Origin of the sequence: Curtobacterium sp. A7_M15 (assembly GCF_030705415.1) — a bacterium.
Lineage (GTDB): Bacteria > Actinomycetota > Actinomycetes > Actinomycetales > Microbacteriaceae > Curtobacterium.
The window spans coordinates 1-42366 of sequence record NZ_JAUZED010000019.1 but is presented as its reverse complement, the minus strand read 5'-3'; the positions used below and the strand labels follow the sequence as shown (position 1 = coordinate 42366).

Genomic DNA, 42366 nt, shown 5'->3' with positions numbered 1-42366 from the left:
GAGCGCGCCCCTCAGCGGCGACGCGAGTCGTTGCGCGGGGCGCGCTCCCGTCCGTCGCTGTCCGTGCGGAGCTCGTCAGCAGGTGACGGCGCGCGCCATCCGCTCGAGCAGCTCGCGTGCGGACAGCGCCGCGGCGAGTTCGACCTCGACCGGGTTGATGCCGACGGCCCGCTCGAACTCCCGACGCCGGGCCTGGTCGGCGATCGGGACCTCGGGGCGCTGGGGGAGTGCGGCGATCGCCCGGGCCGCGGCGTCGAACGCACCGGTCGGCCGGCCGAGCTGTTCCCACATGGTGCGGACGTCGTGCGCGACCTGTTCCGGGTCGCCGCCGAACTCGAAGCCGGCCGATGCCATGGTCGCCAGTCCCTGCGCGGTGGGGTCGTTCGGGGTCATGACGGCATCGTCACACGGATGACCGCGAACGCGCTGCGAACCGGACCCCTTGTCCCCCGACATGCCGACACCCGGACCGGGGATTCTGGTGTCCCCCGATCTCCGTTTGGATGGACCTGCCCCCAGGGGCGACGCGGACAGGACGTCCGGGGACCGACGGAGGGCACGATGCTCGAACACACCAGTGCGGACACGCAGGCGGCAGCCGCCGCGGCCGCGACCCTGCACCTGCGGATCACGATCGTGGGGGCGACCGTCGACGTGTTGCGGGACGTGCCCTTCCACGAGGCCGACGCGGGACTCGTCGCCCAGCGGCTGGGGATCGGCGTCGAGGAGCTCCGACAGCACTTCCCCTCGTGGGACGGGCTCGTGCTGGCCGCCGTCGACCGGTGGAACGGCGGACGCATGGACGAGGTCGCGCGTGAGGTCGGGGACGGCTCGACCGTCCGCCTGCTGCGGGGGATCGTCGCGTCGAACGCCGAGGACCCCGCGCTCATGCGGCTGCTCGTGGCGCTGCTGTCGGTCGCGGGCAACCCGCAGCACCCCATGGCGACCTACCTCCGGTCGCGGTACCAGCTCTTCTACGCCCAGATCAAGCGCGGCCTGGAGCACGACATCGCGGTCGGCCGGGCCCCGCACACGATGGACCCGCGCCGAGGAGCCGAGCAGCTCATCGCGCTGTACGAGGGACTCCAGCTGCAGGCGATGCTGCGATCGGACCTCGACCTGGTGCCGGCGTTCGACCGTGCCGTCGCGCGGCTCGAGCGCGGCTGGATGGAGCGGTACGAGCCGCAGGCCGCACGGCGACTCTCGACGTGGAGCGACGGCGGCTGGGAGCTCTGATCCGATTCGCGCTCCGGCTGGGCCGGGGTCGGGGTGCTGTGGCGTAGTCGTTGGTTCCTCACGGAAGGAACCGACATGGCAGCAGCACCGAACCCGATCCAGGTCCAGAAGTACCTGAGCGGCATCGACTACCCGGCGTCGAAGGACGACATCGTCGCGACCGCGGAACGCGAGGGCGCGGGCGGCGACGTCCTGGACGCCCTGCGGAACATCCCGGACGGCGAGTACGACGCACCGACCGCCGTCTCGAGCGCGGTGTCGGACGCGGGCTGAGCGTGCGCGGGCGGGCCACCTGTCGAGCCTGCGCGATCGCCGCGCGGTGCGTCAGCGCGGGCGCGGTCCCCGCGGCACCGACCCGTTGCCGGGGTCGTAGCCCGAGTCACGGATGACCCGGATCGCCGTGGTGTCGTTGTGCACCGAGTGCACGACGACCCGCCGCGACCGCCGGAGGGCCCGGCGGGCGCCCGGCGTCGCCACGAGGCCGCCGAGGACCAGCCCCGCCCCGATCGCCAGCGCCACCGAGACCGCCGCGACGAAGTCCAGCGCGGCGCTCGACGACCCGGACATGAAGTTGAGCAGCGCGTTCGAGACCGCGACGCCGGGCAGCAGGGCACCGCAGAACGCCGGCACGGCGATCGCCGCCACCGCCGTCCGCATCCTGGCAGCCGCGATCGTCGCGAGGACGCCCAGCAGCACCGCGGCGATGAACGTCGCACCGAGCAGCGGGATGCCGAGTTCCCGGAGGGCCCGCAGTGCCGCGCCCGCTGCGACCGAGAAGACCACGGCGACCGGGATCACCCGCGCGCTGGCTTGTTGCACGAAGCAGTTCGCCGCGGCCGACACGACGGTGAGCAGCAGTGATGCCCAGAGCGGCAGCGTCTGTGTGACGATGCCGGACGGGTCCACCTCGATCGACAGCCACTTCGTCACGGCGATGCCGGCGGGGACCCCGACCACGATCGCGGCGATGACGAGCCCGATGTAGAACGCCCGTGCCACCGCCATCGCTCGGAAGCCGGAGATCGCGTCCTGCGCCCAGGTGACGAGCGACGGGTGCGGGAGCAGGAGCACCACGAGCGCCGCCACCATCGTGGCCGCCTGCCCCGGGTGCAGCACGCCGGCCCAGATCGCCAGGGTGCCGATGGCCGAGGCGACCGCGCCCTGCGCCCCGGAGACGAAGAACTGCGGGAAGCCCCGTCCGGTCAGCCACCGACCGGACACGATGATGCCGAGCATGAGGACGAACGCACCGAGCCCGGCGCGCCACCCTCCGCCGGCCTGCATCGAGATCGAGATGCCGAGGATCGACAGGCCGACGTCCGCCGTCCAGCGCGGCCAGCGCGGCGGGAGCCGGAGCACCGCGACGAGGGCGCTCACGGCTGACGTCATGTCGCGTTCGTCGTGCACGAGGTCGTCGACGATCTGGTTCGCCCGCGCCAAGCGGTCGAGGTCGGAGCCGTCGGACTGCACGGTACGGACCTTCACGAGCGGCGGGTGGTCGGCCGGGGCGTACTGGATCGTCACCGAGCTGCCGGAGAAGTCGAGTTCGAGCGGTGCCAGGTTCCACTTCGTCGACACCGCGACGACGGCGGTCTCCACGCTGCGGGTGTCGGCGCCGGAGGCGAGCATCACCTCGGCGAGGTCGAGGCAGAAGTCGACGATCTGCACCGGCGAGTACTGCTCGAGCGGCCGGGTGTCCGGCGTGACGTCTTCGTAGATCGTGCCGCGGAGTCGTGCCCGCGCGTCACGGATGTCGTGCTGCGCGAGGCTCCGCACGCGTGGCCGGGGTGGACGCCCGGGTCTGGCTCCGGGGAGGGACTGCTCGGCCATCCCGCCATCGTGCCAGGCGCGATCCGCCGAGTCCGGACGCGCGCTGAACGCCTCAGCGTGGACGGCGGACGCTCAGCCGACCGGCGGCGAACGCGGTGACCACCGCCCCGGCGACGACGAGCAGCTGACCGACCACCTGCTGCCACGAGTGCGTCCCCGCGACGAAGGCGTAGTCCGACAGCGGGGCGTACGCGAACCAGCCGAACGACGCCGGCGGCGCGGTGAGCGCGACCACGAGGCCCGCGACCACGGCGACGAGACCCGCCCAGAACGCGATGCCGGTCGGGGTCGCGAAGAGGTGACGTCTCACGTTCGCCAGCGTACGTGGAGCCGGACGGGAGGCGCGGTGCCAGACCGCACCGCGCCTCCCGTCCGTCACGTCGTGACGTCTCCTGCGTCGCTCGCCTACTGCTCGAACGTCGCGTGGAGCGTGATGTCGACGCCGGTGAGCGCCTTGCTGACGGGGCAGGTCGCCTTGGCGTCCTCGGCGGCCTTGAGGAAGGTGGCCTCGTCGATGCCGGAGACCTCGCCGTTGACGGTGAGGACGATGCCGGTGAGCTTGAACCCGCCGGCGCTGTCCGGGCCGAGCGAGACGTCGGCCTTGACGTCGAGGGCCTCGACCGTGCCGCCGGCCTCGCCCAGGACCGCGGAGAACTGCATGGCGTAGCAGGCGGAGTGCGCCGCGGCGATGAGCTCCTCGGGGCTGGTGGTGCCGTCAGCGTCCTCGGCGGCGCGCTTCGGGAACGAGACGTCGTACGTGCCGACCTTCGAGCTGGAGAGCTCGACCTGGCCGGTGCCGTCCTCGAGGCCGCCGTTCCAAGCAGTGCGTGCGGTGCGCGTGGGCATGGCCGCTCCTTTCGTGTGGGGGATCGGCCCCGATCGGGACCGCCGACGCCGAGTCAATCAGAGAACGATCGTTCTCGCACCTGCTCTCGGGGAAGACGCAGGCACAGTGAGGCAAGCATGCGTTATGCTGATATCTCACATACGCTTTCGAGGGGTCCCATGCGTACTCGGTTCCGTCCTGACATCGAGGGGCTGCGGGCGGTCGCCGTCCTGCTCCCCGTCATCACGCACGTGTTCGGCGTGCTGCCCGGCGGTGTCCTCGGCGTCGACGTGTTCTTCGTCCTGTCCGGCTTCCTCATCACCGGGCTGCTGCTGCACGACGTCGAACGGAACGGGCGCGTCCGGCTCGGCGCGTTCGTGGTGCGCAGGATCCGGAGACTCGCGCCGCTGAGTGTGACGGTGGTCGTCGTCACCGTCGTGGTGCTCGCACCCATCGTGTTGTCCTCGGCGCGTGCGGCACTGTTCCAGAACGCGCTCGCCGCGCTCACCGGCGTCGAGAACTGGCACCTGCAGCGGTCGTTCACGAACTACCAGGCCGCTGGCGACGGGGCCTCTCCCCTCCAGCACTACTGGTCGCTCGCCGTCGAGGAACAGTTCTACCTGGTGCTCCCGCTCGTCGTCGCCGGGTGTGCCGTCGTCGCCCGACTCTTCCGCCGCCCGCGGGCCGCGGCGACGCTCGTCGCGATCGCGATCTCCGGGGCCGTCCTGCTCTCGGTCGTCTACTGCCTCTGGCGGGTCCAGGTGAACCCTGCTGCCCTCTACGTCGACACCTTCGGTCGCGTTTGGGAGCTCGGGGCCGGCGCGCTCGCCGCCCTGATCGCCCCGCGTGTTGCGAACGTCCCCCGGCCGGTCGCGAACGGCGCGTTCGTCTTCGGTCTCGCCGCCGTCGTGGGTTCTGCCTTCCTCGTCTCGGACGAGCGGCTGGTGCCGTGGCCGGGTGCCGTGCCCGCGGTCGTCGGGGTGCTCTGCATCGTGCTGCTCGGGCACCGCGCCTCGGTCGGCGTCGGGTTCGTGCTCACGAACGTCGTCAGCCGGTTCGTCGGTCGCATCTCGTTCGCCCTGTACCTGTGGCACTTCCCCGTGGTGGTCGGCGTGCGGATCGTGTGGGGTGCCGGGCCCGTCCAAGCCTGGGCGGCCCTCGCCGTGGCTGTGCTGCTCGCCGTCGCGAGTCATCGGTGGATCGAGGTGCCGGTCCGTCGATCGCGCTGGCTCTCGTCGATCGAGCACGGTGGGTCCGCGGCGCGACGTACCGCGGCGCGGATCGCTTCCCCGGTGCTCGCGGGCGCGGTGCTCCTCTCGATCGCGAGCCAGTACAGCGTTCCCGTGGTCCGGGACGAACTCGCGCTCGCTCAGCGTCTCGCGCCATCGGCCGAGCAGTCGATCGGAGAGCGGTTCGAGCCGGGGACGCTCGACGCTGCCCTGCGTGAGCACGGCGCCGAAGCCTTCGACCCCGGAGCGATCGACGCGGCGACGATCGTCCGGTCCCGGACCGAGCTCCGCGGGTGCTTCACCTCGCCGGAGCTCGGCATTGCGCCGAAGGTGTGCTCGGACGGCGCCTCCGGAGCCTCGCGGCATGCGCTGATCATCGGCGACTCCACGGCTGCCGCCTGGTCCGACAACGTCCGGGCCGCGCTGCCGCGTGACGAATGGCGGTTGTCGGTGATCTCGAACAGCGCCTGCCCGGTCGTCGACGTCGCGGCCGATGTCTGGAGTGGAAGCCCGGAGAAACGGATCGCGTGCGACGACCGGCGCGCGCGCACGATCGCGGAGGTCGCTGACCTCGCCCCAGACCTGGTGATCGTGTCCACGCAAGAGAACGCGATGGATGACCTGTCGAGCGGTGCCACGGGTGCTCAGGCAGCCGCAGAGTGGCGAGAGGGCGCCGAGCGGCTCCTCGAGGGGCTGGCGGGACGCACTGGTTCGGTCGTGTTCCTGACGCCGCCGCCGACCGCCGCGGATCCGGCAGCGTGCGCCACACTCATCACCGGCCTGGCCGGCTGCTCGCCGACGATCCGTCAGACCGCGGAGCTCCGGGTCGCGGCAGAACAGGAGGCGGCTGCCGTCGCCCGCGAGTCCGGAGCTGACGTCCGGGTGATCGACACCCTCGACTGGTTCTGCGATGCGGATGGTCGCTGTCCCGCTGTCATCGACGGGACAGTGGTGCGGATGGACGCGACCCACATCGCCCACGGCATGGCGATGCGGCTCGTCGACCTCGTCGCGGACGAGCTGAACGGGGGTCGCGCGGGGCGCAGTTGAACGACAGGTGTAGTATTGGTGGCCGGATCCACCCGGTCCGATCGCGACGCCGCACCCTCCTGACGCCCCGACGAGTCGAGTCGACGGACCACGAGTCAAGGAGAAGGAAGGCCCCATGCGCGCCGTCGTGTTCGAACAGTTCCAGACGTTCCCGTCCCTCACGGACGTCCCGAAGCCCACCCCGGGTCCGGGGGAGGTGCTCCTCAAGGTCGCCGGTGCCGGTGCGTGCCACTCGGACGTCGCCGTCTACCGCGAGTTCCAGGCGGGACAGCCCGGCGCGCAGCAGCCGCCGTTCGTCCTCGGACACGAGAACTCCGGCTGGGTCGAGGAACTCGGCGACGGCGTCTCGGGATTCACGGTGGGCGACGCCTACCTCGTCTACGGCCCGGTCGGCTGCGGGCACTGCTCCTACTGCTCGAAGGGGCAGGACACCTACTGCGAGAACGCCGCCACGAACCCGTACGCGGGCATCGGCCTCGGGCGCGACGGCGGCATGGCCGAGTACGTCACCGTGCCCGCGCGCAACCTCGTGCCGCTCGGCGACGCCGACCCGATCGCCGCCGCACCGCTCAGCGACGCGGCCCTCACGCCCTACCACGCCATCAAGAACTCCCTGCCGAACCTGGCCGGTGGGGGCAAGTACGCCCTCGTCGTCGGGCTCGGCGGCCTCGGGCAGATCGCCGTGCAGATCCTCACGGCGCTCACCGGCGCGACCGTCATCGCGACGGACGTGAAGCAGGACGCCATGGACCGCGCTGCCGCCCGTGGGGCGGTCACCGTGCCGAGCGGACCGGACCAGGCTGCCGCGATCCGCGAGATCACCGGAGGCCGGGGTGTGGACGCCGCGTTCGACTTCGTGGGCGCGACGCCGACGATCACGGTCGCCCAGGCCTCGATGGCCGTCGGTGGCCGGTTCACCGTCGTCGGGATCGCCGGTGGCACCACCGAGTGGAACTTCTTCTCGACGCCGTACGAGTCGACCATCACGAACACGTACTGGGGCACGATCGAGGACCTGCACGAGGTCGTCGCGATGTACCGGGCCGGGCAGATCGTCCCCGACGTCGAGCGATACTCCCTGTCCGACGCGCTCGAGGCGTACCGGAAGCTCGAGGCCGGCGAGCTCTCCGGTCGCGCGGTGGTCGTCCCGACGTTCTGAGTCCGGGCGCTGCTGCGCTGGGCTGGGCTGGGTTGGGCCGCGGCTGGGCCGCCGGGCGGCGTACCTGGTCGAATCGAGCGTACCTGGTCGGAAGATTCGACCAGGTACGCCCGATTGGGCTTTCCACCGCAAGCGTCGGGGGAAAGATCGCCCCCGGGTCAGCGGCCGATCGCGTAGCCCTGCGCGCCCCGCGAGTTCGCCGCGGCGCCGAGGACACCGGTCGCGGGATCCCGGGTCACGCACGACAGGCGACCGAGGGCCCAGTCGCCGGCCCGGGTGACGACGTGCCCGCGGGACTCGAGGTCGGCGATGACGTCGTCCCCGAGGCGATCCTCGACCACGAGGCCCGCCGGCTCCCAGGTGCGCGGCCAGAACGACCCCGGGAACGAGGTGGTGTGCAGCGCCGGGGCGTCGATCGCCTGCTGCGGGGAGTACTCGCCCACGATCCACCGCAGCAGGAACAGCAGTTGCCACTGGTCCTGCTGGTCGCCGCCGGGCGAGCCGATCGCCGCCACCGGCTCCCCGTCCCGGAGCACCAGGGTCGGCGTCAGCGTCGTGCGAGGGCGCTCGCCGGGACGCAAGGTCGAGGCCGTACCCGGCTCGAGCCAGGTCATCTGCAGCCTGGTGCCGAGGCAGAAGCCGAGCTCGGGGATCGTCGGGGACGACTGCAGCCAGCCGCCGGACGGGGTCGCGCTGACGATGTTGCCCCAGCGGTCGACGACGTCGATGTGGCACGTGTCCCCGCGGGTCTCGCCGTCCGGGTCGACGAACGGTTCACCGCGGTCCTCAGCGGGAGCGGCGGGTGCAGCGGGAGCGGCGGGAGCGGCGGGAGCGGCGGGAGCACCGGACGCGGCGGCGGACGCGCGGTCCCGTGTGACCTGGACCGTCGGTTCGCCGACACCCGCGGCGACAGCGGACTCGTACGACGTCCGGACCGGGGGCACGGCGTGCGCGACACCCTCCACGGTCCCCGGACGCAGTTCCGCCGAGGCGCGCTCGCCGATCAGCGCCCGACGCTCGTCGGTGTACGCATCCGACAGCAGGACGTCGAGGGGGACGTCACCGTCACCGTAGAACGCCTCGCGGTCGGCCAGCGCGAGCTTCAGCGCCTCGGCGATCGTGTGCGCACCGAGCTCGGTCGACGGGTCGAGTCGGGTGTCCTCGAGCGGCTCGAGCAGCCGGAGGGTCTGCAGGAGCGCCGGACCCTGTCCCCACGGTCCGGTCTTCGCGATCGTGCAGCCGCGGAACTCCGCCGTCGTCGCGGGTTCGTAGGACGCCCGGAACGCCGCGAGGTCCGATGCCCGGATCACCCCGGCGTGGTCCGTCCCGGACGAGTGCCGGTGCGGTTCTTGGACGAACCGGTCGATCGCGTCGGCGACGAAGCCGTCGGCCCACTCGCTGCGAGCGGCGTCGATGCGGGCGGTCCGGGTCCCGGCGCCGGCACCGGCGGCGACGAGCCGCTCGAACACCGAGGCGAGCGCCTCGTTGCGCACCAGGTCCCCGGGGACCGGCACCGCGCCTCCCGGCATCCACTGCGCTCGGGAGGTGGGCCAGTGCTGCTGGAACAGGTCCTGGACCGCGGTGATCGTCCGGACCACCGCCGGTGCGACCGGGTGGCCGTCACGGGCGTAGCCGACGGCTGGCGCGAGCACGTCCGCGAGCTCCCACGTGCCGTGGTCGCGGAGCAGGAGGAGCCAGGCGTCGACGGCGCCGGGAACGGTGGCGGCGAGCGCGCCGGAGCCGGGGACGAGGTCGAGGCCCTCGCCGCGGTAGTGCTCCGGAGTCGCGCCGGCCGGGGCTGGACCCTGCCCGACGAGGACCGTCGGCGTCGGGTCCGTCGCGGTGGCGAACACCGCGGTGAGGTCCCCGCCGGGACCGTTCAGGTGCGGTTCGACGACGTGCAGGACGAACGCGCCCGCGACGGCCGCGTCGAAGGCGTTGCCGCCTCGCTCCAGGACGGACTGTGCGGTGGCGGTCGCGATCCAGTGCGTGGCGGCGGCTGCGCTGAACGTTCCGCGGATGTCCGGACGGGTGGGGTGTGCGGTGGGCGGCGTGAACGCGGGGTTCGGCATGTCCCCATCTTCCCCTTGTGTCGCCCGCGCGCTCGGCGCCAGCTCGAGGCACTGCTCGGCGCTCCGAAGGAGTTCTTCCAGATGTCCTGAGTGCGCACTCCGCCCCCGTCAAGGGGGTTGTGGACTCGTCACGAAAAGGTGACCATCGTTCGGCGGCGTGTCGAGAGCGCGCCGCCGAACGGTCGGGCAGGGGCTCGACCGGTTCCTTGATCAGGGGTTCCATGACCAGCACACCGTCCTCCGTCGCGCACGCACGCCGACTCCCTCGACTCGCCGCAGCGGTCGTGGCCATCGCCGTCGTCGCCGGTGGTGTCGTCGGACTCGCCGAACCGGCCTCCGCCGCCGTCGTCTACAAGGGCTCCGTGCCCGCCGGCACCATCCTGCAGCCCGGCGACTCGGTGACCTCGCCCAACGGGCAGTTCCGGCTGATCCTGCAGGGTGACGGCAACTTCGTCGAGTACGGCGTCGGCAACCAGGTGCTGTGGGCCTCGAACACCTCGAACCAGCCCGGCGCGACCGTGACGATCGGCCGCAACCGGGCGGTCGACCTCATGCGGGGTGGGAAGCGGATCGTCCGCTGGGCCTCCGCCGGCACCACGCAGTCCACGTCGTTCGCCGTCCGGGCCGACGGCACGATGGGGCTCTACGCCGGCAAGACCGCGATCGTGAACTGGACGAGCCAGCAGGGCATCGTCCCCGCGGGGAACTCGATCTACTCCGGCACCGTGCTCAGCTCGGACACGAGCGGGGCCCGGCGTCTCACCATGCAGGCGGACGGCAACCTCGTGCAGACCGTGAACCGCAAGGTCGTCTGGCAGTCCGGCACCGCCGGCCACAAGGGCGCGTGGGCCGAGCTGCGGAAGGACGGCAACTTCGCCGTCGTCGGCCGTGACGCCGCGCAGAAGAAGGTCACGCTCTGGAACTCGCGGACCGGCACGGCTGGCGCGGGCACGCTCATGGTGCAGGTGGACGGCAACGTCGTGCTCTACGGCGGCAAGGACACCCGCGTCTGGTCGACCAAGCCCGTCACCGGCTTGATGTGGCCGGTCGCGAGCACGAAGATCTCCGGCCGCTACGGCGACGACCGGGGTGCCGGCCACGTCCCGCGCTACCACCAGGGTGCCGACGCCCCCGTCGCGGTCGGCACGCCCGTGTACGCCTCCGGGACCGGCACCGTGACGAGCACCGTCGCGAACAACGCCTCGTACGGCAACTACATCGTCGTGACCTACGGCAACGTGACCGTGCTCACGGCGCACCTCAGCAAGATCGAGGTCAAGCAGGGGCAGATCGTCTCCGTGCGGACCGAGATCGGGAAGTCCGGGAACACCGGGCAGTCGACGGGGCCGCACGTGCACGTCGAGACGCGGCGGGCGGGGTCGCTGTTCGATCCGTTGACGTTGCTGCACTTCCGCTGACGCTGGGAGCGGCCCGTCCGGGTGCGGGTCGTTCTTCTCAGAGTGCCCCTGAGCGGCGAAATCCACAGGCTGATCGAGTCTCGTACGTACCATGTCACGATCGTCCGGTGACGGGAGCGAAGCGCGCAGCGATCTACATCGACGGGTTCAACCTCTACCGCCGCGCGCTCGAACAACGGCCCGAGTGTCGGTGGCTCGACGTCCGGAGGCTCTGCGAACTGCTCCTCCCAGACTTCGAGGTCACCCACGTCCGGTACTTCACCGCGCACGTGAAGTTCGTCGAGGGCGAGGACCCGGCGTCCCCTGCCCGGCAGCGCGCGTACCTCCGAGCGCTCGCAACGATCCCAGGGGTCTCGCTGCACTTCGGCACCTTCCGATCGGACCGCCGGTGGATGGCCGTGAGTCCACTCGAGCTGCAGGCCGACGGATCTCCTCGGACCGTTCGGGTGCGCAAGATCGAGGAGAAGGGGTCGGACGTCAGCCTGGCCGCACACCTCGTCTGCGACGCCATGAGCGGGGGCGTGGACGCGGTGTTCGTCCTGTCGAACGACTCGGACTTCGTCGACGCGCTGCGGCTGGCCCGGGAGCGCGCCGGCGTCGAGATCGGGTTGATCAGCCCGACGTCGGCACCCGCGCGGAGCTTGCTCGCTCTCGCACCCGATCATGTGCGGCACGTCCGCGCGGCGTCGATGCTGGCGGCACAGCTTCCCGAGCGGATCGTCGACGAACACGGCACGGTGACGCGGCCGAAGCGATGGGTGGCTGGAAGTACAGAAGCCCCGCCAGAGGCGGGGCTTCGCGCCCGGTAGTCGAGACATCCGGGGGTGTACGTCAACGCTATCCGAGACGCCGGTCACGAGCAAGCGGTGACGTCGCCGCGGTGTCGTCTGCGCCAGGCGACTTGACTCGCGAAGGGTCACGTACGCTGGTTCTGAGCGAGACGCTCGGGACGTCGCGTGTCCCTCTGGCACTCCACTCGGAGAGCAACTCGAAGCCCATCACCGTTGCCGCGGTGGTGGGCTTCAACCTTGCCCGGGGCGATCGTCCGGCGACCGCCGCACCGCGGAGCAGCCTACGGTGATGATGTGTGATGTTCCACCTGCGGTAGTTTGGCCACTGCCCGCGAAGTGGGGGCGCGAGAGATCGCATTGGTGACGGGTCTTCAACTAACGTTGGATCGACTCAGGGGAGGAACGATGGAGTTCGAAGAACGCCTTGCTGCGCTGGCCACGAAGGTCCAGAACCAGCGTGAGGCCATCCAGACCGAAGAAGCGACGAAGAACGCGTTCGTCATGCCGTTCATCTCGACGATCCTCGGCTATGACGTGTTCAATCCGCTGGAGGTCGTGCCGGAGTTCACCGCCGACGTCGGTGTGAAGCGCGGCGAGAAGGTCGACTACGCGATCATGCGCGATGGTGAGGTGCAGATCCTCATCGAGTGCAAGAAATCGACCGAGCCGCTGAAGATCGAGCACGCGTCGCAGTTGTTCCGCTACTTCTCGGTCACGAACGCCCGCATCGCTGTGCTCACGAACGGCGAGGTCTACAACTTCTACACGGACCTCGACGCGCCGAACAAGATGGACGACCGGCCGTTCCTGGTGCTGGACCTCGCGGACATCGACGAGACGCTCCTCCCCGAGCTGAGCAAGCTCACGAAGGACGTCTTCGACCTCGACTCGGTCATCAGCGCCGCAGAGGAGCTCAAGTACGTCGGCTCGATCAAGCGGGCGATCGCCGCGCAGTTCCGTGAGCCTGAGGAGGACTTCGTCCGGCTCTTCGCCTCGCGCGTGTACGACGGGCGCTTCACCCAGGAGGCGCGGACGCAGTTCACGACGCTCGTTACGAAGGCGTCGAAGCAGTTCCTCAACGAGCAGGTCAACGACCGTCTCAAAACCGCTCTCGGCGCCTCGTACTCATCGCCTGTCGAGGCGGACACCCCCGCTGCGGCCGTCACGAGTGCCGCGGTCGCGGAGGACGATCTGGACCGGGACACCGAGATCGAGACCACGCTCGAAGAGCTCGAGGGCTACCAGATCGTCAAGGCGATCGCGTGCAGCGAGGTGAAGCCGGATCGCATCGCGCACCGCGACCAGAAGTCGTACTTCGCCGTCTTGCTCGACGACAACAACCGCAAGCCGATCGCTCGCCTGTGGTTCAACGGCAAGAAGCAGAAGTACCTCGGGCTGTTCGACGAGAACAAGGTCGAGACGAAGCACCCGATCGACGCGCTCGACGACATCTACCTCCATGCCGAGATCATCCGTGCCGCCGTGGCGCGGCACCTGGCGTCTAAAATGGTTTTTGAGAATTGAGAAAGCGGCTATGTCATCGAACGCTACGCGACTAACCTGCTTCGCACTGATTTCCTCGCTAGAGGTAGACCTCCGAAACATCATACTCATCGCCCCGGAGCTTGATTCCCTAAAGTGGAGTGAGGCACTGACTGAGAAACTTCACTCGCGAAGCAACCTCTCTGAGGGCACAAAGGCTTCGCGCGAGCGGCTAATCGACTTCTTTGACTTTGCTGACGCCTTCGAGGTGATATTGGCAAACGGGGCACGATTTGGCGCCTCGGTCATCAATCGTGTGAAAAGCCAGGCCAAAGAATTGGGACGTCTCATCCAAGTCAGAAATCGAGTTGCACACTCACGCCCGATGGAGATTGACGACTTAGCGGTGACCTTGGATGTCTGTCGGTCATTTGCTGTGGGGCCTGAATGGATTGAGCTTGCACAGACGATTCGACGTTTGGAGAGCGAGCCGGAGTATGTGCTGGGACTCACTATTCAACTTCCCTCGGATCCCGTCAGAGTCACGCAGAACAATCTTCCTATCCCTGAATTCGACGAAACGGGATTCTTCGGAAGGAAAAAGGAGCTTGCTCGAATAAAAAAGGCTCTTCTTGGTCCGTATCCTGTTGTGTCCGTTCTCGGAGACGGCGGAATTGGGAAGACGGCGATTGCTCTTCGGGCCGCCTATGACCTTATAGATGATTCACGTGCTGACTACGACGCAGTGGTATGGGTTTCCGCAAAATCAACCGTACTGACCGGGGCTGAGATTCAGACGATAAGCGGAGCAATTCAGTCGTCTTTGGGCTTGTTTGAGTCGGCAGTCAACGAGATTGGAGGTACCTCATCGCCGGAGAATGCAACGACCGAGCTTTTGGGATACCTCGAGAACTTCAAAATCCTTCTCATTCTCGACAATCTCGAAACAGTCACAGACCAGCGCCTGCGGGATTTCCTGCTGGATTTGCCCCTCGGGAGCAAAGTGTTGATTACCAGCCGGATTGGCCTCGGTATCGAAAACCCGGTGAAGCTAGGTCCTCTGGACGAAGATGACTCTCTCCGACTACTGCGGGCTCTTGCGTCGATTCGCGATGTTGCCCTACTGCGTTCCATGGGAGATGGTGGCCTCAAGAACTTGGTAGCCAGGATGAATGGACACCCTCTATTCATTCGTTGGTTGGTCACTGGCGTCCAGGCGGGAAAGCGCCCAGCGGAGCTTGTAAGTGGAAATGGCATCTTGCTGGATTTCTGCATGTCGAACGTTTACGACAAACTCGACGCCGATGCCCGTCAGGTGCTCGGCGCAATGCAGGCAGTCAGGGGGTCCCGGGCTCAGGGAGAAATTGCATTCCTTTGCAACCTGGGCGCTAGACGGGTTCAAGCGGCACTCCTGCAGCTGATGACGACGAACTTTGTCATCATGAAGCGATCTGTGGTGGAGGATCTTGACGGCGTTTATGAAGTCGGAGATTTCGCGCTGCAGTACCTAGCGAAGAATCATTCGATTGATGCTCGCACACGGGGCTTATTCTCCGAGCGCTCCCAGCAGCTCCTTGACCTGGGCCATCAAATGCGCGCGGATGGAGCTCGGAACCGCTATTACTGGGCAACAATAGACGTCCGAGGGGCTCATGATGTGCCGGCCGCGCGATTCCTGGTTGAGGCGCTTCGTGCTCTCGAGAGGGGTAACCCCGACGAGGCTTTGACGGCCTGCGCTGAGGCCCAGACGCTTGCGCCTACTTACCACGAGGCATGGCGCGTGGAAGGCATCGCGCATGAAGCTCGGCACGATATCTTGTCGGCACAGCAGGCCTTCGAGGTTTCGTTTGATCTGGCCCCACAATCGGCCGTTGCGGCATATCATTTCGGTACGTTCCTGCAACGAATCGGTGATCAAACGCGTGCGTTGCAGCTACTCCAAACCGCCGCAAAGTACGACAATACCGCGCGTATTCGGCACGAGATCGCGACTGCTCATTTCTCTATTGGGAGATATCTTGAAGTCGTGGACATCTGTTCGACTCTTCTGCATGAGGCCCGTTCGGAGCGTCACGTGAACGTAGACCTTCTCCTTGCGCTGAGAGCTGCAGTATTCGGGGCGGAGCAAGCGAAGTTCGACGGTCGCCTAGCGGATGCGCTGGTTTTGATTGAGGCTGGTTACGAGTGCTTTAGGACTGCGCGCATAGAATGGCTCAGTGCTGCGCACTCCGATCTAATGGTGCGGTTGCGCGATTTGGCGGCAGTCATCGTCTCCCTGGGCGGGGGGGATACCTATATTGATTCGAAGTCGACGGAGCTTAGTTCGAAGGTTATCGATCGACTTCGCATTGTTGACGTGGCGCTACTAGGTAGAGAGACGTCCGTTGTTGCCAATTTCGACTCCGATCGTGGTTTTGGCTTCATATCGTCATTGCCGCAGGATCGCTTCTTCCATAAGAGTGACCTCATTGATCGTGCGGACTGGGAGGTTGTAGACCAGAACGTGATCGTCGCGTTCGACAGTGATGACAAAGATGGGAGAGGGCCGCGCGCTCGGCGGGTCCGAATGTTGGTTTGACTGGTCGGCACTAGCCCCTATTGTTTTCGATGGTGTCATCAAGGGTTGCCGTAGGGTTCACGGGATGGAGAAGCGCGGCGGCCAGGTGCTCGTGTTGGTGGCGATCGGGGTCGTCGCGGGAGTGCTCTCCGGCCTCTTCGGCGTCGGCGGCGGGGTCATCGTCGTGCCCGCGCTGATGGCGTTCCTGCACCTCGACCAGCGTCGGGCCTCGGCGACGTCCCTCGTGGCGATCGCCCCCGCGGCCGTCGTCGGTGCGATCACCTACGCCGTGCAGGGCGAGGTGCACTGGCTCGCAGCCCTGGCCCTCGCGATCGGCAGCGTCATCGGCGCCCCGATCGGCGCGAGACTCCTCCGAGCACTCCCGCTGCGGGTCCTGCCGTGGATCTTCGTCGGGTTCATCGCGGTCGTGCTCGTCTCGCTGTTCCTGGCGGTGCCGACGCGCGGCGGCGATGTGCACTTCGGGATCGTCGAGGCGGTCGTGCTCCTGCTGCTCGGGCTGCTCTCGGGCGTGCTCTCCGGGCTCGTCGGCGTCGGCGGCGGGGTCGTCATCGTGCCGGGGCTCGAGGTGGTCCTCGGGGCGGGAGACCTCCTCGCGAAGGGCACCTCGCTGCTCACGATGGTGCCGACGTCGGTCTCCGGCACGGTGGCGAACCTCCGTCGCCGTGCGGTGGAGCTGCGCGTCGGTCTGACGGTCGGCATCACGGCCGCGATCTGCCCCCCGGGAGGCGCGTGGATCGCCCGCCTCGTCGATCCGCAGGTGGGCACCTGGCTCTTCGCCGCGTTCCTGGTGGTGGTGGCGGTCATCGTGCTGCGCCGCGGTCGCCGGGCGGTGCCGCGGAACGAGGCGACGGACGGGGAGGTCGCGTGACGCGCCTCCAGTCCGGCGGTGGTCGGAACCCGGCGGATGCGGAAGCCGTGCTCGCGGCGTTCGCACGCACGACGGGCGACGTGCCGGCGGCGCGACGCGTCGCGCGGCAGTTCGCCGACCTCGACGAGGGCGAGCGGTCGGCACTGCTCTGGAGCGAGGACGCGGGGGCGCGGCTCGTCGCGGTCCAGCTCCTCGTGCAGGCGATGCGGGAGCAGCCGGACCCGGAGCTGACCGACGAGTACCTGTCGGCCGCCAAGGCGGATCGCTTCGACGACGCGGTGCTGGCCGACCTCGGGGCCGAGGAGCTCGTCGGCGCTCCGCTCGTCGGCGGCTCGACCGGCCCCTTGTTCGCGCTGGTGAAGTCCGACGTGGCGATGGTCCGGCGGATCGCGGTGGTCGCCACGCTGGCGTTCGCGAAGCAGGGCGACGCCGAGGTGCCGCTCGCCATCGCCGGGCGGCTCGTGCGGGAGCGGAGCGACGTCGTGCAGTCGGCGCTCGGACGGGTGCTGCGGGAGACCGGCAAGCGGGCGTCCGAGGAGGCGCTCGTGGCGTTCCTCGAGCGGCAGGGGCGGTTCCTCAGCCCGGCGGCGCGGGCGACGGCGACCGAGCACCTGCCGCCGGCCGAGCGCGACCGGTTGCGAGGCTGACGCGGCCCGGATGCGGCTCAGTCCTCGGTGGGCTCCGCGAAGACGGTCGTGAGCGCGACGACGACACCGTCACGGACCTCGACGACGTCGATCCCACGGACCGCCGGAGCTCCGACGGGCCCGAACCCCCACGCGAGTGCGCCGTGGGTCTCGGACGCGTAGCGACGCCCTTCCTCGACGAACTGGAACCCGGCGGGCACGGTCTCGAGGAGCTGCGCGGCCTTCTGCTCGAGGGCGTCCCAGCCGACGGCCGTGCCCTCGGGGTCCGTGAAGGTCACGTCGGGGGAGTACGTCCGCTCGATGGCGGCACGACGGGAAGTCGCGTCACGGTTCCCGAAGACGTCGTGGAGGTTGGCGGTCAGCAGCTCGGACACGGTGGCCATGCCCGGAGCCTAGCCTGGGCCGATGCACACCGAGGTGCCCCGTCCGCACATCGACGCCGCACTCGTGGAACGGCTCGTCGCGCGGCAGTTCCCCGAGTGGTCCGGGCTGCCCGTGCGCGAGGTCGATCCGCAGGGCTGGGACAACCGCACCTACCGCCTCGGCAGCGATCTGGCGGTCCGGTTGCCGAGCGCGGCCGGCTACGTGGCGGCGGTCGAGAAGGAGCAGCGGGTGCTGCCGTACCTGGCGTCGCGGCTCGACGTCCCGGTGCCGGAGCCGATGGGTCTGGGCGTCCCGGACGCGGACTACCCGTTCCCGTGGTCGGTCCGGCGCTGGATCGACGGGACGGTCGCGCTGCGGGCCGTGGGCCTCGACCGACTGATCTTCGCCGCCGACGTCGGCGCGGTGCTCCGGCAGCTGCGTGCCGTGCCGGCCGGGGACGGACCGGTCGCCGGCGAGCACTCCTTCCACCGGGGAGCGCACCCCTCGTACTACGCGGCCGAGGTGGTCGCGGCCCTCGACGTGCTCGGGGACGCCGTCCACCGCGGTGCGTGCGAAGCGGTCTGGGGTGCGGCGACGGCCTCGGCCTGGCACGGGCCGGCCGTCTGGTTCCACGGCGACGTGGCTCCGGGCAACCTGCTCGTCGGCGCGGACGGGCGGCTCGCCGCGGTGATCGACTTCGGGACGTGCGGCGTCGGCGACCCGGCATGCGACCTCGTCCTCGCCTGGACGTTCCTCGACGGCGACGCCCGACGGGTGTTCCGCGACGCGGTCGGTCTCGACGGCGACACATGGGCGCGGGCGCGGGGGTGGGCGCTCTGGAAGGCGCTCATCATGCTCGCCGGCACCGCCGGGCCGGGGGATCGGCGCGAGCACGCGGCGGTGCTCCGGGCCGTCCTGGCCGATGCCGTCGCGCCCTAGTGCGCCAGCGCGGCATCCAGCGCGAGGTCGAGCGCTGCCTGCTGCCCCTCGGGCGTCCACCGCTCCGGGTCTCCCGCCGTCAACACCGTGATCCCCTCGATGGTCGCTCCCAGGGTCGCCGCGCGACCCTCGCACACCGGACCCGGGAGGCCGGTCGCGCTCCCGAGCAGCCGCGCGAGCCGGTCGGCGAAGGACCGGCTGTTGGTCACGTGCCGATCGCGCAGCACCGGGTCCCCGAGTGCTGCGGCGAGGAACGCGACCCACGCGCGGGCCTCGGCGAGGCGTGCGGCATCGAGGGCGAGCGCGCCACCGGCGACGGCCCGTACGGCGGACGCAGGATCCGGAGCGTCCGCCTCGAGCGCATCGGCGCGGACCCGGGTGCGGTCGTGCAGGACGTCCCGCGCGTGCAGGAGCAGGGCGCGTTTGTCGGGGAACGTGTGGAGCACGAGACCGGTGGTGCAGCCGGCGCGCTCGGCGACGGCGCGGAGCGTGAGTCCGGTCGGGCCGAGGTCGGCGAAGGTGGTGAAGACGGCCTCGGACAACCGGGCCCGCTGGGCGGCGTCGTCTCGGATGCGGGGCACCTCGGTAGCGTAACAGGTGTTACCGTAACGCTTGTTACCGAAAGGATCACCATGCGCTGGACCATCACGACCATCCCGTTCGACCACCCGGACGCCGACCGGCTCCGTCGGGCGCAGCGGCAGGAGCTCGACGCGCGGTACGGCACGAGCGACCACGAACCCGGGGTCCCGCCGAGCGCGGCGGACGTCCCGGTCTTCGTCCTCGCGCGCGACGAGGACGGCGCGGCGATCGCCTGCGGTGGGCTCCGTCCACTCCCGGACGAGGTGCTCGGCGCCGGAGTGGTCGAGGTCAAGCGGATGTACACGGCGCCGTCCGCTCGGGGGACCGGTGTGGCGACGGCGGTGCTCCGCCGGCTCGAGCAGGAGGCGCAGTGGGTGGGGGCGCGCTCGGTGGTCCTCGAGACCGGAACGGAGCAGCCGGACGCGATCCGGTTCTACCAGCGTGAGGGCTACACGGCGATCCCGCTCTTCGGCGCCTACGTCGGGTCGACGAACTCGGTGTGCTTCGGTCGCCGGTTCGAAGTCGACGCGAGGACGGAGCACACCTCGGCGTGAGAGCCCGGCACCGCGCACGGCGACGACGAGTGCAGGGGGTGGGCGGTGCGCACTCGTCGTTCCGGTGGGCACCTCCGGCAGGCGGATGACGTCGGACCCGGGGTCGCCGCGGGCGTTCCAGGAGGCGCGGCTCGCGTCCGCCACGGAACGCACTGGCCGACCGGGGCTGGGAACGCACCACGGGGCGGGCGGGTAGCGACGTGGGGAGACGAGCCGCGCCTCCCGGCCGGCCGGAAGCGACCACGAGAGGAACGCGACGTGCGCGCACTGACCTGGCAGGGCACCGAGAAGGTGTCCGTCGAGACCGTCCCCGACCCGACCATCCAGGAGCCGACCGACGCGATCGTGCGGATCACCTCGACCGCGATCTGCGGGTCCGACCTGCACCTGTACGGGGTGCTCGGACCGTACATCGACAAGGGCGACGTCCTCGGGCACGAACCGATGGGGATCGTCGAGGAGGTCGGTTCCGGGGTCACGAACCTGAAGGTCGGCGACCGTGTGGTCATCCCGTTCAACATCTCGTGCGGGCACTGCTGGATGTGCCAGCGCGGGCTGCAGTCGCAGTGCGAGACCACGCAGGTGACGGAGTACGGCACCGGTGCCTCGCTGTTCGGCTACACGAAGATGTACGGTCAGGTCCCCGGCGGACAGGCCGGGTACCTGCGCGTGCCGCACGCCGACTACGGGCCCATCGTGATCCCGGACGACGGGACGCCCGACGAACGGTGGCTGTTCCTCAGCGACATCCTGCCGACCGCCTGGCAGGCCGTGCAGTACGCGGACGTGCCCGAGGGCGGCACGCTCGCCGTGCTCGGCCTCGGCCCGGTCGGGCAGTTCGCCGCCCGGATCGGTGCACACCTCGGCTACCGGGTGCTCGCCGTCGACCCCGAGCAGGTCCGCCGTGACCTCGGCGCGAAGCACGGCGCGGAGGTGTTCGACCTGACGAAGGACGTGGTGCCGCAGCTCGTCGACCTCACGGACGGCCGGGGACCCGACGGGGTCGTCGACGCGGTCGGCATGGAGGCCCACGGCAACCCCGTCGCGGGGTTCGCCCAACGTGCCGCCGGGTTGCTCCCCGACAAGCTCGCGCAGAAGGCCATCGAGACCGCCGGCGTCGACCGGCTCGCCGCCGTGCACGCGGCGATCGACCTCGTCCGTCGCGGTGGGACGGTCTCGCTCAGTGGTGTCTACGGCGGGATGGCCGACCCGATGCCGATGATGACCCTGTTCGACAAGCAGATCACGGTGCGCGAGGGGCAGTGCAACGTCAAGCGCTGGGTCGACGACATCATGCCGCTCGTGCAGGACCCGTCCGACCCGCTCGGGACCCTCGACCTGACGACCCACCGGGTCTCGCTCGAGGACGCCCCGCACATGTACGAGGTGTTCCAGAAGAAGGAGGACGGCTGCGTGAAGGTCGTCCTCGACCCCGCGCTGGCCGCCGGCTGATGCGGATCGTCGTCGTCGGCGCGACCGGCAACCTCGGGACCGCGGTGCTGCGGCGGCTGGCGGCGTCACGTGCCGACGGTGCGTCCCTCGAGGTCGTCGGGGTCGCTCGGCGGCTGCCCGACGTCCACGCCGATCCGTACGGGACGGCCGTCTGGCACGCCGTCGACGTCGGGGCCCGGGACGCGGTCGACCACTTGGCAGCCGTGTTCCGCGGTGCCGACGCGGTCGTCCACCTCGCGTGGGCCCTGCAGCCGACGCACGACATCCCGGCGCAGTACCGGACGAACGTGACGGGGACCGCGAACGTCCTCGAGGCCGTGGCGCGCGTCGGCGTCCCCCAGGTCGTGGTCGCGTCGTCCGTGGGGGCGTACCGCGGGGTCGACGTGGACGGCAAACGGACGCCCGTCGACGAGGAGTTCCCCGTCAGCGGCATCCCGACCGCCACCTACTCGATCCACAAGGCCGAGAACGAGTCGGCCTTGGACGCCTTCGCCGCCCGCCACCCGGACGTCGTCGTGACCCGACTCCGCCCCGGACTGGTGTTCCAGCGCAGCGCAGCCGCCGAGCTCCGCGGGCTGTTCCTCGGGCGCCTCGTGCCGATGTCGGTCGTCTGGTGGCTCCGCTGGGCGGTCCTACCGCTCCCGCTGCCGTTCGTGTTCCAGGCGGTGCACGCCGACGACGTCGCCGATGCCTTCTGGCGCGCGATCGACCGGCGGGCGGGCGGCGCGTTCAACATCGCCGCGAGCCCCGTGCTCAACCCACCGAGGATCGCGCGGGCGTTCGGGATGCTCGGGGCCGTCCGGGCGCCGATGTGGCTGGTCAGGGGGCTCATCACGCTCGCGTGGCGGCTGCGGTTGCAGCCGACGGACGCCGGGTGGGTGGACATCGCGGCCCGGGCACCGATCATGCGCACCGACCGGGCGCGGTCGGTGCTCGGATGGGAGGCGCGGCACACCTCCGAGGAGGCGTTGCGCGAGCTCGTGGCCGGGTTCGCGGACGGGGCGAGGGTGCCGGGGTCGGGTCCGCTGCGCGGGTGAGGGGCGGGGCGGGGTCGTTCCGCGCGTACCTGGTCGTTTCGCGCGTACCTGCTCGGAAGTTTCGACCAGCTACGCCCGAATCCGCTTCCCATCGCGGGTGCTCTGGGAAGAATCGACGAGGTCGGACGCCCGAATCGCGCTACGCTCTGGCTGTCCGACGAAGGGGGACGGTGTGTTCGGGGACTTGTTCGGAGAGAGCGACGGCGTCGGGCTCGGCGACTTCGGTGTGTTCGGCGTGCTGTGGGGCGTCGGCGCGGCCGTGATCGGACTCGGGTTCGTCGCCATCGTCGTGACGATCGTCCTCCGCAGTGCCCGGATGGCGAAGCGGGGCCAGAACCCGTTCACCCTCGAGGAGGACCTCGCGTACCAGGCCATGCAGAGTCGGACCCTCGCACCCGAGAAGTCGCTCGAGCAGCGGCTCGCCGAACTCGACGACCTGCACGCCCGCGGCGTCATCTCCGACGAGGAGCACCGGGTCGCCCGCGCCGAGGCCCTGCGCGCATGAGCATCGTCGCGGAGACCCACAACCCGCTGGTGCCACCGGTCTACGACCTCGTGTGGAGCGCCGTGGCCGTGCTCGTCGTGGTGGCCGTGGTCGCGATCGTGCTCGTCGCCCGACGGTCCCGTCGGCGGTCGAGCGGTCCGCTCGAGCAGCGGCTCGCCGAGCTCGACGACCTGCACGCCCGCGGCGTCATCTCCGACGACGAGCACCGAGCCGCTCGCGCCGAGACCCTCCGCGGCTAGCCTGGACGGGTGCTGCGACCCATCGACCTCCTCGGGGAGTGGAGCCTGCGGCGGACGGTCCACGACCGGCGGGCAGGTGTCCACGGCTCCGTGACCGGGACGACCACGCTGACCCGCATGGCGACGGATCAGGTCCGATGGGACGAGGCCGGCACGATGACCTTCGACGGTCGGACCGTCCCCGTGTCGCGGACGCTCTGGGTGCGCCGGGGCGCGGACGACCGCTGGGCCGTGCACTTCGCCGACGGCCGGGTGTTCCACGACTGGGTCTGGGGGTCGGCGGTGTCGCACGCGTGCGCGCCCGACGACTACTCCGGGGTGCTCGCCGGGGACACCGAGGAGTGGACGGTCCGGTGGGAGGCGCACGGCCCGGCGAAGGACTACGTCCTCGACAGCACGCTGCGTCGTCGGTCCCACCCGGCAGACTGAGCGCATGCCCCGCAGCTCCGGTACCGACGCCCCGCGCATCACGCTGACCGACCCGACAGACCTCGACGACTGGACGCCCGGTCCCGGTGACGTGCTGACCGGTGACCGGATCGAGGGGAAGCGCATCGACGTGTTCGACCTCGCGGGGGAGCGGTTGCCGGACCTCGAGATCGAGGAGTCGGTGATCGGCACGCTCCGTGTGGACGGCGCCGACCTCCGCGGCCTCCGGATCCGCGACTCGGTCGTCGAGACGTTGGACGCCCCGGTGCTCCGTGCGTCGAGCAGCTCCTGGCGCGAGGTCCGGATCGCCGGCGGCCGCATCGGTTCGGCGGAGCTGTACGACGCGGGACTGAACGGCGTCGAGTTCGTCGGCATGAAGCTCGGGTTCGTGAACCTGCGCGGGTCGACGCTCACCGACGTGGTCTTCCGCGACTGCGTCCTCGACGAGCTCGACATCGCCGACGCCCGACTGCTGCGGGTGTCGTTCGAGGGGACGAGGATCCGGGCGGCCGAGGGATCGAACACCCGGATCGAGCACGTGGACCTGCGGGGTGCCGACCTCGACCGGGTGGAGCGGCTCGAGGGGTTCCGCGGGGCGACGATCGGCGCCGACCAGCTGTACACGCTCGCGCCGCTCCTGGCGGCCCAGGCGGGCTACCGCGTCGACTGACCGGCAGGGCCGGGCGCAGTGTGCGAGGTCCCGCGCTCCGTGGGACGCGAACGACCCCGCACGGCACGCGGAACCTCGCACACTGCGTCAGGCGGACGCGGACGCGGACGCGGCGCCGGCGCGCGCGAGCGCACGCGCGAGGTCCGCCTGCACGAGGTCGCCGTGCACCGCCGCACCCGCCTGCGTCCCCGCCGCCGCCGACGCGATGACGGTGGCCATCGGCGCCGCCACGTTCCCGGCAGCGTAGACGCCCCGGACACTCGTCTGCCCGGCGGCGTCCACGGTCAGGGCGCTCGCGTACCGGTGGTCGCCCGTGAACTGGTCGGTGGCCTCGAGCCCGAGCCCCTCGAGGAACCCGATGCGTGCCTCGGCCGTGCTCGCCGCGGCCAGGGCGTCGAGCGCGACGAACTCGCCGGACGCCGTGGAGACCCCGGTGAGCCGGTCGCCCTCGGACACCACTTCGCGCACGGGTCCCGTCACGACCCCGACGCCCCGGGCAGCAAAACCGGCGAGTGTGGTGTCGTCGAGGAGCCCCGCGTCGGTGACGAACGCCGTCACGTCCTCGCTCAGCGCGCGGAACATGAGCACCTGGTGCGCCCCGATCGGCGACGTCACGAGCACGCCGATGCGCTGGTCGCGGATCTCCCACCCGTGGCAGAACGGGCAGTGCACCACGCCACGCCCCCACTGCTCGGCGAGGCCCGGGACGTCCGCCAGGACGTCCTCGGCGCCGGAGGCGACGACCAGCCTGCGCGCGGCGACGACCGCACCCGACTGCAGCGTGACCGAGAAGCCGACCGGGTCGACGTCGTCACCGTCGGTGCCGGACGCGGCCACGATCCTCCCGGTCGTCACCTCGACGCCGTAGGCCGCCACCTCGTCGCGGCCGACCGCACCCAGCTCCGCTGGCGAGGCGCCCTCGCGCCCCAAGTAGTTGTGGACCCCCTCGGCTCGGGCGTTCCGGGGCTCGCCGGAGTCGACGACGAGGACCGACCGCCGCGAACGGCCGAGGACGAGTGCTGCTGACAGACCGGCGGCTGCTCCGCCGATGACGATGACGTCGTAGTGATCACGCATGCGTGCATCCTGCGGATGCGTGTCGCCAGCTGGCAAACTTCCTTGCCGGTCTGGCAACATGGCCCCGTGGCGACGGATCGGGAGGAACGGATCACCCCTCGGACGACGGCCCAGGTCGTCGACGCGGTCGGTGCGCGCCTGCGTGCGCTGCGGACCCGCCGGGACGTCACGCTCGCGGCGCTCGCCGCCGAGACCGGCATCTCGGTGTCGACGCTGTCTCGGCTCGAGTCGGGGCACCGCAAGCCCACGCTCGAACTCCTCCTGCCGCTCGCGCGGGCGTACCAGGTGCCGCTGGACGACCTGGTCGGGGCGCCGAGGACGGGCGATCCGCGGGTGCACCTCGCGCCGGAGGTGCACGGCGGTCGGGTCGTGGTGCCGCTCACCCGACGGACCGGTGGCGTGCGCTCGTTCAAGCAGCTGATCCCGCCCGGACCGGCGAACGTCGACCGGACCCTCCGGACGCACGAGGGCTACGAGTGGCTCTACGTGCTGTCCGGACGGCTCCGGTTGCTGCTCGGCGACCGTGACTTCGACCTCGGTCCGGGCGAGGTCGTCGAGTTCGACACGCACACCCCGCACTGGGTCGGGAACACCACGGACGAGGTCACCGAGGTGCTGTGCCTGTACGGGCCGCAGGGTGAGCGGGCGCACATCCGATCGCGGCCCGCCGACCGCTAGAAGACGTGCGCGATGACGTCGTCGAGCAGGCCCGACGTCGTGACGTTCGACTGCTGGACGTGAATGCCGACGTCGCCGCGGGTGTAGTAGGTGTCGCCGTCGGTGACCGGGTACTGGCTGTTCTGCGAGACCTTCTGGCAGCGGTACCCGTAGCCGTCGAGTGAGCAGTCGTACCCGGACAGCGCCGTCTTCAGGTGCTCGTAGGCCTTCGTCGAGTCGACGACCGCGACCCGGATCGACAGGAACGTCGTGTCGGCCCGCGGGTCCCGCCAGACGCAGTACAGCTGCTTGCCGTCCGGCTGGAGCACGGGCGTGAGGTCGTCCTTCGGCGTCTGCACCGGGTCGCCGACCACGGCCGGGTCGTTGAGCGGGGCGTCCGCGAAGGCCGTGTCCCACTTGCCGGCCGTGATGAGTCCCTCGCACGACTCCGGGAGCCTGCCGGCGTCGTCGTCGACGCCCGGGACCGGGGTGATCGTCGAGGTCGGCCGCGGCGTCGAGGCCGGGGCGGTCGGGGAGGCGCTGGTGCCCGTGGTGCTCGCGGACGTCGTCCCGGTCGGAGCGGCGCCGGTGCCGCTCGTCGCCTGCGCGCAGCCGCTGAGGACCAGTGCCGGGAGCGCGAGCGCGATCGCCGTGGCTCCGATGGTCGTGTTCCGTCGCATGTGCTCCCCCTCGTTCCGCGGCCGCTCGGTCGATCGGCTGCCCCGCGGCCGACGGTACCCGGGTCGGTGGGCGGGCCGCTGCGATCGTCACCCGATCGTGTCCTCAGGGGCACCGGGCGGCGATGGGAGGATGACCGGGTGACCACGCCGACCATCCCGCTCTTCCTCGACTGCGACACCGGTGTCGACGACGCCCTGGCGCTGACGTACCTGCTCGACGTCCCGCACGTCGACCTCGTCGGCATCGGCACGGTCTCCGGCAACACCGACGCCGCGACCGCAGCCGTCAACACCGCGGCGCTGCTGGCCCTGTGCGGGCGGACGGTGCCCGTCGCGGTCGGCGCCCACGACCCGATCGGCGGCTCGTACGGCGGTGGCGCGCCGCACGTCCACGGGGCGAACGGCATCGGCGGGGTCGACCTCCCGCCGGGGGTCGCCGCGGCGGAGGACCCTGCCGCCGAACTGCTCGTGCGTCTGGCCCGCGACCACGCCGCCGGCGACCGGAAGCTCGACGTCCTGGCCATCGGGCCGCTCACGAACCTCGCCGTCGCACTCGACGCCGAGCCTCGCCTGCCGGAGCTCGTCGGCACGCTGACGATCATGGGTGGTGCCGTGTGGGACGCGGGCAACGTGTCACCGACCGCCGAGGCGAACGTCCACAACGACGCCGAGGCCGCCAGGCGTGTCCTCCGCGCCGGTTTCGACCTCGTGCTCGTGCCGCTCGACGTCACCCGTCAGCACCGCTTCGACGACACCGATGCCGACCGGTTCACGGCGGCCGGTGATGCGCTCCGGGTCGCGCTCGGCACGATGCTCCGCAGCTACGTCGACTTCTACGAGTCCGTCGACCACGTCCGCCGTGCGCCGCTGCACGACCCGCTGGCGGCAGCCATCGCGGCGGGCGAGGTCCAGCCCACCGTCCGGGACACACCGCTCGACGTGGTGGTCGATGGCGCCGAGCACGGCCGGACCGTCCCCGCTGCGGACGGGCCGGCGGTGCGCGTCGTGGTGGCGGCCGACGACCGTGCGGCGGACGTCATCCGTGACCGCATCCTCCACGTCGGTACCACCGCGGAGCCGCGAGGGGTCTGAGGAGCCCCTGACGGAAGCGCGCAGGAGCGTCCCGGTGGACGCTCTCGTCCGGCGCGTCCGCGCTGAGCGGACGAACGTCCCGCGCTTGGTGGCGATCCTGGGCAGCACCACAGAGTCGTACGCGCACGGTCGGTGTCGCAACGCCCCGGTGCACACCGGGAGCGACGACGACCGGAAGGCTGACCATGACCACGAACCCACCCGGGAACGACTCGGGGACGCCCATCCACGACCGCACCGCGGCGTCCGACGGGCACGAGATCCACCCCGGCGTCACCGTCCCGAGCTTCGCGAGCGGCACGCCCGCCCCGCGGTCGACGGACCCCGACGCTCCGCTGACGTACGACGCGTACGGCGACGACGTGGCCGAGGTGCCGTTCGACGCGCCCCTCGACGCGATCCCCGCAGACGAACAGCTGCCGCCCGCGACGACCGGGATCTCGGGCGCGCCCACGACGGGCCCCGGCGGCTCCGGGTCGACGACCGGCACGACCGGCACGACCGGCACGTCCGGCGGCGCCACGGCCGACCAGGCGAAGAGCGCCGCACAGGACGTCGCGGGCGACGCGAAGGCCAAGGCCGCCGACGTCGCGGGCACCGCCAAGGAGCAGGCGTCGAACGTCGCGTCCGAGGCGACCGACCACGCCAAGCAGCTCTACGGCCAGGCGACCGAGACGCTCAAGGAGCAGGCCGCCGACCAGCAGCAGCGAGCCGCCGGCGGACTCCGCAGCATCGGCGAGCAGCTCGGCCGGATGGCGGACAACGACGACGAGCAGGGCCTCGCCGCCAAGGTCGTCCGCGACCTGTCCGGCCGCGCGAGCACCGCGGCCGGGTTCCTCGAGAACCGCGACCCGGGCTCGCTCCTCGACGAGGTGAAGTCCTTCGCCGCGAAGCGTCCCGGGACGTTCATCGCCCTCGCCGCCGGCGCCGGCATCCTCGCCGGACGGCTGACGAAGGCCCTCGCGACCGAGGTCAAGCACGAGAAGGAAGCGGACGGCGCATGACCCACCCCGCACCCCCGGGAGCGCCCGGACCCGAGGAACGCGCCGCGACGACACCGCTCGGCGAGCTCCTCTCCGAGGTGTCCAGCGACCTGTCGACCCTGTTCCGGCAGGAGGTCGCGCTCGCCAAGGCCGAGCTGACCGAGTCCGCGAAGAAGGCGGGCAAGGCCGGCGGCATGTTCGGCGGTGCCGGTCTCACGGCGCTGTTCGCACTCCTGTTCCTGTCGATCGCAGCGTGGTGGGGCCTCGGGTACCTCGTCGGCAACGCCTGGTCCGCGCTCATCGTGGCCGCGGTCTACGCGATCGTCGCCGCGGTCCTGGCCGTCCGCGGCCGCAAGGAGATCAAGGAGATCCAGGGCGCCCCGCAGACGGTCGAGACCGTCAAGGAAGTCCCCGAAGCACTCAAGCCCACCACCGGGAGGAAGCCATGAGCACCCCAGACGAGATCCGCGCCGACATCGAGCGCACCCGCGGCGAACTCGGCTCCGACGTCGACGCCCTCGCCGACAAGGTCAGTCCGTCCGCGATCGCCCACCGGCAGACCGAGAAGGTCAAGAGCCGGTTCCAGAACGCCCGCGAGTCCGTGATGGGCGCGGCCGGGTCGGCACGGTCGGGCGTCTCCGACTCGGCGTCGGGAGCGGCCGACCACGCCAAGGACGTCGCGCACAAGGGCGTCGAGAAGGCCAAGGGCAACCCGCTGGCCGTCGGACTGATCGCGTTCGGCGCCGGATGGCTCGCGTCGTCGCTCATCCCCACCTCGGACAAGGAGGAGGAGCTGGCCGGCGAGCTCAAGGACAAGGCCGCACCCCTCGTCGAGGACGTCAAGGAACAGGCGAAGGACGTCGGTTCGCAGCTCGGCGACGTGGCGAAGGAGCACGCGCAGGACCTCAAGGACACCGCGCAGGACGCAGCCCAGACCGTCAAGGACGAGGCACAGGGCGCCGCGTCCGACGTGAAGGACCACGCGCAGGGCGCTGCGGAGGACGTGCGCAGCAGCTGACGCGACCGGCGTCGATCCTGGAGGGGGGGGGGGGGGGGGGCGCGGCCGCGCCCGCCGGGCGGCCGCCCAGCCCCCGCGCGACGGGCGCGCCCGGGCGGCCCGGGCCCGGGCGCCCCCCCCGCCTCCAGTCCGTCCCCGGTCACGTCACGAGCGCGCGACGGCACGTCCCAGGCGGGTCGCCGCCAGACGCAGCCGCTCCTCGTCGACGTGGCCGTAGGCGAGTCGGAGGTGCCGGTCCGCGTCGGTGCCCGGCCCGGAGGGGAAGAACGCGCCGCGCTGGTACTCGACGCCCTCGGCGCTCGCCGCTGCCGCGAGGGCGTCCGCGTCGATCCGGTCGTCGGTGATCCGTGGCCAGAGGAAGAGCCCGCCGCCGGGGACCGTCACGTCGAAGACGCCCGGGGCCGCGTCGGCCAGCGCCGACGCGAGGGTCTCGGCGCGACCGCGGTACAGCGCGCGCGCCCGGTCGAGGGTGCGGTCGAACAGGGAGTCGTCCGCCGTCACGAGCTCGCCGATGACGGCCTGCACGAACGTCGAGCTGTGCGAGTCCTGCCGGCTCCGGAGCGCTACGACGTCGCCCGCGAACCGCTCCGGCACGACGATCCAGCCGAGCCGCAGCCCGGGGCCGAGGGCCTTCGTGAACGTGTTGACGTGCACGACGTGCTCGGAGTGGTTGAAGGCGTCGACGGGTTCCGGGCCGTCGCCGTACCAGAGCTCGCGGTAGGGGTTGTCGGCGAACACGACGAAGTCGTACCGCTCGGCGAGGGCGACGAGGCGTGCTCGTGCGGCGGCCGGCAGGGTGCCCTGCGTCGGGTTGTGGAAGTCCGGCACGGTGTACAGCGCGCGGGGCCTGGCACCCGCCTCCAGCTCGCGCTCGAGGAGGTCGAGGTCGAGGCCGTCCGGACCCACCGGGATCGGCAGCGTGACGGCGTCGGCCAGCTCCAGGCCGCGGAGGAACAGCGGGAACACGGGGTTGTCGACCGCGACGAGGTCACCGCGCTCGAGGACGACCTGGATCGCCAGGGCGAGGCCGTGGAACGCGCCGTTCGTGATCACGATCCGGTCGACGGGGACGCCCTCGCGAGCGGCGATCCACTCGCGGATCGGGGAGATGCCGGCCGTCCGCGAGTACTGCAGTGCCGGCAGGCCCGGACGGGACAGGACGCGCGCGGTGGCCTCGGCGAGCTCCGCCGCGGGCAGCACACCCGGGTCGGGGATGCCGCCGAGCAGCTCGATCGCATCGGGCCGCGGGTCGCGCAGCGTCTGGTCGCCGAACCCCTTCGGCGCGGTGAACGCCCGGATGAGGGACGGCTTGGTGCCGGTGGTGGTGATCGTCATGGCTTCTCCTTCAGCTGGCTGCCGGAACGGCGTCGAGCAGGCTGCGCGTGTACTCGTGCCGGGGGTCGTGGAACACCCGCCTCACCGGCCCGGACTCGACGACCCGGCCGTGCCGCAGCACCGTGACGGTGTCGGCGACCTGCCGGACGAGCGCGAGGTCGTGCGACACGAACAGGTAGGTCAGCCCGAGTTCCCGCTGCAACCGGGTGAGCAGCCCGATGATCCCGGCCTGCACCGTGACGTCGAGCGCGCTCGTCGGTTCGTCGAGCACGACGACCTCGGGCCGGAGGACGAGGGCGCGGGCGATCGCGACCCGCTGCCGTTGCCCGCCGGACAGGTCGGTGGGGCGGCGGCGCAGGTACCGGTCGTCCAGGCCGACGGAGTCGAGCGCCTCGCGGACGGCAGCGGCCCGGGACGCCCGGGTGCCGACCCGGAAGCGGTCGAGCGGTTCACCGACGATCCGTCGCACCTGCCACGTCGGATCGAGCGACGTGAACGGGTTCTGGTAGACGAGCTGCAGCTGCCGGCGGACGCGGCGCAGGTCGGCCTTCGAGCGTCCGTGCACCTCGACGCCGTCGACGGCGATGCGGCCCGCGTCGGGACGCTCCAGGCCGAGCAGCATGCGGACGGTCGTCGTCTTGCCGGAGCCGGACTCGCCGACGAGCGCGTGCGTGGTCCCGGCACGGACGTCGAACGAGACGCCGTCGACGGCCCGGACGGTGCGGTCGCCGTGACCGTAGTGGCGGGCGACGCCGGACACCGAGATGTGCGCGGGACGATCGCTCGCGGAGCGAGAGCGCGCGACGTCGGTCGATCGGTACCGGTCCGGGCTGAGCGCGGGGACGTCGGCTCGCAGCAGGCGGGCGTACTCGGACCGCGGGGCGCGGAACACCCGGGCGGCGGGACCCTGCTCCTCGACGACGCCGTCCCGCAGCACGACGAGGTCGTCGGCTCGTTCGGCCGCGACGGCGAGGTCGTGGGTGATGAACAGCAGACTGATGCCCCGCTCGGCCCGGAGCTGCTGGAGCAGGTCGAGGATGCGCTTCTGGATCGTCACGTCGAGGGCGCTCGTCGGCTCGTCCGCCACGACGAGGTCCGGTTCGGGCAGGACGGTCAACCCGATGAGCACGCGCTGGAGCATGCCGCCGGACAGCTCGTGCGGGTACGACCGCCACACCCGCTCGGGATCGGTGAGCCCGACGCGTTCGAAGACGGCGAGCACCGCGGCCCGTCGTGCCTCGACGGTGGGGGCGTCGGTGAGCGCGGCCGCTTCGAGCGCCTGCGAGCCGATCGTCCGGACCGGGTTGAGTGCCGTCGCCGGGTCCTGCGGGATGAACCCGATCCGGCGTCCGCGCAGTGCCCGGAAGCGCTGGTCGGGCAGCGTGACGAGGTCGTCGCCGGCGAAGTCGACCGATCCGCTGACCGTCGACCCCGCGGGGAGCAGGCCGAGTACCGCCTTCGCGATCGTCGACTTGCCCGAACCGGACTCGCCGATGACGGCCACGGTGCGCCCGCGGCCGACGGTGAAGTCGACGCCGTGCACGACCCGTGTCCCGCCGTACGCGACCGTCAACCCGCTCACCGTGAGCAGCGTGTCCGTGGTGATCCGTTCCTCCAGGACCGTCATGACCGACCCGCCTTCCGCAGCCAACGGCTGATCCGGTTCACCGAGAGCACGGTGAGGACGATGACGACGGCCGGGGCGTACACGAGCCACGGTGCCGTCGGGTACGTCTTGCCGGAGGCCACCAGGAGCCCCCAGTCCGACGCGGGTGGGGCATCTCCGTACCCGAGGAAGGCGAGCGACGCGATCACGAGGATCGACGTGCCGAGGTTGAGCACGGCCAGCGCGAGCACCGACCGGTACGCGTTCGGCAGCACGTGCCGGAAGAGGGCGTGCGCACCGGAGCCGCCGACCAGGGTCGAGGCCTCGACGAACGTCGATCCCCGCGCCTTGAGCGTCTCCGCACGGGCGAGCCGGGCGAAGGCGGCGACGGCCGAGATGCCCGTGGCGATCGCGGCGTTGATCGTGTGGAAGCCGAGCGAGCTGACGATGACCACGGCCAGCAGGAACCCCGGGATCGCGAGCAGGACGTCGACGACGCGGCCGAGGAGGAGGTCCACCCAGCCTCGCAGGAACCCACTGGCGAGGCCGATCAGGCCGCCGACGACCAGGCCGATGGCCACCGCGACGAGCGCGCTGGTCACCGAGGACGCGGTGCCGTGGACCACCCGGGCGTAGAGGTCGCGGCCGAGGTAGTCGGTGCCGAACCAGTGCGCGGCCGACGGCGCCTGGAGCTTGGCCGCGGTGTCCCCCGTGACGGCGCTCTGCCCCGTGAACAACCCGGGAGCGAGTGACCACAGCAGCACGACCACGAGCACGGCGAACGAGAGCAGCACGGTCGGCGGCACCACGGTGCCGCGGCGCTTCGGTCGGGTCGCGGACGACGCCGTCGTGGACACCCGGACGGTGGTGAGGTCCGCGCTCATGCCGACACCCGCGCCTTCGGGGCCGCCGTCGCTGCTGGGGCCCCCAGCGCCTTCGTCGACGCCGCCCGCAGCGAGACGCGGGGGTCGAGCAGCGGCGACACGAGGTCGGCGAGCAGGTTCACGACCACGAAGACCACCGCGGCGAGGGACACGACGGCCTGCAGCACCGGGACGTCCTGCGTGGTGACCGCCTTCTGCACGACCACGCCGATGCCGTCGCGGCCGAAGATGGTCTCGGTGATCACGGACCCGCCGAGCAGTTCTCCGACGACGAGCGCGACCATCGTCACCGCGGGCAGGAGCGACGGCTTCACCAGGTGTCGTGCGAACAGGCCCGTCCGCGAGAGCCCGCGGGACCGGGCGACGATCGCGTACTCCTGCCGGGACTCGTGGTCGAGGTTCGCGATCAGGACCTCGGCCAGCGGCGCGGACACCGGGATCGCCAGCGTGACGGCCGCGAAGAACGTCGCGACGGGGCTGTCCGGCTCGATCACGGCGAAGGTGTGCAGTCGGAACGCGAACCACGAGATGAGCACCAGGCCGATCACGAAGTTCGGCACGGAGAGGAAGAACGACGGCACCGATCGCAGCGCGTTCCGGAGCCAGGCGCCCGGAGCGTACTGCGAGCCGTACGCGATGCCGACCGCGAAGACGATCGACACGAGCAGGGCCGTGCCGGCGAGGACGAGGGTCGACGGCAGCGAGCCGGCGATGACCTGCGACACGGGCAGGTTCGACTGCAGCGAGAACCCGAGCTGCCCGACCGCGAAGCGGGACAGCGACAGCCAGAGCTGCAGCAGCACGGGCTGGTCGAGGCCGTAGTAGGACACGATCTTCGCGATGTCCTGTCCACTGAGTCCGCTCTGGGGGTCGCGCAGCGCGTTCGTCACGGCGTCGCCGGGCAGCACGCTGATCACCAGGAAGGTGAGCACGTACGCCAGCAGGACCACGACGAGGGCCTGCGCGACCCGCAGCAGCGCGTACCGGAGGTACGACACGACTACCGCTCGATCCAGGCGGTCGCGAAGTTCGCGTAGGCGAGGCCGTTGTACTTCGTCCCGTGCACCTTCGGCGAGATGAGGTACAGGCGCTGCACGAGCTGCACGGTCGGTACGTAGTAGCCCTGCTCGAGCACGTACTGCTGCAGTCGGGCGGCGACCTGCTTCCGCTCGGTCTCGTCGGACGCAGTGGCCACCGCGGTGGACAGCTCGTTGAGCTTCGCGTCGCTCGTGCCGAGGCCGAACCAGTCCTCGCCGCCGTTCTGGCTGGTCAGCACCCCGGCGACCGTCCCGACGTCGACGAAGCTGCGGGAGGTCTGGTAGAGCGGCGGGTTCGAAGCCTGCACGGCGGCGTACCCGGCGACGTCGACGACCTTGAGTCGCACATGCACACCGATCTTCGCGAGTTGCTGTGCGATCAGTTCGTCCTCGGCCTGGGTCGACGGGACGTACGGGTTCGGCGAGAGCGTGAACTCGAGGTCCTTGCCGTCCTTCTGTCGCGTGCCGTCCGCGCCCTTCGTCCAGCCGGCGTCGTCGAGCAGCTGCTCCGCCCGGTCCGGGTCGTACGCCAGCAGGTCGGACTCGTCGGCGACCTCCGGGACGTTGCCCTGGACGAACGACGTGGCGGCCTGCCAGTCCGACGTGTAGACGGTCTTCAGGATGGCCTTCCGGTCGATGCCGATCTGGATCGCCTTGCGGACCGCGGCGTCGTTCGTCGGGAACGCGGTGGTGTCGACCTTGAAGCCGTCGGTGAAGCCGAGGTAGCGCGGGGTGTCGACCGTGAAGCCCTGCGACTTCAGCGAGTCGATCTCCTGCGGCTCGACGTTGAACGACACGTCCGCCTGGCCGGCGACGACCGCCTGGGTCCGGACCGACTCGTCCTTGATCACCTTGTAGGTCAGGGTGTCCAGGTACGGCGCACCGGTGTGCCCGAGCGCCGCGGGACCCCAGTCGTAGTCCTTCCGCTTCGCCAGGACGTACTCCTCGCCCTCCTTGTACGACTCGACCGTGAACGGCCCGGATCCGATCTCCTTCGACAGGTCGGCCTGCTGGTCGAGGGGCAACGCGAGGGTCTTCGGCGAGAGCAGGATCGAGCCGTGGTACCCGAGCGTCGGGATGAACCCGAGGGCGGGCGACGAGAAGTCGACCTCGACGGTGTGGTCGTCGGTCGCCGTCGCCCCGACGAAGGTGCTCGACGGGAAGAGCCCGACCTTGCTGATGCCCCGGTCGGCGTCGCCGTGGGCCCAGAGGTCGATGTTGTCGACCACGGCCTGGGCGTCGAGGGCGGTGCCGTCCGAGAACGTCACGCCCTTCCGGAGGTGCAGCGTGAAGTGCTTCGCGTCGTCGGACTGGTCCCAGCTCGTCGCGATCCACGGGCTGGTCTTCCCCTTCGCGTCGACGTACACGAGCTTGTCGGTGATCTCTCCCCAGAGGTTTCCCTCGTAGCTCGAGATCGCGCTCTTGCTCGACACGAAGCCGTTGTCGTAGCCCTGGATGAGGAAGGTGAGGTTGCCGCCCTCGACGGGCTTGCCGGACGCCGTCGACGACGCCTGCGAGCCGGAGGAGCACGCGGTGAGGACGAGGGCCGCGGCGGCGGCGATCGCGAGACCGGCGAGGGGCCGGCGCCAGCGGGGTGAGTCGGTCATGGGGTTCCTGTCGGATCGGGTGGGGCAGGGGTGGGGTCGGGGTGGTCGGAGGAGCGGGTCAGATGGCCTTGCCGGGGTTGAGCAGACCGGCCGGGTCGAGGGCGTCCTTGAGTGCCCGCTGTGCGGCGAGGTGCCGCGGCGACAGCTCGAGCGCCGCCCACTCCCGCTTCACGGTGCCGATGCCGTGCTCGCCGGTGACGGTGCCGCCGGCGGCGAGGGCGATGCGGACGAGTTCGGTCGCGGCCTCGTCGAGCGCGACCGGGCGGTCGGCGGGGTCGGCGTCGCCGATGGCCCGCGTGATCGCGGGGTGGAGGTTGCCGTCACCGGCGTGCGACACCGCCGAGACCCGCACGTCGAAGCGCTCCTCGAGCTCGGCGAAGCGGGAGTAGACGTCCCGGAGCCGCGACTTCGGCACGGCGATGTCCTCGCCCACGAACCACTGCGGCTCGGTGTGCCCGCGGCCGTGGCGGCGCAGCTCCCACAGTGCGTGCCCGTCCTCGTCGGTCTCGGCGGTGACCACGGCGCCGGCCCCGCTGAGTGCAATGGTGAGGTCGGCGGTCTGCTCGTCGATGCCGTAGCCGTCGAGCTCGACGAGCACGAGCGACGCGCCACGGTCCCGCAGCGCCGTCCCGCTGAAGGCGTCGATGGCTGTGAGACTCGGTTCGTCGAAGAACTCCACGACGGTGGGGCGGACCGGCGAGCGCGTGATCGCGTCGAGCCCGTCGAGCCCGGCGGACGTGCTCGGGAAGAAGGCGGAGACGGTCCGGCGGGCGACCGGGATCGGCCGGAGCCGGACGATCGCGCGGACGACGATGCCGAGCACCCCCTCGGAGCCCACGAACAACGAGGTCAGGTCGAGACCGTTCACGCCCTTCACCGAGCGGTGGCCGACGGAGACCAGGCTGCCGTCCGCGAGCACGACGTCGAGGCCGAGCACCGACTCCCGCGTCACCCCGTACCCCGCGCAGCGCAGGCCGCCGGCGTTCGTCGCGATGTTGCCGCCGATCGTCGAGATCTCGAAGCTGGCCGGGTCGGGTGCGTAGAACAGCCCGTACGGCTCGAGGTGGGCGTTGAGCGCCGCGTTCACGACGCCGGGTTCGACGACGGCGACCTCGTCCAACGGTGCGACCTCGACGATGCGGTCGAGGCGTTCGGTGGAGACCACGAGTTGGTCCCGGGTGGCGGTGGCGCCGCCGGAGAGCCCGGAGCCGGCACCGCGCGGCACGATCGAGACGCCGTGTTCGCCAGCGAGCCGGACGACCGCCTGGACCGCGGCGGCGTCGGTCGGGAACGCGACCGCAGGTCCGTCGCCCTCGGCGGACGCGCCGTTGCGGGGCGCGGTGCCGGCGTCGTACCGGTAGGCGCCCGTCGCACGGCCGGCGGGGCGCACCTCGATGTCGGGGTGCAGGCGTCCGAGCGCGTCGACCAGGTCCGCTGCGCGGTCGGCGCGGGCTGGTGCGGTGGTGGTGGTCATGGGACCCGATGATCGGGTCGCCGGTGCGGCCTCCGCACCCTCGGTGACGGGTCGTGTCCCCGGGTTTCGTCGCGTTGCGTCGTGGACTGCGGATCCGGCCCGGAGGCGCGTCACACTTCGTCGCGCGGCGGCCTGTCCGGCACCGGGTTACGTCCGGCGTCGCCGCCCGCGCGGGGACCGGCGGTACGGTCGAGGGCATGACGACGACTCCGGACGACCTCGCCGAGGAACTCCGCGAGTCGATCGGGCGGATCGTGCGGGCCACCCGGGCACTCACCGACGAGCTGCCGCAGGCGCAGAGCGCGAGCCTGGGACTGCTCGACCGGCAGGGGCCGCAGACCATCGCCGAGCTCGCCCGCGCCCGTGGGGTGAAGCACCAGGGGCAGTCGCGGACGGTGGCGGAGCTCGAGGAGCGCGGCTTCGTGGAGCGGGGTGTCTCGGACGGCGACCGGCGCGTCTCGGTCATCCGGTTGACGGAGACCGGCCGCACGGTCATGCTCCGGGAGCGGAGCGCGAGGGCCGGGGCCTTCGCGTCCGTCATCGCTTCCGAGTTCTCCGAGACGGAGCGGCGGGCGCTCGCCCGCGTGCCGGAACTGTTCGACCGCATCGCGGCGCGACTCGAACGGTGAACGCCCTCTCATCCGGCTCGACCCCGCAGATGTACAACACTGTTGTAGACTCGTCGGCATGGAGCTGACGAAGTACAACCACGCCACCGTCGTCCTCGAGCAGGACGGCGTCACCCTCGTCATCGACCCGGGCTCGTTCACGCCGGAGTCCGCCGACCTCGCGACGGCCGCCGTCGCCGTCCTCGTGACCCACGAGCACTTCGACCACATCGACGTGGACGCGGTCCGTGCCGCCCTCGACTCGAGCGACTCCCTCGTGGTGCGCGGTCCGGCCGCGATCGTCGAGCAGCTCGGCGCGCACGACGGCCGCGTCGCCGCCGTCTCGGCCGGTGACGCGTTCGAGGTCGGCCCGTTCTCGGTGCAGGTCTTCGGCGAGGAGCACGCGACCATCCACCGCGACATCCCGACCGTCGCGAACGTCGGCTACCTGGTGAACGGCACCGTCTTCCACCCCGGCGACGCGTACCTCGTGCCGGGCGTCCCGGTCCCGACGCTGCTGCTGCCGACCAGCGGTCCCTGGACGAGCACCGCCGAGGCCGTCGACTACGTCCGCGCGGTCGCACCCGAGCGTGCCGTGCAGATCCACGAGGCGATGTTGAGCGACCTCGGTCAGCAGTCCGCGGCGCGGTTCCTCGGGTCGGACGGTCTCGGGCCGGTGCCGGTGCAGATCCTGCCCGCCAGCGAGTCGATCACCGTCTGACGGTCGCGACGCCGCCCCTGTGAGGCGAGCCGCACCTCCAGGGCATGGTGGAGGGATGTCCGACGCACCCTCCACCACCGCCGTCCTCTTCGACATCGACGGGACCCTCGTCGACTCGAACTACGCACACATCGACGCCTGGTGGCGGGCGTGCACCGCGGCCGGCGAGTCCGTCGACGCCTGGCGCATCCACCGCGCGATCGGCATGGACTCCTCGAAGCTGCTCGAGGAGTTGCTGCCGGACGCCACGGGTGACCAGCGCGACACCGTCGAGCAGTTCCACACCGCGTACTACGCCGAACAGATGCCGCGCCTGCGGCTCCTCCCGGGTGCGCGCGAGCTGCTGCGGTCCGTCGCCGAGGCTGGGCACGCCGTCGTGCTCGCGACGAGTGCGCCCGAGACCGAACTCGTGCGGCTCCGCGAACTGCTCGACGCCGAGGCCTGGATCACCGCCGTCACGAGTTCGGAGGACGTCGAGCAGGCCAAGCCGGACCCGGGGATCATCGAGGTCGCACTCCGCAAGGTCGGGGTGTCCGCCGACGCCGCCGTGATGGTCGGCGACGCGATGTGGGACGTCGAGTCCGCCGGCCGGGTCGGCGTCCCCTGCGTCGCCGTGATGACCGGTGGGATCGGCGGGGACGAACTGCGCCGCGCCGGTGCGGCGGCGGTGTACGACGACGCGGCCGGGGTCCTCGACGACCTGCGGGCCGGCCGGGGCCCCGTCGCGGACCTGGCGGCCCGCGACTGACCGAGCCCGGCCGAACGCAGGGACGCGTCGCGCCGACCCGGGCATCCGTGACAGGATCGTCGGTCGTGATCACGATCGAACGCGTTCGGTGGGACGACCCCCGAGGTGTGGCGCTCCGCGCCCGCATGGACGAGGAGATGCACGAGCGCTACGGGGCCGCGAACGCCGACGAGGACCCGGCGGTGACGGCCGAGCGTGGTCGCGCGCTCGCCGTGGACCCGGCCACGGTCATCACCTCGATCCTCGCGATCGACGAGGACGGCGAGGCCCTCGGACACATCGCCGTCCGGCGTCTCGGCGACGAGGTCGAGCTGAAGCGTCTCATCGTCCTCGAGGCTGCCCGGGGCAAGGGCGCGGCCACCGCGCTCCTCGCCGAGTGCGAGCGCGTCGGGCGCGAGGACGGGGCAGCGCGGCTCATCCTGCAGACCGGCGACAAGCAGCCCGAGGCCGTCGCACTCTACGAGAAGACCGGCTGGACCCCCATCCCGGTGTACGAGCCCTACGCCGCGACGATGCCGTGGTCGTTCTGCTTCGAGAAGGTGCTGTCGCCGATCGTTTAGTTGCACTTCTGACGCGATAGTGCAATTCTGGTTCGGTGAGCACCACCGAACGCACCCGCGCGCTGCGCCGACGCATGATCGTCGAGGCACGCCGGGCGACCATCGAGCACGGGCTGCACGGGTTCACGATCGAGCAGCTCTGCGAGACGGTCGGGGTGTCCCGGCGGACGTTCTTCAACCACTTCGCCTCGAAGGACGACGCCGTGCTCGGCATCGAGATCAACGCGGACGTCGAAGCCATCGACGCCTACGCCGCCGGCGGTGTCGTCGCGGCCGACCTCGCGCCGTTGGACTCCGTCGTCGCGCTCGCGATCGACCAGTTCCACCGGGTCGGCATCGACCGCGCGGACGAGGTCCTCGTCCGCGGGGTCTTCGAACGGGAACCGGCGCTCGTCGCCCGGTTCCTCTCGGCGACCGACGTGCAACTCGGTCGGATCGCCGACGCCGTCCGAGCGCGGTTCGGCTGGGACGACCCCGTCGACCGCCGGGCGCGGCTCGTCACCGAGGCCGCCGCAGGGCTGCTGAAGGTGACGGCGGAGACCTACTTCGACGACGCGTTCGACGAAGCCACCGGCCCCGCGTTCGACGAGCTGCTCACCCAGAACCTCCGCCTGATGCGGGCGGCCATCACGACCGGACAGGACACCACCGAATGAGCGCGACCGCGCCGGGCACGACCAAGCGTGCCCGCCCAGGCTCCGACGGACCGCTGCTCCTCACGCAGCGCCGGATCTGGATCATCTTCTCCGCGCTCATCGCGGGGATGCTGCTCTCCAGCCTCGACCAGACCATCGTCTCGACGGCGATGCCGACCATCGTCGGCGAGCTCGGCGGCGTCGCGCACCAGGCCTGGCTGACGACCGGGTACCTGCTCGCCTCGACCATCGTGATGCCCGTGTACGGCAAGTTCGGTGACGTCCTCGGTCGCCGCAACCTCTTCCTCGTCGCCATCGCGCTGTTCACCATCGCGTCGGCGGGCTGTGCCTTCGCCGGCGACTTCACGCAGCTCGTGGTCTTCCGCGCCGTGCAGGGCCTCGGCGGCGGAGGCCTGATGATCCTGTCGCAGGCGATCATCGCGGACATCGTGCCGGCGTCCCAGCGCGGCAAGTACCTCGGCCCGCTCGGTGCGATCTTCGGCCTCTCGGCGATCGGCGGCCCGCTGCTCGGTGGCTTCTTCGTCGACCACCTCACCTGGAACTGGGCCTTCTACATCAACATCCCCGTCGGCATCGCGGCGTTCTTCGTGGCCTGGTTCGCGCTGACCCTGCCGAGCAAGAAGGCGACGAAGCGCATCGACGTCCTCGGCGTGCTCCTCATGTCCGCCGCGACGACGTGCCTGGTCTTCTTCTCCGAGTTCGGCGGCAGCAGGGACCACGGGTGGGACGCCCCCGAGACGTGGGCCTGGTTCGCCGGTCTCGTCGTCGCTGCCGCGCTCCTCGTGCTCGTCGAGTCGCGGGCGCAGGACCCGGTCCTCCCGCTGTCGTTCTTCCGGAACCGCACCTTCCTGCTCGCGACCGGAATCGGCCTCGTGCTCGGAATCGGCATGTTCGCGGCCATCGGCTTCGTCCCGACGTTCCTGCAGATGGCGTCGGGCACCTCGGCGGCGGTCTCCGGTCTCCTGATGCTGCCGATGATGGCGGGCCTGATCGGCACCTCGATCGCGTCCGGCAACCTGATCACCAGGACCGGTCGCTACCGGGTGTTCCCGATCGTCGGGACGGTCCTGGTCGCCCTCGCGATGCTCGCCATGACACAGCTCGCGGCGGACACCCCGATCTGGCTCATCTGCGCCTACCTGTTCGTCTTCGGTGCGGGGCTCGGGCTCATCATGCAGGTGGTCGTCCTCGTGGCGCAGAACGCCGTGCCCGCTTCACAGGTCGGGACCGCCACGTCGACGAACAACTACTTCCGCGAGGTCGGCGCCTCCCTCGGGACCGCGGTGTTCGGTGCGCTCTTCACGGCGCGGCTCACGACGTCGCTCACCGACGTGTTCCGCGGCGCCGGCGGCTCGGCGAGCGACGCGGCCTCGTCGGCGGGCAGCATCGACCCGGCGACCGTGGCGAAGCTGCCGGAGGCGGTGCAGGACGGCATCGTGAACGCGTACGCCGACTCCCTGGCGCCCGTGTTCTGGTACCTGCTGCCGTTCATCGCGGTGGCGTTCCTGCTCGCGCTGTTCCTCCCGCAGATCACCCTGTCCGACACGGCCGGCATGGTCGCCCGTGGCGAGGCGGTCGGCGGAGCCGAGGCCGACGAGCTCGAGCGCGCGCAGCGCGCGGGCCGCGCGGCCGGTGCGGCGCAGCCGCAGTCGGCGGATGCGGGGTCG

The 42366-nt window shown here is 70.9% G+C and carries 44 protein-coding genes; 29 read left to right on the top strand and 15 right to left on the bottom strand.

Annotated elements, in window-relative coordinates:
* Positions 1 to 75 precede the first annotated feature (75 nt).
* A complete protein-coding gene (locus Q7F20_RS05835; protein ID WP_305739174.1) occupies positions 76 to 393 on the bottom strand; it encodes a hypothetical protein in 318 nt (105 codons plus the stop codon).
* A 168-nt stretch (positions 394 to 561) separates the two neighbouring features.
* Between Q7F20_RS05835 and Q7F20_RS05830 the strand changes: the two genes are divergently transcribed.
* Together Q7F20_RS05830 and Q7F20_RS05825 are read left to right on the top strand one after the other, a co-directional pair.
* Entirely contained in the window at positions 562 to 1236 is a 675-nt protein-coding gene (locus Q7F20_RS05830) for a TetR/AcrR family transcriptional regulator (protein ID WP_305739173.1), read from the top strand.
* A 75-nt stretch (positions 1237 to 1311) separates the two neighbouring features.
* Complete coding sequence (locus Q7F20_RS05825; protein ID WP_305739172.1) at positions 1312 to 1509, top strand: DUF2795 domain-containing protein; 198 nt, start codon at positions 1312 to 1314, stop codon at positions 1507 to 1509.
* A gap of 51 nt (positions 1510 to 1560) precedes the next feature.
* On the opposite strand, the gene Q7F20_RS05820 is transcribed toward Q7F20_RS05825, so the two are convergent.
* The 3 genes from Q7F20_RS05820 to Q7F20_RS05810 all read right to left on the bottom strand — a co-directional run bounded on the left by Q7F20_RS05820 (position 1561) and on the right by Q7F20_RS05810 (position 3912).
* A complete protein-coding gene (locus tag Q7F20_RS05820; RefSeq protein ID WP_305739171.1) occupies positions 1561 to 3066 on the bottom strand; it encodes a threonine/serine exporter ThrE family protein in 1506 nt (501 codons plus the stop codon).
* A gap of 52 nt (positions 3067 to 3118) precedes the next feature.
* Positions 3119 to 3376 (bottom strand): hypothetical protein, encoded by a 258-nt coding sequence (locus Q7F20_RS05815; RefSeq protein WP_305739170.1) that lies wholly within the window; start codon positions 3374 to 3376, stop codon positions 3119 to 3121.
* A gap of 95 nt (positions 3377 to 3471) precedes the next feature.
* Positions 3472 to 3912, bottom strand: a complete 441-nt coding sequence (locus Q7F20_RS05810) for an OsmC family peroxiredoxin (RefSeq protein ID WP_305739169.1) — start codon at positions 3910 to 3912, stop codon at positions 3472 to 3474.
* 159 nt (positions 3913 to 4071) lie between these two features.
* On the opposite strand from Q7F20_RS05810, the gene Q7F20_RS05805 reads away from it, so the two are divergent.
* A complete protein-coding gene (locus Q7F20_RS05805) occupies positions 4072 to 6171 on the top strand; it encodes an acyltransferase family protein (protein WP_305739168.1) in 2100 nt (699 codons plus the stop codon).
* Between the two features lie 115 nt (positions 6172 to 6286).
* On the top strand, positions 6287 to 7330 hold the full coding sequence (locus tag Q7F20_RS05800; protein WP_305739167.1) for an NAD(P)-dependent alcohol dehydrogenase: 1044 nt from the start codon (positions 6287 to 6289) through the stop codon (positions 7328 to 7330).
* A 158-nt stretch (positions 7331 to 7488) separates the two neighbouring features.
* Here Q7F20_RS05800 and Q7F20_RS05795 read toward each other — a convergent pair whose 3' ends face one another.
* Positions 7489 to 9402 carry a gamma-glutamyltransferase family protein gene (locus Q7F20_RS05795; protein WP_305739166.1) on the bottom strand — a complete coding sequence of 638 codons (1914 nt, stop codon included), beginning with the start codon at positions 9400 to 9402 and terminating at the stop codon, positions 7489 to 7491.
* A 221-nt stretch (positions 9403 to 9623) separates the two neighbouring features.
* Between Q7F20_RS05795 and Q7F20_RS05790 the strand changes: the two genes are divergently transcribed.
* The 6 genes from Q7F20_RS05790 (at position 9624) to Q7F20_RS05765 (ending at position 17186) form a co-directional block, all read left to right on the top strand.
* Entirely contained in the window at positions 9624 to 10820 is a 1197-nt protein-coding gene (locus Q7F20_RS05790) for a peptidoglycan DD-metalloendopeptidase family protein (protein WP_305739165.1), read from the top strand.
* 107 nt (positions 10821 to 10927) lie between these two features.
* Positions 10928 to 11629 carry an NYN domain-containing protein gene (locus Q7F20_RS05785; RefSeq protein ID WP_305739164.1) on the top strand — a complete coding sequence of 234 codons (702 nt, stop codon included), beginning with the start codon at positions 10928 to 10930 and terminating at the stop codon, positions 11627 to 11629.
* Between the two features lie 387 nt (positions 11630 to 12016).
* Positions 12017 to 13135 (top strand): type I restriction endonuclease, encoded by a 1119-nt coding sequence (locus Q7F20_RS05780; protein WP_305739163.1) that lies wholly within the window; start codon positions 12017 to 12019, stop codon positions 13133 to 13135.
* 343 nt (positions 13136 to 13478) lie between these two features.
* Positions 13479 to 15671, top strand: a complete 2193-nt coding sequence (locus tag Q7F20_RS05775) for an NB-ARC domain-containing protein (protein ID WP_305739162.1) — start codon at positions 13479 to 13481, stop codon at positions 15669 to 15671.
* A gap of 64 nt (positions 15672 to 15735) precedes the next feature.
* A complete protein-coding gene (locus tag Q7F20_RS05770) occupies positions 15736 to 16539 on the top strand; it encodes a TSUP family transporter (RefSeq protein WP_305739161.1) in 804 nt (267 codons plus the stop codon).
* The gene (locus tag Q7F20_RS05765) at positions 16536 to 17186 is read left to right on the top strand and encodes a DNA alkylation repair protein (protein ID WP_305739160.1); all 651 of its coding nucleotides are present in this window, start codon (positions 16536 to 16538) and stop codon (positions 17184 to 17186) included. The genes Q7F20_RS05770 and Q7F20_RS05765 overlap by 4 nt, the downstream gene beginning before the upstream one ends.
* Before the next feature lie 17 nt (positions 17187 to 17203).
* Here the strand turns inward: Q7F20_RS05765 and Q7F20_RS05760 are convergent, their stop codons facing one another.
* Positions 17204 to 17569 (bottom strand): nuclear transport factor 2 family protein, encoded by a 366-nt coding sequence (locus Q7F20_RS05760; RefSeq protein ID WP_305739159.1) that lies wholly within the window; start codon positions 17567 to 17569, stop codon positions 17204 to 17206.
* 22 nt (positions 17570 to 17591) lie between these two features.
* Between Q7F20_RS05760 and Q7F20_RS05755 the strand changes: the two genes are divergently transcribed.
* On the top strand, positions 17592 to 18488 hold the full coding sequence (locus tag Q7F20_RS05755) for an aminoglycoside phosphotransferase family protein (protein ID WP_305739158.1): 897 nt from the start codon (positions 17592 to 17594) through the stop codon (positions 18486 to 18488).
* Here Q7F20_RS05755 and Q7F20_RS05750 read toward each other — a convergent pair.
* Entirely contained in the window at positions 18485 to 19069 is a 585-nt protein-coding gene (locus Q7F20_RS05750; protein ID WP_305739157.1) for a TetR/AcrR family transcriptional regulator, read from the bottom strand. The genes Q7F20_RS05755 and Q7F20_RS05750 overlap by 4 nt on opposite strands.
* A 51-nt stretch (positions 19070 to 19120) precedes the next feature.
* Between Q7F20_RS05750 and Q7F20_RS05745 the strand changes: the two genes are divergently transcribed.
* From Q7F20_RS05745 to Q7F20_RS05715, 7 genes are all read left to right on the top strand, one after another.
* On the top strand, positions 19121 to 19624 hold the full coding sequence (locus Q7F20_RS05745; RefSeq protein WP_305739156.1) for a GNAT family N-acetyltransferase: 504 nt from the start codon (positions 19121 to 19123) through the stop codon (positions 19622 to 19624).
* 258 nt (positions 19625 to 19882) lie between these two features.
* Entirely contained in the window at positions 19883 to 21076 is a 1194-nt protein-coding gene (locus tag Q7F20_RS05740) for a zinc-dependent alcohol dehydrogenase (RefSeq protein ID WP_305739155.1), read from the top strand.
* The gene (locus Q7F20_RS05735) at positions 21076 to 22113 is read left to right on the top strand and encodes an NAD-dependent epimerase/dehydratase family protein (RefSeq protein WP_305739154.1); all 1038 of its coding nucleotides are present in this window, start codon (positions 21076 to 21078) and stop codon (positions 22111 to 22113) included. Before Q7F20_RS05740 ends, Q7F20_RS05735 begins: the two co-directional genes overlap by 1 nt.
* Positions 22114 to 22285: 172 nt before the next feature.
* Positions 22286 to 22618, top strand: a complete 333-nt coding sequence (locus Q7F20_RS05730) for an SHOCT domain-containing protein (RefSeq protein WP_305739153.1) — start codon at positions 22286 to 22288, stop codon at positions 22616 to 22618.
* On the top strand, positions 22615 to 22857 hold the full coding sequence (locus Q7F20_RS05725) for an SHOCT domain-containing protein (RefSeq protein ID WP_305739152.1): 243 nt from the start codon (positions 22615 to 22617) through the stop codon (positions 22855 to 22857). Before Q7F20_RS05730 ends, Q7F20_RS05725 begins: the two co-directional genes overlap by 4 nt.
* A 9-nt stretch (positions 22858 to 22866) precedes the next feature.
* Complete coding sequence (locus tag Q7F20_RS05720) at positions 22867 to 23286, top strand: DUF6314 family protein (protein WP_305739151.1); 420 nt, start codon at positions 22867 to 22869, stop codon at positions 23284 to 23286.
* 4 nt (positions 23287 to 23290) lie between these two features.
* Positions 23291 to 23956, top strand: a complete 666-nt coding sequence (locus tag Q7F20_RS05715; RefSeq protein WP_305739150.1) for a pentapeptide repeat-containing protein — start codon at positions 23291 to 23293, stop codon at positions 23954 to 23956.
* An 87-nt stretch (positions 23957 to 24043) separates the two neighbouring features.
* Here Q7F20_RS05715 and Q7F20_RS05710 read toward each other — a convergent pair whose 3' ends face one another.
* Positions 24044 to 25033, bottom strand: coding sequence for an NAD(P)/FAD-dependent oxidoreductase (locus Q7F20_RS05710; protein ID WP_305739149.1), 990 nt, complete (start codon positions 25031 to 25033; stop codon positions 24044 to 24046).
* 66 nt (positions 25034 to 25099) lie between these two features.
* On the opposite strand from Q7F20_RS05710, the gene Q7F20_RS05705 reads away from it, so the two are divergent.
* Positions 25100 to 25711 carry a helix-turn-helix domain-containing protein gene (locus Q7F20_RS05705; RefSeq protein WP_305739148.1) on the top strand — a complete coding sequence of 204 codons (612 nt, stop codon included), beginning with the start codon at positions 25100 to 25102 and terminating at the stop codon, positions 25709 to 25711.
* Here the strand turns inward: Q7F20_RS05705 and Q7F20_RS05700 are convergent.
* Positions 25708 to 26370 carry a hypothetical protein gene (locus tag Q7F20_RS05700; RefSeq protein WP_305739147.1) on the bottom strand — a complete coding sequence of 221 codons (663 nt, stop codon included), beginning with the start codon at positions 26368 to 26370 and terminating at the stop codon, positions 25708 to 25710. The two genes, Q7F20_RS05705 and Q7F20_RS05700, sit on opposite strands and share 4 nt — an antisense overlap.
* Before the next feature lie 138 nt (positions 26371 to 26508).
* Here Q7F20_RS05700 and Q7F20_RS05695 point away from each other — a divergent pair, with 138 nt between their 5' ends.
* The 4 genes from Q7F20_RS05695 to Q7F20_RS05680 all read left to right on the top strand — a co-directional run bounded on the left by Q7F20_RS05695 (position 26509) and on the right by Q7F20_RS05680 (position 29463).
* Positions 26509 to 27462, top strand: a complete 954-nt coding sequence (locus tag Q7F20_RS05695; protein WP_305739146.1) for a nucleoside hydrolase — start codon at positions 26509 to 26511, stop codon at positions 27460 to 27462.
* A gap of 185 nt (positions 27463 to 27647) precedes the next feature.
* Complete coding sequence (locus Q7F20_RS05690) at positions 27648 to 28466, top strand: hypothetical protein (protein ID WP_305739145.1); 819 nt, start codon at positions 27648 to 27650, stop codon at positions 28464 to 28466.
* Positions 28463 to 28894: a phage holin family protein gene (locus Q7F20_RS05685; RefSeq protein ID WP_305739144.1), complete on the top strand. Its 432-nt coding sequence runs from the start codon at positions 28463 to 28465 to the stop codon at positions 28892 to 28894. Before Q7F20_RS05690 ends, Q7F20_RS05685 begins: the two co-directional genes overlap by 4 nt.
* The gene (locus Q7F20_RS05680) at positions 28891 to 29463 is read left to right on the top strand and encodes a DUF3618 domain-containing protein (protein ID WP_305739143.1); all 573 of its coding nucleotides are present in this window, start codon (positions 28891 to 28893) and stop codon (positions 29461 to 29463) included. Before Q7F20_RS05685 ends, Q7F20_RS05680 begins: the two co-directional genes overlap by 4 nt.
* Before the next feature lie 144 nt (positions 29464 to 29607).
* Here Q7F20_RS05680 and Q7F20_RS05675 read toward each other — a convergent pair whose 3' ends face one another.
* The 6 genes from Q7F20_RS05675 to Q7F20_RS05650 are packed head-to-tail and all read right to left on the bottom strand — an operon-like array spanning position 29608 to position 37406.
* Positions 29608 to 30798, bottom strand: a complete 1191-nt coding sequence (locus tag Q7F20_RS05675) for a PLP-dependent aminotransferase family protein (RefSeq protein WP_305739142.1) — start codon at positions 30796 to 30798, stop codon at positions 29608 to 29610.
* A gap of 10 nt (positions 30799 to 30808) precedes the next feature.
* Entirely contained in the window at positions 30809 to 32425 is a 1617-nt protein-coding gene (locus Q7F20_RS05670; protein WP_305739141.1) for an ABC transporter ATP-binding protein, read from the bottom strand.
* On the bottom strand, positions 32422 to 33288 hold the full coding sequence (locus Q7F20_RS05665) for an ABC transporter permease (RefSeq protein ID WP_305739140.1): 867 nt from the start codon (positions 33286 to 33288) through the stop codon (positions 32422 to 32424). Before Q7F20_RS05665 ends, Q7F20_RS05670 begins: the two co-directional genes overlap by 4 nt.
* A complete protein-coding gene (locus tag Q7F20_RS05660) occupies positions 33285 to 34286 on the bottom strand; it encodes an ABC transporter permease (RefSeq protein WP_305739139.1) in 1002 nt (333 codons plus the stop codon). The genes Q7F20_RS05665 and Q7F20_RS05660 overlap by 4 nt, the downstream gene beginning before the upstream one ends.
* 2 nt (positions 34287 to 34288) lie before the next feature.
* A complete protein-coding gene (locus Q7F20_RS05655) occupies positions 34289 to 35932 on the bottom strand; it encodes an ABC transporter substrate-binding protein (protein ID WP_305739138.1) in 1644 nt (547 codons plus the stop codon).
* A gap of 58 nt (positions 35933 to 35990) precedes the next feature.
* Positions 35991 to 37406 (bottom strand): FAD-binding oxidoreductase, encoded by a 1416-nt coding sequence (locus Q7F20_RS05650; protein WP_305739137.1) that lies wholly within the window; start codon positions 37404 to 37406, stop codon positions 35991 to 35993.
* A gap of 197 nt (positions 37407 to 37603) precedes the next feature.
* Between Q7F20_RS05650 and Q7F20_RS05645 the strand changes: the two genes are divergently transcribed.
* From Q7F20_RS05645 to Q7F20_RS05620, 6 genes are all read left to right on the top strand, one after another.
* Positions 37604 to 38035 carry a MarR family winged helix-turn-helix transcriptional regulator gene (locus tag Q7F20_RS05645; RefSeq protein ID WP_305739136.1) on the top strand — a complete coding sequence of 144 codons (432 nt, stop codon included), beginning with the start codon at positions 37604 to 37606 and terminating at the stop codon, positions 38033 to 38035.
* A gap of 58 nt (positions 38036 to 38093) precedes the next feature.
* Positions 38094 to 38735 carry an MBL fold metallo-hydrolase gene (locus tag Q7F20_RS05640; protein WP_305739135.1) on the top strand — a complete coding sequence of 214 codons (642 nt, stop codon included), beginning with the start codon at positions 38094 to 38096 and terminating at the stop codon, positions 38733 to 38735.
* Positions 38736 to 38790: 55 nt separating this feature from the next.
* A complete protein-coding gene (locus Q7F20_RS05635) occupies positions 38791 to 39483 on the top strand; it encodes an HAD family hydrolase (protein WP_305739134.1) in 693 nt (230 codons plus the stop codon).
* A 65-nt stretch (positions 39484 to 39548) separates the two neighbouring features.
* Positions 39549 to 40043: a GNAT family N-acetyltransferase gene (locus Q7F20_RS05630; RefSeq protein ID WP_305739133.1), complete on the top strand. Its 495-nt coding sequence runs from the start codon at positions 39549 to 39551 to the stop codon at positions 40041 to 40043.
* 35 nt (positions 40044 to 40078) lie between these two features.
* Positions 40079 to 40699 carry a TetR/AcrR family transcriptional regulator gene (locus tag Q7F20_RS05625; RefSeq protein ID WP_305739132.1) on the top strand — a complete coding sequence of 207 codons (621 nt, stop codon included), beginning with the start codon at positions 40079 to 40081 and terminating at the stop codon, positions 40697 to 40699.
* On the top strand, positions 40696 to 42366 hold a 1671-nt coding region (locus Q7F20_RS05620; RefSeq protein WP_305739131.1), incomplete at its 3' end, for an MDR family MFS transporter. The genes Q7F20_RS05625 and Q7F20_RS05620, both read left to right, overlap by 4 nt.

What these genes read in the sequence shown, in the direction of transcription:
- Q7F20_RS05835 (WP_305739174.1), bottom strand. Translation starts at nt 393, where the DNA reads ATGACCCCGAACGACCCCACCGCGCAGGGACTGGCGACCATGGCATCG.
- Q7F20_RS05830 (WP_305739173.1), top strand. Translation starts at nt 562, where the DNA reads ATGCTCGAACACACCAGTGCGGACACGCAGGCGGCAGCCGCCGCGGCC.
- Q7F20_RS05825 (WP_305739172.1), top strand. Translation starts at nt 1,312, where the DNA reads ATGGCAGCAGCACCGAACCCGATCCAGGTCCAGAAGTACCTGAGCGGC.
- Q7F20_RS05820 (WP_305739171.1), bottom strand. Translation starts at nt 3,066, where the DNA reads ATGGCCGAGCAGTCCCTCCCCGGAGCCAGACCCGGGCGTCCACCCCGG.
- Q7F20_RS05810 (WP_305739169.1), bottom strand. Translation starts at nt 3,912, where the DNA reads ATGCCCACGCGCACCGCACGCACTGCTTGGAACGGCGGCCTCGAGGAC.
- Q7F20_RS05805 (WP_305739168.1), top strand. Translation starts at nt 4,072, where the DNA reads ATGCGTACTCGGTTCCGTCCTGACATCGAGGGGCTGCGGGCGGTCGCC.
- Q7F20_RS05800 (WP_305739167.1), top strand. Translation starts at nt 6,287, where the DNA reads ATGCGCGCCGTCGTGTTCGAACAGTTCCAGACGTTCCCGTCCCTCACG.
- Q7F20_RS05795 (WP_305739166.1), bottom strand. Translation starts at nt 9,402, where the DNA reads ATGCCGAACCCCGCGTTCACGCCGCCCACCGCACACCCCACCCGTCCG.
- Q7F20_RS05790 (WP_305739165.1), top strand. Translation starts at nt 9,624, where the DNA reads ATGACCAGCACACCGTCCTCCGTCGCGCACGCACGCCGACTCCCTCGA.
- Q7F20_RS05780 (WP_305739163.1), top strand. Translation starts at nt 12,017, where the DNA reads ATGGAGTTCGAAGAACGCCTTGCTGCGCTGGCCACGAAGGTCCAGAAC.
- Q7F20_RS05775 (WP_305739162.1), top strand. Translation starts at nt 13,479, where the DNA reads ATGGAGATTGACGACTTAGCGGTGACCTTGGATGTCTGTCGGTCATTT.
- Q7F20_RS05770 (WP_305739161.1), top strand. Translation starts at nt 15,736, where the DNA reads ATGGAGAAGCGCGGCGGCCAGGTGCTCGTGTTGGTGGCGATCGGGGTC.
- Q7F20_RS05760 (WP_305739159.1), bottom strand. Translation starts at nt 17,569, where the DNA reads ATGGCCACCGTGTCCGAGCTGCTGACCGCCAACCTCCACGACGTCTTC.
- Q7F20_RS05755 (WP_305739158.1), top strand. Translation starts at nt 17,592, where the DNA reads ATGCACACCGAGGTGCCCCGTCCGCACATCGACGCCGCACTCGTGGAA.
- Q7F20_RS05745 (WP_305739156.1), top strand. Translation starts at nt 19,121, where the DNA reads ATGCGCTGGACCATCACGACCATCCCGTTCGACCACCCGGACGCCGAC.
- Q7F20_RS05735 (WP_305739154.1), top strand. Translation starts at nt 21,076, where the DNA reads ATGCGGATCGTCGTCGTCGGCGCGACCGGCAACCTCGGGACCGCGGTG.
- Q7F20_RS05725 (WP_305739152.1), top strand. Translation starts at nt 22,615, where the DNA reads ATGAGCATCGTCGCGGAGACCCACAACCCGCTGGTGCCACCGGTCTAC.
- Q7F20_RS05715 (WP_305739150.1), top strand. Translation starts at nt 23,291, where the DNA reads ATGCCCCGCAGCTCCGGTACCGACGCCCCGCGCATCACGCTGACCGAC.
- Q7F20_RS05710 (WP_305739149.1), bottom strand. Translation starts at nt 25,033, where the DNA reads ATGCGTGATCACTACGACGTCATCGTCATCGGCGGAGCAGCCGCCGGT.
- Q7F20_RS05700 (WP_305739147.1), bottom strand. Translation starts at nt 26,370, where the DNA reads ATGCGACGGAACACGACCATCGGAGCCACGGCGATCGCGCTCGCGCTC.
- Q7F20_RS05690 (WP_305739145.1), top strand. Translation starts at nt 27,648, where the DNA reads ATGACCACGAACCCACCCGGGAACGACTCGGGGACGCCCATCCACGAC.
- Q7F20_RS05685 (WP_305739144.1), top strand. Translation starts at nt 28,463, where the DNA reads ATGACCCACCCCGCACCCCCGGGAGCGCCCGGACCCGAGGAACGCGCC.
- Q7F20_RS05680 (WP_305739143.1), top strand. Translation starts at nt 28,891, where the DNA reads ATGAGCACCCCAGACGAGATCCGCGCCGACATCGAGCGCACCCGCGGC.
- Q7F20_RS05675 (WP_305739142.1), bottom strand. Translation starts at nt 30,798, where the DNA reads ATGACGATCACCACCACCGGCACCAAGCCGTCCCTCATCCGGGCGTTC.
- Q7F20_RS05670 (WP_305739141.1), bottom strand. Translation starts at nt 32,425, where the DNA reads ATGACGGTCCTGGAGGAACGGATCACCACGGACACGCTGCTCACGGTG.
- Q7F20_RS05665 (WP_305739140.1), bottom strand. Translation starts at nt 33,288, where the DNA reads ATGAGCGCGGACCTCACCACCGTCCGGGTGTCCACGACGGCGTCGTCC.
- Q7F20_RS05655 (WP_305739138.1), bottom strand. Translation starts at nt 35,932, where the DNA reads ATGACCGACTCACCCCGCTGGCGCCGGCCCCTCGCCGGTCTCGCGATC.
- Q7F20_RS05650 (WP_305739137.1), bottom strand. Translation starts at nt 37,406, where the DNA reads ATGACCACCACCACCGCACCAGCCCGCGCCGACCGCGCAGCGGACCTG.
- Q7F20_RS05645 (WP_305739136.1), top strand. Translation starts at nt 37,604, where the DNA reads ATGACGACGACTCCGGACGACCTCGCCGAGGAACTCCGCGAGTCGATC.
- Q7F20_RS05640 (WP_305739135.1), top strand. Translation starts at nt 38,094, where the DNA reads ATGGAGCTGACGAAGTACAACCACGCCACCGTCGTCCTCGAGCAGGAC.
- Q7F20_RS05635 (WP_305739134.1), top strand. Translation starts at nt 38,791, where the DNA reads ATGTCCGACGCACCCTCCACCACCGCCGTCCTCTTCGACATCGACGGG.